This window comes from Streptomyces sp. CC53, from assembly GCF_001865245.1.
Taxonomy (GTDB): Bacteria; Actinomycetota; Actinomycetes; order Streptomycetales; family Streptomycetaceae; genus Streptomyces.
Genome location: NZ_MKXB01000036.1, coordinates 56,954 through 113,574, shown reverse-complemented (window position 1 = coordinate 113,574; position 56,621 = coordinate 56,954). Strand labels below are relative to the sequence as shown.

The 56,621-nt window shown below is 70.7% G+C and carries 49 protein-coding genes and 3 pseudogenes (2 of these 52 running past the window's edge); 23 read left to right on the top strand and 29 right to left on the bottom strand.

What is annotated here, in order from left to right; translation table 11 throughout:
- Positions 1–521, top strand: partial view of a DUF3179 domain-containing protein gene (locus BJP40_RS03605; protein ID WP_226962768.1) — the 3' portion only. Its footprint begins 370 nt before the window's first position; the window shows 521 of its 891 coding nt (coding positions 371–891); the start codon falls outside the window, past its left edge; the stop codon is at positions 519–521.
- Positions 518–1,180 (top strand): hypothetical protein, encoded by a 663-nt coding sequence (locus tag BJP40_RS03600; RefSeq protein ID WP_071278524.1) that lies wholly within the window; start codon positions 518–520, stop codon positions 1,178–1,180. Before BJP40_RS03605 ends, BJP40_RS03600 begins: the two co-directional genes overlap by 4 nt.
- 197 nt (positions 1,181–1,377) lie before the next feature.
- On the opposite strand, the gene BJP40_RS03595 is transcribed toward BJP40_RS03600, so the two are convergent.
- Complete coding sequence (locus BJP40_RS03595) at positions 1,378–2,106, bottom strand: sigma factor-like helix-turn-helix DNA-binding protein (protein ID WP_079170891.1); 729 nt, start codon at positions 2,104–2,106, stop codon at positions 1,378–1,380.
- Positions 2,107–2,143: 37 nt separating this feature from the next.
- Between BJP40_RS03595 and BJP40_RS35190 the strand changes: the two genes are divergently transcribed.
- Complete coding sequence (locus BJP40_RS35190; protein WP_256220622.1) at positions 2,144–2,419, top strand: hypothetical protein; 276 nt, start codon at positions 2,144–2,146, stop codon at positions 2,417–2,419.
- Between the two features lie 216 nt (positions 2,420–2,635).
- Here the strand turns inward: BJP40_RS35190 and BJP40_RS03590 are convergent, their stop codons facing one another.
- From BJP40_RS03590 to BJP40_RS03580, 3 genes are read right to left on the bottom strand one after another with little or no spacing between them, the layout of a single operon-like run.
- The gene (locus BJP40_RS03590; RefSeq protein WP_256220621.1) at positions 2,636–2,986 is read right to left on the bottom strand and encodes a DUF427 domain-containing protein; all 351 of its coding nucleotides are present in this window, start codon (positions 2,984–2,986) and stop codon (positions 2,636–2,638) included.
- A 45-nt stretch (positions 2,987–3,031) separates the two neighbouring features.
- Positions 3,032–3,298: a hypothetical protein gene (locus BJP40_RS03585; RefSeq protein WP_071278520.1), complete on the bottom strand. Its 267-nt coding sequence runs from the start codon at positions 3,296–3,298 to the stop codon at positions 3,032–3,034.
- 19 nt (positions 3,299–3,317) lie between these two features.
- A complete protein-coding gene (locus BJP40_RS03580; protein WP_071278518.1) occupies positions 3,318–3,683 on the bottom strand; it encodes a helix-turn-helix transcriptional regulator in 366 nt (121 codons plus the stop codon).
- A gap of 127 nt (positions 3,684–3,810) precedes the next feature.
- On the opposite strand from BJP40_RS03580, the gene merA reads away from it, so the two are divergent.
- Together merA and BJP40_RS03570 are read left to right on the top strand one after the other, a co-directional pair.
- Entirely contained in the window at positions 3,811–5,244 is a 1,434-nt protein-coding gene (gene merA, locus BJP40_RS03575; RefSeq protein WP_107416690.1) for a mercury(II) reductase, read from the top strand.
- Positions 5,245–5,306: 62 nt separating this feature from the next.
- The gene (locus tag BJP40_RS03570) at positions 5,307–5,726 is read left to right on the top strand and encodes a DoxX family protein (protein ID WP_071278516.1); all 420 of its coding nucleotides are present in this window, start codon (positions 5,307–5,309) and stop codon (positions 5,724–5,726) included.
- A gap of 18 nt (positions 5,727–5,744) precedes the next feature.
- Here the strand turns inward: BJP40_RS03570 and BJP40_RS03565 are convergent, their stop codons facing one another.
- Positions 5,745–6,053, bottom strand: a complete 309-nt coding sequence (locus BJP40_RS03565) for a zf-HC2 domain-containing protein (RefSeq protein ID WP_071278514.1) — start codon at positions 6,051–6,053, stop codon at positions 5,745–5,747.
- Positions 6,054–6,212: 159 nt separating this feature from the next.
- Between BJP40_RS03565 and BJP40_RS03560 the strand changes: the two genes are divergently transcribed.
- Entirely contained in the window at positions 6,213–6,770 is a 558-nt protein-coding gene (locus tag BJP40_RS03560; protein ID WP_071278513.1) for an RNA polymerase sigma factor, read from the top strand.
- A 50-nt stretch (positions 6,771–6,820) separates the two neighbouring features.
- Complete coding sequence (locus BJP40_RS03555) at positions 6,821–7,090, top strand: anti-sigma factor (RefSeq protein ID WP_256220620.1); 270 nt, start codon at positions 6,821–6,823, stop codon at positions 7,088–7,090.
- 187 nt (positions 7,091–7,277) lie between these two features.
- On the opposite strand, the gene BJP40_RS03550 is transcribed toward BJP40_RS03555, so the two are convergent.
- Entirely contained in the window at positions 7,278–7,928 is a 651-nt protein-coding gene (locus tag BJP40_RS03550; protein WP_071278509.1) for a cysteine hydrolase, read from the bottom strand.
- A gap of 123 nt (positions 7,929–8,051) precedes the next feature.
- Here BJP40_RS03550 and BJP40_RS03545 point away from each other — a divergent pair, with 123 nt between their 5' ends.
- The gene (locus BJP40_RS03545) at positions 8,052–8,972 is read left to right on the top strand and encodes an AraC family transcriptional regulator (RefSeq protein ID WP_071278507.1); all 921 of its coding nucleotides are present in this window, start codon (positions 8,052–8,054) and stop codon (positions 8,970–8,972) included.
- Between the two features lie 324 nt (positions 8,973–9,296).
- Here BJP40_RS03545 and BJP40_RS03540 read toward each other — a convergent pair.
- From BJP40_RS03540 to BJP40_RS03530, 3 genes and pseudogenes are all read right to left on the bottom strand, one after another.
- Positions 9,297–9,725: pseudogene (locus BJP40_RS03540) on the bottom strand (STAS domain-containing protein); the annotation flags it as partial.
- Between the two features lie 72 nt (positions 9,726–9,797).
- Complete coding sequence (locus tag BJP40_RS03535) at positions 9,798–11,663, bottom strand: glycoside hydrolase family 15 protein (RefSeq protein ID WP_079170890.1); 1,866 nt, start codon at positions 11,661–11,663, stop codon at positions 9,798–9,800.
- Complete coding sequence (locus BJP40_RS03530) at positions 11,660–11,962, bottom strand: DUF427 domain-containing protein (protein ID WP_071278505.1); 303 nt, start codon at positions 11,960–11,962, stop codon at positions 11,660–11,662. Before BJP40_RS03530 ends, BJP40_RS03535 begins: the two co-directional genes overlap by 4 nt.
- A gap of 206 nt (positions 11,963–12,168) precedes the next feature.
- Between BJP40_RS03530 and BJP40_RS03525 the strand changes: the two genes are divergently transcribed.
- Positions 12,169–13,533: an NAD(P)/FAD-dependent oxidoreductase gene (locus BJP40_RS03525; protein WP_071278503.1), complete on the top strand. Its 1,365-nt coding sequence runs from the start codon at positions 12,169–12,171 to the stop codon at positions 13,531–13,533.
- A 49-nt stretch (positions 13,534–13,582) separates the two neighbouring features.
- On the opposite strand, the gene BJP40_RS03520 is transcribed toward BJP40_RS03525, so the two are convergent.
- The 5 genes from BJP40_RS03520 to BJP40_RS03500 all read right to left on the bottom strand — a co-directional run bounded on the left by BJP40_RS03520 (position 13,583) and on the right by BJP40_RS03500 (position 15,649).
- Positions 13,583–13,924 (bottom strand): mycoredoxin, encoded by a 342-nt coding sequence (locus BJP40_RS03520; protein ID WP_071278501.1) that lies wholly within the window; start codon positions 13,922–13,924, stop codon positions 13,583–13,585.
- A 222-nt stretch (positions 13,925–14,146) separates the two neighbouring features.
- Positions 14,147–14,356 (bottom strand): hypothetical protein, encoded by a 210-nt coding sequence (locus BJP40_RS03515; RefSeq protein ID WP_071278499.1) that lies wholly within the window; start codon positions 14,354–14,356, stop codon positions 14,147–14,149.
- A gap of 2 nt (positions 14,357–14,358) precedes the next feature.
- Entirely contained in the window at positions 14,359–14,751 is a 393-nt protein-coding gene (locus tag BJP40_RS03510) for a carboxymuconolactone decarboxylase family protein (protein ID WP_071278497.1), read from the bottom strand.
- A gap of 99 nt (positions 14,752–14,850) precedes the next feature.
- Positions 14,851–15,180 (bottom strand): TfoX/Sxy family protein, encoded by a 330-nt coding sequence (locus BJP40_RS03505; protein WP_071278495.1) that lies wholly within the window; start codon positions 15,178–15,180, stop codon positions 14,851–14,853.
- A 13-nt stretch (positions 15,181–15,193) separates the two neighbouring features.
- On the bottom strand, positions 15,194–15,649 hold the full coding sequence (locus BJP40_RS03500) for an SRPBCC family protein (protein WP_071278493.1): 456 nt from the start codon (positions 15,647–15,649) through the stop codon (positions 15,194–15,196).
- Between the two features lie 190 nt (positions 15,650–15,839).
- Here BJP40_RS03500 and BJP40_RS03495 point away from each other — a divergent pair, with 190 nt between their 5' ends.
- Positions 15,840–16,325, top strand: coding sequence for a hypothetical protein (locus BJP40_RS03495; RefSeq protein WP_071278579.1), 486 nt, complete (start codon positions 15,840–15,842; stop codon positions 16,323–16,325).
- Between the two features lie 143 nt (positions 16,326–16,468).
- Positions 16,469–17,179, top strand: a complete 711-nt coding sequence (locus BJP40_RS03490) for a Crp/Fnr family transcriptional regulator (RefSeq protein ID WP_256220618.1) — start codon at positions 16,469–16,471, stop codon at positions 17,177–17,179.
- A gap of 153 nt (positions 17,180–17,332) precedes the next feature.
- Here BJP40_RS03490 and BJP40_RS03485 read toward each other — a convergent pair whose 3' ends face one another.
- Positions 17,333–17,920 carry a TetR/AcrR family transcriptional regulator gene (locus BJP40_RS03485; RefSeq protein WP_071278491.1) on the bottom strand — a complete coding sequence of 196 codons (588 nt, stop codon included), beginning with the start codon at positions 17,918–17,920 and terminating at the stop codon, positions 17,333–17,335.
- Between the two features lie 121 nt (positions 17,921–18,041).
- Between BJP40_RS03485 and BJP40_RS03480 the strand changes: the two genes are divergently transcribed.
- Positions 18,042–18,689, top strand: coding sequence for a peroxiredoxin-like family protein (locus BJP40_RS03480; protein WP_071278490.1), 648 nt, complete (start codon positions 18,042–18,044; stop codon positions 18,687–18,689).
- A gap of 169 nt (positions 18,690–18,858) precedes the next feature.
- On the opposite strand, the gene BJP40_RS03475 is transcribed toward BJP40_RS03480, so the two are convergent.
- Positions 18,859–19,467 (bottom strand): DNA-3-methyladenine glycosylase I, encoded by a 609-nt coding sequence (locus BJP40_RS03475; RefSeq protein WP_071278488.1) that lies wholly within the window; start codon positions 19,465–19,467, stop codon positions 18,859–18,861.
- A gap of 180 nt (positions 19,468–19,647) precedes the next feature.
- On the opposite strand from BJP40_RS03475, the gene BJP40_RS03470 reads away from it, so the two are divergent.
- The 7 genes and pseudogenes from BJP40_RS03470 to BJP40_RS03445 all read left to right on the top strand — a co-directional run.
- The gene (locus BJP40_RS03470; protein ID WP_107416689.1) at positions 19,648–20,526 is read left to right on the top strand and encodes a TnsA-like heteromeric transposase endonuclease subunit; all 879 of its coding nucleotides are present in this window, start codon (positions 19,648–19,650) and stop codon (positions 20,524–20,526) included.
- Positions 20,523–22,874, top strand: coding sequence for a DDE-type integrase/transposase/recombinase (locus BJP40_RS03465; RefSeq protein ID WP_071278486.1), 2,352 nt, complete (start codon positions 20,523–20,525; stop codon positions 22,872–22,874). The genes BJP40_RS03470 and BJP40_RS03465 overlap by 4 nt, the downstream gene beginning before the upstream one ends.
- Positions 22,871–23,527, top strand: coding sequence for a hypothetical protein (locus tag BJP40_RS35185; RefSeq protein WP_256220617.1), 657 nt, complete (start codon positions 22,871–22,873; stop codon positions 23,525–23,527). The genes BJP40_RS03465 and BJP40_RS35185 overlap by 4 nt, the downstream gene beginning before the upstream one ends.
- Before the next feature lie 17 nt (positions 23,528–23,544).
- On the top strand, positions 23,545–24,123 hold the full coding sequence (locus BJP40_RS35180) for a hypothetical protein (protein ID WP_256220616.1): 579 nt from the start codon (positions 23,545–23,547) through the stop codon (positions 24,121–24,123).
- 5 nt (positions 24,124–24,128) lie between these two features.
- Positions 24,129–26,048 (top strand): TniQ family protein, encoded by a 1,920-nt coding sequence (locus tag BJP40_RS31315; protein ID WP_177204292.1) that lies wholly within the window; start codon positions 24,129–24,131, stop codon positions 26,046–26,048.
- 177 nt (positions 26,049–26,225) lie between these two features.
- Positions 26,226–28,178, top strand: coding sequence for a TniQ family protein (locus BJP40_RS03450; RefSeq protein ID WP_071278482.1), 1,953 nt, complete (start codon positions 26,226–26,228; stop codon positions 28,176–28,178).
- Positions 28,179–28,348: 170 nt separating this feature from the next.
- Positions 28,349–28,791 (top strand): annotated as a pseudogene (locus tag BJP40_RS03445) (acyl-CoA dehydrogenase family protein); the annotation flags it as partial.
- Here BJP40_RS03445 and fxlM read toward each other — a convergent pair.
- The 5 genes from fxlM to BJP40_RS03420 all read right to left on the bottom strand — a co-directional run bounded on the left by fxlM (position 28,754) and on the right by BJP40_RS03420 (position 35,109).
- The gene (gene fxlM / locus BJP40_RS03440; RefSeq protein WP_079170888.1) at positions 28,754–31,153 is read right to left on the bottom strand and encodes a methyltransferase, FxLD system; all 2,400 of its coding nucleotides are present in this window, start codon (positions 31,151–31,153) and stop codon (positions 28,754–28,756) included. The pseudogene BJP40_RS03445 and the gene fxlM sit on opposite strands and share 38 nt — an antisense overlap.
- Positions 31,154–31,185: 32 nt before the next feature.
- On the bottom strand, positions 31,186–32,565 hold the full coding sequence (locus BJP40_RS03435; RefSeq protein WP_071278481.1) for a phosphotransferase: 1,380 nt from the start codon (positions 32,563–32,565) through the stop codon (positions 31,186–31,188).
- The gene (locus tag BJP40_RS03430; RefSeq protein ID WP_071278479.1) at positions 32,562–33,413 is read right to left on the bottom strand and encodes a class I SAM-dependent methyltransferase; all 852 of its coding nucleotides are present in this window, start codon (positions 33,411–33,413) and stop codon (positions 32,562–32,564) included. The genes BJP40_RS03435 and BJP40_RS03430 overlap by 4 nt, the downstream gene beginning before the upstream one ends.
- Positions 33,410–34,660: a protein-L-isoaspartate O-methyltransferase gene (locus tag BJP40_RS03425; RefSeq protein WP_256220614.1), complete on the bottom strand. Its 1,251-nt coding sequence runs from the start codon at positions 34,658–34,660 to the stop codon at positions 33,410–33,412. Before BJP40_RS03425 ends, BJP40_RS03430 begins: the two co-directional genes overlap by 4 nt.
- A gap of 68 nt (positions 34,661–34,728) precedes the next feature.
- Positions 34,729–35,109, bottom strand: coding sequence for a hypothetical protein (locus BJP40_RS03420; RefSeq protein ID WP_071278477.1), 381 nt, complete (start codon positions 35,107–35,109; stop codon positions 34,729–34,731).
- A gap of 392 nt (positions 35,110–35,501) precedes the next feature.
- Between BJP40_RS03420 and BJP40_RS35175 the strand changes: the two are divergent.
- A pseudogene (locus BJP40_RS35175) lies at positions 35,502–35,567 on the top strand (alkylmercury lyase); the annotation flags it as partial.
- A gap of 72 nt (positions 35,568–35,639) precedes the next feature.
- On the opposite strand, the gene BJP40_RS03415 reads toward BJP40_RS35175, so the two are convergent.
- The 3 genes from BJP40_RS03415 to BJP40_RS03405 form a co-directional block, all read right to left on the bottom strand.
- Positions 35,640–36,518, bottom strand: a complete 879-nt coding sequence (locus BJP40_RS03415; protein ID WP_071278475.1) for a cytochrome c biogenesis CcdA family protein — start codon at positions 36,516–36,518, stop codon at positions 35,640–35,642.
- Positions 36,519–36,524: 6 nt separating this feature from the next.
- Positions 36,525–37,097 carry a redoxin domain-containing protein gene (locus BJP40_RS03410; RefSeq protein ID WP_071278473.1) on the bottom strand — a complete coding sequence of 191 codons (573 nt, stop codon included), beginning with the start codon at positions 37,095–37,097 and terminating at the stop codon, positions 36,525–36,527.
- 90 nt (positions 37,098–37,187) lie between these two features.
- Positions 37,188–37,754 (bottom strand): Crp/Fnr family transcriptional regulator, encoded by a 567-nt coding sequence (locus BJP40_RS03405; RefSeq protein WP_349239642.1) that lies wholly within the window; start codon positions 37,752–37,754, stop codon positions 37,188–37,190.
- Between the two features lie 408 nt (positions 37,755–38,162).
- Here BJP40_RS03405 and BJP40_RS03400 point away from each other — a divergent pair, with 408 nt between their 5' ends.
- Positions 38,163–39,539 (top strand): hypothetical protein, encoded by a 1,377-nt coding sequence (locus BJP40_RS03400; RefSeq protein ID WP_143065879.1) that lies wholly within the window; start codon positions 38,163–38,165, stop codon positions 39,537–39,539.
- A gap of 390 nt (positions 39,540–39,929) precedes the next feature.
- Here the strand turns inward: BJP40_RS03400 and BJP40_RS03395 are convergent, their stop codons facing one another.
- Together BJP40_RS03395 and BJP40_RS03390 are read right to left on the bottom strand one after the other, a co-directional pair.
- The gene (locus tag BJP40_RS03395) at positions 39,930–47,420 is read right to left on the bottom strand and encodes a LamG-like jellyroll fold domain-containing protein (RefSeq protein WP_071278469.1); all 7,491 of its coding nucleotides are present in this window, start codon (positions 47,418–47,420) and stop codon (positions 39,930–39,932) included.
- Positions 47,421–48,049: 629 nt separating this feature from the next.
- Complete coding sequence (locus tag BJP40_RS03390) at positions 48,050–48,514, bottom strand: CAP domain-containing protein (protein ID WP_071278467.1); 465 nt, start codon at positions 48,512–48,514, stop codon at positions 48,050–48,052.
- A 474-nt stretch (positions 48,515–48,988) separates the two neighbouring features.
- On the opposite strand from BJP40_RS03390, the gene BJP40_RS03385 reads away from it, so the two are divergent.
- A complete protein-coding gene (locus BJP40_RS03385) occupies positions 48,989–50,383 on the top strand; it encodes a hypothetical protein (RefSeq protein WP_071278465.1) in 1,395 nt (464 codons plus the stop codon).
- An 859-nt stretch (positions 50,384–51,242) separates the two neighbouring features.
- A complete protein-coding gene (locus BJP40_RS33925) occupies positions 51,243–51,860 on the top strand; it encodes a class E sortase (protein ID WP_177204291.1) in 618 nt (205 codons plus the stop codon).
- A 575-nt stretch (positions 51,861–52,435) separates the two neighbouring features.
- Here the strand turns inward: BJP40_RS33925 and BJP40_RS03375 are convergent.
- The 3 genes from BJP40_RS03375 to BJP40_RS03365 all read right to left on the bottom strand — a co-directional run.
- Complete coding sequence (locus BJP40_RS03375) at positions 52,436–53,050, bottom strand: peptidoglycan-binding protein (RefSeq protein ID WP_143065878.1); 615 nt, start codon at positions 53,048–53,050, stop codon at positions 52,436–52,438.
- A gap of 1,573 nt (positions 53,051–54,623) precedes the next feature.
- Positions 54,624–56,240 carry a sigma-70 family RNA polymerase sigma factor gene (locus BJP40_RS03370; RefSeq protein ID WP_177204290.1) on the bottom strand — a complete coding sequence of 539 codons (1,617 nt, stop codon included), beginning with the start codon at positions 56,238–56,240 and terminating at the stop codon, positions 54,624–54,626.
- Positions 56,241–56,572: 332 nt separating this feature from the next.
- Positions 56,573–56,621 carry the 3' portion of a hypothetical protein gene (locus BJP40_RS03365; RefSeq protein ID WP_071278457.1) on the bottom strand. Its footprint extends 890 nt past the window's final position, so only the last 49 of its 939 coding nucleotides appear in the window; the start codon falls outside the window, past its right edge — the gene reads right to left on this strand; it ends in the stop codon at positions 56,573–56,575.

The following is a 56,621-nucleotide window of genomic DNA, read 5'->3' as shown; positions in this document are numbered from 1 at the left end:
AGACCGGCTCCGAGTGGCCTCAACTGCTCGGCACGGCGGTGAGCGGCCCGCTCAAGGGCACCAAGCTCGGCACCGTCCCGCTGGTATGGACCACGTGGAAGCAATGGCGGACTACGCATCCCGAAACCCAGGTGCTGTCCACCGACACCGGCGCGCTGCGCAGCTACGGCAGCGACCCGTACGGCTCCTACGACGGGTACCCGGACCGCAGCGGCTACTACGCCAAGGAGGGCACCCTCTTCCCCGTCCTGACGACCAGCGACCGCTTCCCCGACAAGGATGTCGTCATCGGCGTACGCGTCGGAGACGAGCGCCTGGCGATCCACAAGGACCTCATCCGCACCGCCGGGACCATGCGCGCCGACGTCGCGGGCACGCAGGTCGAAGCCCGCTGGGACGACAAGCTCGGCACCGCCCGTGTTCTCCAGCGCGACGGCGAGCAGTGGGAGCCGGCGGACTCCCTCGACTCCATGTGGTTCGCGTGGCACGCGTTCTACCCGAACAGCCAGGTGCGGCAATGAGCAGGCTGGTCACCGCACTTGCCAGAGTCGGAGGAGCCTGGGATGCCACGCTGGCCGCCGTCGTCGCTACGCCCCGACGCGTACGCGCCGCGCTCGCCGTTCGCCGCCATCGCCGGGCCGGACTGATCGCTGCCGCCGTGGTGCTGGTGGTGTACCTGTTCTCCACCAGCGATCTGGGAGTGTCGCCCTCCGGCCGCTACACCGGAGCGCCCGTGTTCCGGACCGCACCCGAGCAGCTGTTCCAGGTCAGGGCCCCGTACCTGTTCGAGCCCGTACTCGCCTGGCATCCCACGGAGCATGTGGCGGTGCTCCTCAGCCCGGTCAACCTGCTGCTCGGTGCGATCGTCGCCGCCCTGGTCGGCTGCAACATCGCGGTCGCCGGGTACGCGGCCCGACAGTCGGCGGCCTGTCGCAGGCCCGGAGGCAGGATCGGATACGCACGGCTGCTCGGAGTCCTGCCCGCGTTCCTGCTCGGATTCGCCCGCTGCGTACCGACGTTCCTGCTCGTCCTGGGCACCAGCACGGCAGCGGCGTTCCTGCCCGTCCTGATCCCCCTGCGCCCGGTGTTCTACCCGCTGACGCTGCTGATGCTGATCAGCACGCTGGTATGGGGTGCGTCCCGGCTCGCCCCGCGCCCGGAGGGCGCCCGGACCGGATGAACCATCGCTGCTACCCACGCGCTTCGTCGATCAGCTCGGTCCAGCGTGTCGCGTCGCGGCCGGGGATCACGACCCATTCACGGAACGTCCGCCCTGGGCCACGCAAGACGCTCGACCGGAAAAGCCCAGCCGAGCGCCTGCATCAGCTCCTCGCGGCGTGGCAAGCGGCTCTGATCCCCAGCTCGTCATGTTCCGGCCTACAGGCCATGGCCGTGGGCCCGGTAGGGGACGCCCAGCCGGTCGCCGACCTCGGCGAGGACATCCGGGCAGAAGTAGCACCAGCGAAGGCAAGTGATCCCGCCGTCGGACGTCTCCGCCCGGAGGACGTCCTCGACCGCCTCGGGACCGTCGCCGCTGGTCGGGGCGGCCCACATCAGCACCAACGGATCGCCGTCGAGCTCCCGAACCTCGGCGCGCCACCGTACGGAGGTCTCCAGATGCAGGGTGTGGTGCAGCGAGCCGGCGGCGATCTGGTCCCGCCCGACTTCGTGGGCCATCCCGATGACGTCGCTGACCGCGTCCTCGACGAACAGCTTGGCCAGCCCGTCCAGGTCGTAGGCGGTGAACGCCGCCGCAAGGGCGTCGAGGGTGTCCCGGTCGGGAGCCGTGCGCCGGGCGAGCGCATTGGGCCGGTCGGGGTCGGCGAGCCGTCCGCGACCACGGTGCAGTGCCGCCTTGACCGCGCCCTCGGTGGTGCTCAGCATGGCGGCGATCTCCTTCAACGGCATGTCGAACACGTCCTTGAGCACGACGGCGACACGCTCCTGCGGCGCCAGCAGGGTGGCCACCTCCGCGAGCGCGTCCCTCACCTCGGCGGGATCGGTGCCGGCGGGCGCCGCGCGCTCGGTGGGCTCGACGAGAAGCGGGGCGGAGCGGCGGACCTCGTCGAGGTAGGCGTTCGTCGCGATCCGCACCAGCCACGCCATCGGGCGCTCGACCTGCTGGTGGGACTGCGCCGCGCGCGTGAGGGCCCGGGCGAGCGAGCGTTTCCTGGGCCAGGTCCTCGGCGTCCCACACGCTGCCGGTCAGACGACGGCAGTACCGGAACAGCTCACCCCGCAGCGGTTCCAGAGCGACCAGGAACTCACGGCGCGCGGCCTGGGCCGCCGCAAGCAGAGGCTGCGGCAGTACGTCGAGCGCGGGAGACAGATCGGGTTGAGGCGTCACTTCACGGCTCCTTGGACGGTGAACGGCTGGACACACCAGTACGACGGGGCAGCCCTCCAGTCCGATACGTAGCCGTGCACGTGAGCCCGATCACTCCTCGCATGAAAGCAAGGTGGCTCCTGCTCACCAGCGGCGGGCGCCCTCCACACAGCCAGGTACCGTTTCGGCCCACCACGTGCTGCGACGACCGCTGGAAGTCACCAAGCGGGCCGCTCCTCCCACTGCGGCACGAGCCCAGCCGTGCGGCACCGCCATCGGCGATCGCCGCTGAGCCGCGGTGTACTCGTGCTAAGCCGTCTCCTCCAGGGCGGGCTCCGGGGTGCCTTCCACCACGACGCCCTGCCAGAACGCGACATGGTTCTTGATCTTTCGGGCGAGGGGGTTGGGCTTCGGGTAGTACCAGGCCGCGTTCGGGTTGGTCTGCCCGCCGACGCTCACGTCGTAGTAGCGGGCGATCCCCTTCCAGAAGCACAGCGACCTCGTGCGGCTCTCCGCGAAGTACTCGCGGCGCAGTGACTCGGGCGGGAAGTAGTGGTTGCCCTCCACCACGACCGTGCGCGGCGCCTCCGCGATCACCGTGCCGTTCCACACCGCACGCATCATGGCTGTCCCCTCTCCCCGGATACGGGAGTTGTTCACTCCCTTGACGCTATGCCGTTCGGCGGCACGGTTCGGTGTTCGCGCTCACACTTCACGGTCCTCGCCGGCGCCGCGCCCCGAGCGGAAACGTCGGACAAGCGCGGTGACGGCGGTAGCCAGGAAGAACACCGCGATGGCGATCACCCAGGGGTTACCCATGACGCCGCCGATCGCGGCGAGAGCACCGGCAGCGACAAGGACGGGTGCCAGACAGAAGACGACCACCACCAGGGACAGACCGATCCTGGCGCCCGTGCTTCTGCTGCCCGAGTGCCTCGCGTCGCGGCCCGGGGGCCGCTCGCCGACAGCCATGGCGGACACTCCTTGCGGTTCAGTCCCCGTCGGCGGGGATGCGGGTGCAGCAGGTGAGGGCCGCGGAGTTGTCCGCGGCCAGGGAACGGGCCAGGACGACCAGGTCGGCGACGCGGGGGTCGCCGACGGAGTAGCGCAGCTTCTTGCCGTCGCGGCGGGCGGTCACATAGCCGCAGTCCACGAGGCAGGACAGATGTACCGACACGCGGGGTTGCGAGATCCGGGCGTGGTCCACGCACTCGGCGGAGGTGCGCTCGCCGCTCAGGATGAACTCGAGCAGCTTCAGCCGGGTGGGATCCGACAGAGCGCGGAAGAACTTCGCGACCGTGTCCGGATGAGTGCACGGAACGTCTTCCACGGCCGTGGGGACGAGACTCTCCGGCATCCGCAGGCTCCTTCTCACAGGACCAAATCTATTCGCCTACTCGAATAGTAAGATGGAGGTGTCCTATTCGGCAATCCGCATAGCAGCAGTTCGGCAGTTCCTGGGGCTGGAGGTGGGCATCGTGGCCATGACGCGATCCGGCTTCGATCTGGCCGTCATCGGCACGGGCTCGGCGGCGTTCGCCGCCGCCCTCGCCACCACCCGACAGGGCAGGCGGGTGATCATGGCCGAACGCGGCACCCTAGGGGGCACCTGCGTGAACGTCGGCTGCGTGCCGTCCAAGGCGTTGCTCGCCGCCGCCGAAGCCCGACACGCGGCCTCGGCAGCCGGGCGCTTCCCCGGCCTGGCCCCGGCCGGAATCCCGGTCGACTTCGCCGGACTGATCACCGGTAAGGACGCCCTCGTCGGACAGCTGCGCACGGAGAAGTACACCGACCTCGCCGACGGCTACGGCTGGCACATCGTCCACGGCACCGCCACCTTCACCGGGAACACGGACGCTCCCGCGCTGGACGTGGCGCTGACCGACGGCGGCATCCGTCGGATCGTGGCAGACCAGTACGTCGTCGCGACCGGGTCCGCCCCCTGGGCGCCGCCTGTCGAGGGCCTGAAGCGGACCGGATACCTCACCTCCACGACGGCGATGGAACTCGACGTACTGCCGGAGTCGGTGATCGTGGTCGGCGGCAACGCGATCGGACTTGAGCAGGCCCAGCTCTTCGCCCGACTCGGCACCCGCGTCACCGTCGTCGAGGCTCAAGAACGCCTCGCTCCCTTCGAGGAGCCCGAGGTCTCCGCCATGATCGAGCGGGTGCTGGCTGATGAGGGCATCACGGTCCATACGGGTGCCACGCTGGCCGCCGTACGAACCGAAGACGGCGCGAAGAGCACGGTCGTACGCGCCGGGGACGGCACGGAGCTCGACCTGCGCGCCGAGCAGTTGCTCATCGCGACCGGCCGCCGCCCGAACACCGCCGGCCTGGGCCTGGACGCGGTCGGCGTCAAGACCGGGACGGACGGCGAAGTGGTCGTCGACGGCCACCAGCGCTCCACGAACCCGCGGATCTGGGCCGCCGGCGATGTAGTCGGCGGGCCCCAGTTCGTCTACGTCGCCGCCGCCCAGGGCACCCTCGCCGCCGACAACGCCCTCGCCGGGGCCGCCCGCACTCTGGACTACACCGCCCTGCCCCGCGTCACCTTCACCAGCCCGGCCATCGCCTCCGTCGGCATGACCGAAGCCGAGGCGGCCGAGGCCGGCATCCGCTGCGACTCCCGCACCCTCTCGCTGGCCCACATCCCCCGCGCGCTCGCCGACCGCGACACGCGCGGCCTGGTCAAACTCGTCGCCGACACCACCGACGGCCGCGTCATCGGCGTCCACGTCGTCGCCGAAGGCGCCGGCGACCTCATCACGGCCGCCACCTACGCCCTCACCTCCGGCATGACCACCGCCCAGCTCGCCCACACCTGGACCCCCTACCTGACCATGACCGAAGCCCTCAAACTCGCCGCCCAGACCTTCACCTCCGACGTGACCAAGCTGTCCTGCTGTGCGGACTGAGCACCGGCAAGCAGGAAGACAGAGGTGAATTCGGCAGCCGACACAACCCCCGGGAGGTCACCATGGACGTACTGGTACTGATCGGACGCGTTCTCTTCGTGCTGGTCTTTCTTGGAGGGGCCGTCGCACACCTCACCAAGACCCAGGCCATGGGCGCGTACGCCGCCTCCAGGGGCATACCGGCCCCCGTCCCGGCAACGATCGCCAGCGGTCTGGTGATGCTGGCCGCAGGGGTGAGTATCGCCTTTGGTATCTGGGCAGACCTCGGCGCCCTCCTCATCGCCGTCTTCGCCTTCCCGACTGCCGTTCTCATGCACGGATTCTGGCGAGAGACAAACGACGAGGCCCGGCAGACGGAGCAGACCCACTTCCTGAAGGACACTGCCCTGGGCGGCGCGGCACTCATGCTCATCGCCTTCTTCTCCTACGTCGGCGACGACCTCGGCTTGACGATCACAGGACCGCTCTTCGGCATCAGCTGAGCAGGTTCAAACCGTCGACTACTGGGGCCGGCCCGAGCCAGGCGGGGCGGCGAGCTGGTGGGCGAAGCGTCGTACCCGGGCAGACGCGAGGGAGACGGGCGTGCGCTGCGGGCTGCGCCGGAGAGACGCTTTGATCAGCTGGAGCAGTTCCAGACTGCCGCTGCACGCCCAGCAGGCGCCGACGTGCGCGGCAACCCGTGTCCGGTGCGCACCGGTCAGCTGCCCGTCGGCGTACGCCTCCACGTCACCGCGCAGGCGTACATGCCGCAGCTTCTCCCGGCACTCCGCCCACACCCGTACTGGCCTGGGGACGCGCTGCTTCCTCATGGACCGGAAACCCGGTTCGAGGCGCGGTGCATTCCACCCGCACGCGCTTCCTGCTGTTGGATCTCACGGCTGGCGCCGACGTGAGCGCCCTGAGGTGGAGATGAGGGTGGATGGAATGAGGAGAACGGGCCAACGGGTTTCCCCCGTGTGGAAGACCAAGTGACAGCGCCGCCGGACCCAGCGGACCCGCGGGGAGCGGCGTTCGCCGCTTACGTGCTGCCCGAGGTGGAGGTGCTGCTGCGGGTGGCGATGACACTGACCGCGCAACCCGCGGACGCCGAGGATCTGGTGCAGGACACCCTGCTGCGGGCCTACCGGGCCATCGACCGGTTCGACGGGAAGCACCCCCGGGCGTGGCTGCTGACGATCATGCGGCGGGCCGAGATCAACCGGCACCGCCGACGCCGTCCGCACCTGCTGGACGACCCGGACACCGATCTGGACCGGCTCAGCTCTGCGGGCCCCCAGGGGTCGGCGGAAGAAGTGGTGGTCGGCGAGGCGTTCGACGAGGTGGTGGACTCGGCACTGTCCGCGTTGCCGGACAAGCACCGGCGGGTGGTGCAGCTGGTGGACATCGACGGCCTCACCTACGCCGAGGCCGCACGCCTGCTGGATGTGCCCGAAGGAACCGTGATGAGCCGACTGCACCGCGCCCGCAAACGGATACGTGTGCGGCTGTCCGCGGCGGGACTGGCACCGAAGCGAGGTGTGATGTGAACAAGCGCCCATGGTGGGCTCGCCGCTCGGGCGAGCGCAGGATGAACTGCATGCAGGTGGCTCGGGTGCTCCAGAAGTACCTCGACGGGGAGACCGACGAGGTCACCGCACGCAGGGTCGCGGTCCACCTGGAGGACTGCCGGCGCTGCGGTCTGGAAGCATCGGTCTACCAGGAGATCCGCAGCGCGCTGGCCCGCCGCGCGGAGCCCGATGTGGACGCGGTGGCACGGCTCACCGCGTTCGGCCGGTCCCTCGTGCGCGAGGAGCCGGGCCAGGCCGGGGAGGAGCCGGACAGCGCCTCGCCACCGGCCGGTGCCTGAGCAGGACCGATCCGACGTAGAGGCTGCCTTGCTCTGGAGATCGCGCCAGCGGTTCCCGTTGCGCCCCGGCCGAGGCGGGCGAGCGTATCGCCCGCCAGACCATCGAGACCAGCACTTGAGCAGCGGAGGAGATCAGCGCCGTCGCCCAGCCGACGACGGTCCCATCCGCTGCATGGGGATAGCGAGCTCACTCGCCACGCTGGAAGTCCCGCACCGCCTCATCGGTGGTCACGACGGCGTTGGCGAGGAACCCGAAGTTCGTCAGTGCCGCAGCGTAGCCGTCACCCAGCTCGGGGTGCTGCGCCGCCGCAGTGGCGTCCTTTACCACGGTGACCTGGAATCCCTGTTCGAGGAGTTCGCGCAGGTGGGACTCGACGCAGAGGTTGGCAGACATACCGGCCAGGACGACCTTCGTGACCCCGCGCTTTCTGAGCTGAAGGGTGAGGTCGTTGTTCTCGGGGCCGTACACCTTGTGCGGGCTCGCGACGATCGTCTGCCCGTCCTCGAAGTAGGGCTTGAATCGCTCGAACCAGTCGGCGCCTGATCCTTCGAACCCTTCCAGGGTGAGCGGGCCCTTGCGGGCGAACATGCTGGTGTCGTGCATCATCTTCTCGACGGTGCCGCCGAACTGCCACTCACCGTCGGCCGGGTAGTAGTAGTGCGGCGACACGAATACGGGGTAGCCGTTGTCCTTGGCCGCCTTGAGTAGTTGCTCGATGTGTTCGACGGTTCGATTGGCTTCGACGCTGGCTCCTACGAGCTGCCATGTTGCGCCGGTCGGGCTGAGGAAATCGTTCTGCGGGTCGGTGATGACCACCGCTGTGTCGGTGAGCGACATGACGCTCCCCTTTGTTCCGGTTCGGGCATCCACGTTGTGTTCAGCGTCTCCCTGAAGCCGTATGGATAGGTCTCGCATACGTGCGGCGGCGTCCAAGGACCTCCGCGTTGCTACGGTCGGTGCATGCTGCTGGAGCGTTTGCTGGACAGCCTCGCCGTACACGTCGAGCCGTTCGCGTTGTGCCGGATTCCCGCCGGCTCTTCGATGCGGCTGGACGCCCGGGATGACGTCACCTTGCATTTCGTCCTTGAAGGTGATGGGGAGGTGGTGTGGGGGCCGACGCGGGCGCGAGCGGTGCGGCAGGGACATCTCGTGGTGATGCCGGCGCACCTCACACATGCCATTCGGCGTGCCTCTGGCGTGGCTGAGCGGCAGCTCAGGAGCGTCTCGGCCGTGGGCGAGGTGGATGCCATGCAGGTGTTCACCGGGGGTGACAACGGTCAGGACGAGGGCCACGCTCTCGTCGTCGCGTGCGGTCGATTGCAGGCGTCGTACGCACATGGCCCGGGTCTTTTTGACCTGCTCGCCGATCCCCTAGTGACGGACTTCGCCGGTCAGGACGAGATGGCGCACATCTTCGCGCGACTCCTCGCGGAGAGTCGGGCCCCGGCGCCGGGCAGCAGAATGCTGCTCGCCTCGCTCATGAACGAGTGCCTCGTGCTCCTGCTCCGGCGGCTCTCCACAGGTGACACCTGCGTGCTTCCCTGGCTGGCAGCGCTGGACGAGCCCCGGATGGCGCGCGCGCTGGAAATCATGCTTGAACGGCCCGAGAACGGCCACTCGCTCGAGTCGCTCGCGGCACAGGTTTCCATGAGCCGTTCCGCGTTCGCGTGTGAGTTCAAGACGTTCTTCGGGCGCACCCCCATGGAGTTGCTTCGGGATATCAGGCTGCGGCGAGCGGCAGATCTACTGCAGAGCACGACCCTGCCCGTCGACGCCATCGGCCGACGTGTCGGGTTCGCCAGCCGCAGCCATTTCTCGCATGCCTTCCGTGATCACTTCGGGACCACCCCGACCGATTTTCGGTCCAGCCGGACCGCGTAGGTCGCTGCCTCCTGCGGTGGAGCTGTGGGTGCCTCCCCGCCTTCGTCGCGGCGCGCTTCGAGGACGGCGCCCCTTCCCCGCGCGAGTCGGTCAAGCCGTGGCTGGCGTAGTCGCACAGGACCTTGGCGTGCGGATCAGGACGAAGAACACGATGCGCGTTTGCCACGTGCCCGATCTCGTGCGGAGCGGGGCGGGGAGGCGCGCCGGGTCCATGACCTCGGCCAGGGCGATCTCCGTCCTTCCATGATCAAGCGACGCCAACGGCGAGCACGCCAGACGCCGCGCGGGGAACGCCGCTGCCGCCCCTCGTCCTGGTGATCCGGCTCAGTGGCCGACGGTGAGCTGGCCCGCGAGCTTGTCGTGCATGTCGGCGCTGGGCTTGTTCAGGCCGACGATGGTGACCTTCTTGCCGCGCTGGGCGTACTTGTTCTCGATGGCGTCCAGGGCCGCGACCGAGGAGGCGTCCCAGATGTGCGCGTCGGTGAGGTCGATGACGACGTCGTCCGGGTCGTCCTTGCAGTCGAACTGGCCGACGAGGTCGTTGCTGGAGGCGAAGAACAGCTCGCCGGTGACCGCGTACACGACCTGGTTGCCATCGGGGTCGACGACTCCGGTGACCTGGGCGAAGTGGGCGACACGCTTGGCGAAGATCACCATGGCCGTGATGGAGCCGAGGACGACGCCGATGGCCAGGTTGTGGGTGGCGACGACGGCGGCGACGGTGACGACCATGACGGTATCAGGGAGAGCAGGCCCCAGCGCTGAGCCCTGCGTCGAGCGGTGCCGAACTCCGGGGTGCGGAGGGGCGGCGGGTTCCTCTGTGGGTCAGTTCTCTTTCTGCCGTTCGTTGGCCTGCTCTTCGGCCTGGGCGATGGCCCAGGCGGCGTTGACCAGGCCGATGTGGCTGAACGCTTGGGGGAAGTTGCCCAGCAGGGCCCCGGTCCGCGGGTCGGCCTGTTCGGCCAGCAGGCCGAGGTCGTTGGCGTGGGCGGCGGCCTGCTCGAAGGTGGTGCGGGCCTGGGAGATCCTGCCTGCCAGGGCTTGGGCGTGGGCGAGCCAGAAGGTGCACAGCAGGAAGCTGCCCTCCTGCCCGCTCAGCCCGTCGACGCCGGTTGCCGTGTGATAGCGCCGTACCAGGCCGTTGCGGTCGGTCAGGCGCTCGGTGATGGCGTCGATGGTGGCCTGGATGCGCGGGTCGTCGGCGGGCAGGAAGCCGGTGAGCGGCAGCATCAGAGCGGACGCATCCAAGGCGTCGCTCCCGAAGGACTGGGTGTAGGCGCTGGCGACTGGGCTCCAGCCGTGTTCGAGGATCGCTTCGCGGATCTCGTCGCGGGTCGCACACCACTCGGGAACGCGCTCGGTGGCCTGCAGACGGTCGGCGAGGCGTACGGCCCGGTCGAGGGCCACCCAGCACATGAGCTTGGAGTACAGGAAGTGCCGCGGCTCGCCTCGGATCTCCCAGATCCCGTGGTCGGGGCGCTGCCAGACCTCGGACGCAGTGTCGGCCAGGCCGGTCAGGAAGACGCACAGCGCCGGGCCTGAGGTGAGTTGGTCCTCGAAGCGGGCCGCGGTGTCGAGGAGTTCGCCGTACACGTCGAGCTGGGGCTGGCTCCAGGCTCCGTTTCCGACGCGCACGGGTCGGCTTCCGCGCCATCCGGCCAGATGGGGCAGCTCGCGTTCGGTGAGGTCGTGCTCGCCTCCGATGCCGTACATGATCTGTAGATGTGAGCCGGTCCAGCCGGTGGCCGCGGCGGCGGCCATGAACGTGAAGAACTCGTCGGCCTCGTCGGGGCAGGCGGCCACCCACAAGGCGTCCATGGTGAATGCGGCGTCGCGCACCCAGGAGTAGCGGTAGTCCCAGTTGCGTGCCCCGCCGGGTTCCTCGGGCAGGGATGTGGTCGCGGCGGCCACGATCGCTCCGGTGGGCTGGTAGGACAGCGCTTGCAGGAACCGTCCGGATTGGTGCACCTGCTCCCGCCAGGGCCCGGAGTAGGTCTGGTGCATCCGCGACCACGACTGCCAGGCCGTGACGGTCTGCTCAAGCCCTTCGGCGAGCTCGTCCTGCCGCCAGACCCGGGGCGCGGGACCGCCGAGCGGGGCCCAGTGCAGGGCGAAGTTCAGTGTCTGGCCGGCCTTCAGGGTGGCTGTGGCAGTGGCCGCCTTGGTGTCCACGTCGAGCGGCAGCGGGCTGCTGAGGGTCAGGACGGCGGGTCCTCCCCGGGCCTGGATTCCGCCCTCGCACGCCGACAGCAGGGGTACTACGAGTCCGTACTCGGGGCGGGGGCGGAAGTCCAGCGTGATCTCGACCGAGCCTTGAGTGCAGGTGACCGAGCGGATGAGCAGATGGGGGGCCTGTGCCCCGAGCCGGTGCGGGTCGGGGTCGGAGCCGGTGGCCAGGGCGTCGGTGAGGGTGATTGTTCCGGTGGGCGTGGTGAAGTTGGTACGCAGCACCATGCTGTCGTCGAGGTAGCCGCGGGAGACCTCGGCTTCGCTGGTCGGCCGGATCGTCCAGCTCCCGGCACGTTCGTCGAGCAGCGCGGCGAAGACGGCCGCGCTGTCGAAGCGGGGGAAGCAGAGCCAGTCGACCGCGCCGGTGCGGCTGACCAGGGCCGCACTGTGCCGGTCGGACAGCAGCCCGTAGTCGCCGATGGGCGTGCTCGCGCTTCCGCTGCCCGCCGTCGGCCCCGTCACGCCGGCTCCTCCGGTTCCTGTTCCACGACGACACCGTGCCAGAACGCGACACGTCCCGCGATCGCTGCGGCAGCCGGCATCGGCGCGGGGTAGTACCAGGCCGCGTCAGGATTCGTCCTCCCGTCCACCTGCAAGGTCAGGTAGCGGGCCTCGCCCTTCCACCCGCACACGGAAGTGGTGGCGCTGTCCGTGAAGTATTCCCACCTCAGGGCCTCGGGCGGAAAGTAGCGATTGCCCTCCACGACCTCGGAGTGCGCCGCCCTCGCCACGACCGCTCCGTTCCAGACCGCACGCCACATGCCGCTGCTCCCTTCGTCTCCCTGGACCGCCGGCCGGCCCACGCCGGAAGGGGAACCCGACCGCAGCGGCGCATCCTTCCCCGCATCAGGTCCGCCCGGCGGGGGCTGCGGCCCGAGGTGATGATGGGAGGGAAGGTTCGGGCGGTTTCGACGGGTTCCCCATATGCCAGCAAAACGGAGTGAAAGCGATGGAGGAGGACGGGCATATGAGCTGGGAGACCGATGTCGTGGTCATCGGGATGGGGCCGGGCGGGGAGCACGTCGCCGGGCGGCTGGCCGAGGCCGGACTGCACGTGACGGGCATCGAGGCGGAGTTGGTAGGCGGTGAGTGTCCGTACTGGGGCTGCGTGCCGTCCAAGATGATGATCCGCGCGGGAAATCTCCTGGCCGAGGCCCGCCGCGTTCCCGGCATCGCCGGGCGGGTGCAGGTGGCCCCTGACTGGGGTCAGGTAGCGGCCCGGATCCGCGACGAAGCCACGGACGACTGGAACGATCAGGTGGCCGTCGACCGGTTCGTCGCCAAGGGCGGGCACTTCGTCCGCGGACGGGGCGTGCTGACGGGCCCGGGCCGGGTCCAGGCGGCGGGCCAGAGGTACACGGCCCGGCGGGGCGTGGTCATCGCCACCGGTGGCCGCCCCTGGGCGCCGCCGGTGCCGGGCCTGGAGCAGGTCCCGTACTGGACCAACCGTGAGGCGGTCGCCGCCAAGGAGGTGCCGTCCTCGCTCCTGGTGCTCGGCGGCGGCGCCATCGGTCTTGAACTCGCCCAAGTCTTCGCGCGTTTCGGTACGTGGGTCACGGTCGTCGAGGCCCTGGACCGGCTGCTGCCCCTGGAGGAGCTGGAGAGCGGCGAACTGATCGCCGGGGTGCTCGGCGCCGAAGGAGTCACCCTGCGCACCGGCACGCGCGCCGCCTCCGTACGGTACGCCGACGAGACGTTCACCCTCGCCCTGGACGGCGGGGAGGAGCTCAGCGCCGAGCGTCTGCTGGTCGCCACCGGCCGCCGCCCGGACCTGAGCGGTCTGGGCCTGGAGACGATCGGGCTGGACCCGCAGGCCCGCGCCCTGGCCGTCGATCCGCATATGCTGGCGGCCCCCGGGCTGTGGGGGATCGGCGATGTGACCGGGCACGGTGCGTTCACTCATGTGGCGATGTACCAGGCGGAGATCGGCGTACGGTCGATCCTGGCCGAGCCTGGCCCTGAGGCCGACTACCGTGCCCTGCCCCGGGTCACCTTCACAGACCCGGAGATCGGCTCGGTCGGCCTGACCGAGGCGCAGGCACTCGAACAGGGCCTGCGGGTGCGCACGGGGGTGTCCCAGGTTCCGTCCTCCGCACGCGGCTGGATCCACAAGGCAGGCAACGAGGGCGTGGTCAAACTCGTGGAGGACGCCGAGCGCGGCGTACTGGTGGGTGCCACCGCGGCCGGGCCGGCGGGCGGTGAAGTGCTCTACGGGCTCGCGGTCGCCGTCCAGGCCAAGGTGCCGGTCGAATCGCTGCGCCACATGATCTACGCCTATCCGACGTTCCATCGTGCCGTGGAAAGTGCCCTCGCGGACCTTGCCGACGACTGAGACGCTGCCGAATCCGATCGGACCGCACGAGGGGCGAGCCGACCCCCGGCTATTCCGCGCGGCGCCAGGGCCAGGGCCAGCGGCGGTGCCGGCGGCGCGCATCAGGTGACTGGGCAGTGCTCGGCAAGAGCTGCGGGGCGTGCTGCCGGATCAGGTCCGTCACCTGCCTGACGCTGGGATTGGTCAGCGTGTGCCCGGCGACCGCGACGGTGGGCACGGTCTCGTTCCCGGAGTTGACCGATCTGACGTAGGCGGCTGCCTTCTCGTCCTGCCAGATGTCGACTGCCTCGTAGGCCAAGCCAGCGCAGCGGAGCCGTCGACGCAGGACGGCGCAGTACGGACAGCCGGGGCGCCAGTACACCCGCAGGGTCGCGGGGACGGAATCAGGCATGACGGACCTCCGGGGGTGACGTGTGGGAAACCCTGCCGGCAAGGCCCCGTATTCCAGCCGGCTGGTGTCACACCCGTGGTATCCAGCTCAGAGCATGAAAGCGCCTACCCGTCCGAGGGCGATCATGGTGCTACGGCGTGGCCCGCCCGCACGGAACGAGCCCGGGCAGCGCCGGCGAACGGCCGTCGCGCCGTCGGGCATGCGGCGCGCGTGCGGCGTCTTTCATGGCCCGTCCGGGGCGGGCGTGCCATGCAGTCGGCGTGCCTGGGTGTCGTAGTCGCTCAGCACGTGTTTGAGCTGCTCCAGCGATTCCTCGGGGATGTCGGGCGGAGCGAACTCGGCCACGTAACGGGCGGCGGCCACCAGCGCCGCGAACTCGAAGGCGTGCGCGGTCGCGCGCAGGACGCCGGGCCAGGCCCACTCCAGGTGCATGATCAGCCCTTCGACGACAGGTATTCCTTGATCTGGCCGAGTTCCTTCTCGAAGTCGTCGTAGTCCTCGCGGATGCCGTTGAGGTACCCGCTCCAGCCGAGGCTGTTCTTCGCGTAGTGGACCGCTTCCTGGATCTCCTCGTCCGTGGCCCCGAAGAGTTTCGCCGCCTCGGTGTGGAAGAGCGTGCAGTAACGGCACTTCGTCTCCGAGTGCAGCGCGATCCCGATCAGTTCCTTGTACTTGTTCGGGATCAGCGTCTCGCCGAGCTCGAGCTTCTTGAAGATCTCCCACTCGTAGTCCAGCAGGTCGTCGGGGATCCGGGAGAAGAAATGGGGCACGAGTCCCAAGGTCTCCTTGATCTCCGCCTCCACCTCGCTCCGGCTACGTCCCGCCATGGCGACCACTCCTCTCAGCAGAGCGGAACGGGCCCCTCCGTCCACGCTAGGCCTCGCCGACGGCCCCTGCGACTCCTGTCCGAACGCCGGCGCGTCACGTCACTTGGGGGGCAGACCGGCGGCGAACGCGTACCCCTGGTCCACCCATTCGGCCAGGGCCTCGTCCTCGGTCAATACTGAGGCGTCTACGACGACCCAGCCGCGCATCGGGCGGCCGGTGAAGTCGAAGACCCGCGCTCCCGGGCGTGCGAGGGCGGTGTCGGTGGCGTCGGGGCCGACCCGGACCATCAGGTCGTCGCCGATCACGCCCACGGCCATGTTGCCGGCGTGCAGGAAGGCCAGGCCGCCGAACATCCGCTTCTCCATGACCGCGGGGTCCGCGCCCAGGTGGGCACGGACCCGCTCCGCCAGTCCCTCGTCGAATGCCATGCCGCCCTCGTGATCAGTCCCGCGGCGCGCTCAGCCGCTGTTCCAGATCCCGCAGATCCTTGACCAGCGAGGATCGCACCTTGCGCCCCATGAGCGGCGCAGCGAGACCGTACAGGCCGGACGCGTCACCCCTTACGCGGATCCGGGCGATGGTGCCGCCGCCGGGGTCCGGGTCGAAGGTGTAGGTCACATGCATGGGCATCGGGCCCGCAACCGACACCATGTCCAGCAACCGCGGCGGATCGTGGACGGCGACGCGCAGCACGTAGTCGATCCGCTTGCCCAGGAAGTACGCGGTACGGGTCACCTCGGCGCCGACCCCGAAGCCGCCGCCATCGGCCTGGCGCGTCAGCTCCGCCGTACGGATGCCCTGTGTCCACTCCGCGTCGTGGCGCCAGTCCATCGCGTAGGCGGCCACCCGCTCACGGGGCAGCGGGATCACCCGCTCCACGGCCACGTCGATGCCCATGCGCCGCCTCGCTCCCTCTTCTCGGCCATGCGCCCATCTCCATGGACCCACCCGGGTCCGCTACCGGCAACCGGACCTGGGCGAGGGATCTACTGGCCCGTAGGTAAGCGCGGTCACATACCCGGGTGCCGTTCCGCCCTAGCGTCTGCCGTGAAAGCGGCAGAACACTCCCATCGGAGGGATGATCATCATGACCACGGCTGCACAGGTATCCCCCAAGATCGCGGCGATCCCCGTACACGCCCTGTGGGGCGCGGCGGCAGGGCTGGTCGGCGGTGTCGGGTTCGGCATCTGGATGTCGGTGTCCCGGCCGGTCATGGACACCGCGATGATCACGATGGTGGCCGGGCTGCTCGGCTCGACCAACGCCTTCGTGGGCTGGCTGGTCCACCTCGCGATCTCGCTGACGGCCGGCACCGTCTTCGGAGTCGTCTTCGGGCATTTCGCCCAGCGGTTCGCCCCCGCAGTCCTCCTCGGCCTCGTCTACGGCGCGGCATGGTGGACCCTCGGCGCCCTGTGGATCATGCCCGCCAACATGGGCATGCCCGTCTTCGACTGGAACGACGTCACCGCCTCCAGCTTCGGAGGCCACCTCGTCTTCGGCCTCCTGACCGGAATCACTTTCGCCGGCATCGCGCGGGCGGCGGGCGGACGCACCGGACGGACCGCCGCATGACACCCGTACCCGCAGCGTCGAACCCCGCTCCCGGCGCCCCGAGCGGTTACTGTCTGGCCGACAGCACAGACATGCTGGCCAGTCCGCCGTGGGGAGCCGCTCCCCCGCCCTGGGCACCGGGACGACGCGAGGGGCCCCACCACATGAACTCCACCGGTGACGACGCCGAGAAAACCTGGTGCATCTCCGAGATCGACATCTTCCGCGACCTGAGCGAAGCGGAGATGGACGCCATCGCCGCCGCGGCCCCCATGAAGACCTACAGCGCCGGCGAACTCCTCCACTCCCCCGCTCAGCCCTCCGAGGTGCTGTTCATCCTCAAGAAGGGCCGGGTCCGCGTCTTCCGCGTCTCGACCGAGGGCCGCGCCCTGACCTGCGCGATCATCACTCCCGGCACCATTTTCGGCGAGATGGTGCTGCTCGGGCAGCGCATGTACGACAACTACGCGGAAGCCCTCGACGACGTCACCGTCTGCGTCATGAGCCGCGCCGACGTCCACCGCTTCCTGCTGTCCGACGCCCGCGTCTCCGCCCGCATCACCGAGATCCTCGGCCGCCGCCTCGCCGACCTCGAACAACGCCTGTCCGACACCGTGTTCAAGAATGTCGCCCAGCGCATCGCCACCACCCTGCTCACCCTCACCACCGCCCAACGCCCGGCCGGCCCCCTGCGGCCCGGTACCCGCCACCCGCAGATCTCCCTGACCCACGAGCAGCTAGCGGCCCTGGCCGGCACCTCGCGCGAGACCGCCACCAAGGTCCTCCACGAATTCGCCGACCGCGGCCTGCTCCGGCAGGCCCGCGGCCACATCACCGTCCTCGCGCCCGACCAGTTGCGCGACGAGGCCGGATAGCGCTGCCCGCCCTGAACGGAGAACAGCACGGCCTGACCGGCGGGCACAGGACCAGGGACTCCCCCCATTGACGCACCCGCCATCGACCGTTGCCGGACGACGACACACGGGGACCACGCCCCAGCAGGCTAAAGGCGTGCCTCGGTATGGGGATCAAGCTCTGCAAGCCACAGCGGCGATGGCCGCGGCGACGGTCCTGTGCAGCTGCTGGGCGTCCGCTCCGGCGCGGGAGCGCAGGTTCACACCGTGCGCCAGAAGGGCCAGGATGTCAGCCGCGGAGTCCGGGTCGGCGTCCTCGCTGAGTTGTCGCTGTCGCTGTGCCGACAGGAGCGCGCTATGGAGGGCGGTGCGCAGGCGCTGGTGCTGGCGGTCGAGGATGGCGCGGACGACGGGGTCGCCGTTCTCGGTTCCCGCGTGAGCGTTGGAGATCATGCAGCCCCATTGAGCGAACTCGCCGGTACAGCGGGTCTCGATCAGCCCGGTGAAGAACTCGGTGATGGCCGGCAGTCCACGGGCGTCCTCCTCGAGCCGACCGAGCCGTGACCGGTCCTGGACGTACCGTTCGAGGGCCGCGCGGTACAACTCCTGTTTGCCGCCGAAGGTCGAGTACAAGCTGGAGCGGTTGATCCCTGTGGCGTTGACGATGTCCTGGATCCCCGTGGTGGCGACACCCTGCCGCCAGAACAGTCGGACCACCGACTCCAGGGTCGCGTCCGGATCGAAGTGCTTGACGTCCGCCATGCCTCACCACCTCATCTTGAACCGATGATTCCAAGATACCCGCTCGGATCGTTGACTTGGAGTGCACTCCAATCGTTATCTTGAAACGAACGTTCCAAGATGACTCCGGGAGGAGACCCGAATGAGCGTCAACGCCGAACTGCGCGCCTTCTTCGACAGCCGCCAGCAGCAGATCCCCGCCGACGTCCGCGCCGTGATGCGGCGGGCAGCGGAGGAACTGGCCGACTCCGGCCAGGCGGGCCAGGCCCTGACCGTCGGAGCGAAGGCGCCGTCCTTCACCCTGCCCTCGGCCACCGGCCGCACCGTCGACCTGGCCGAACTGCTCGCCGACGGCCCGGTGGTGCTGACCTTCTACCGCGGCGCGTGGTGCCCCTACTGCAACATAGCCCTGCGCTCCCTGCAGCAGCACCACGACGCGATCACCGCCCGCGGCGCCCGACTGGTCGCCGTCTCACCCCAGGTCCCCGACGAGTCCCTGTCGTACGCCGAAAAGAACGAGCTGACCTTCGACGTGCTCAGCGACCTCGGCTCCGACACCGCCAAGCAGTACGGCCTCGCCTTCGACCTGCCGGACGACCTCGCGGCCGTCTACGCCGGCTTCGGCATCGACCTGGACCGCTCGAACGCCGGCCACCCAGGCACCCTGCCCGTGCCGGCGACCTACGTCATCGGCCACGACGGCACGATCCGTTGGGCCTTCGTGAACACGGACTACACCACCCGCGCCGAACCGGCCGACATCCTGGCCGCACTCGACAAGCTGAACTGAGGGGCGGCGGCTGAGGACCGATGCGGTGGCCATCCGGAGGGGCGCCACCGCATCGGGCCGACAGACGCTCGGCCGACGCCCGGCCGGGCGAAGCGACCTTGACTGCGACGCAGCGACGCCTGTCACGTTGTTGTACGGTGGCCCCGCCGCGAGCCCTAGGGAGCGACGTTCAGCAGGGCCGCGTGAACGCCGACCGCTCTGCCTCCACCCGCGAGCGGATGACGCACTCGGCCACGTGGTCGTTGATGAGCCCCATGGCCTGCACGAACGCGAAGACGGTAATGGGTCCGACAAACTTCCAGTCCCGCTTCTTCAGGTCCTTGGACAGTGCGACCGAGGCCGGTGAGGTGGAGACCGTCTGCGGCGGGTCCACCTCGCCCAGGTCAGGTTCACCGCGCCAGAAGTAGGCGGCCAAGGAGCCCTCCTTGGCGGCCAGATCGACCGCTCGGCGGGCGTTGTTGACGACGGCTTCGACCTTGCCCCGATGGCGGACGATCCCCGGATCCTGGAGGAGCCGGTCCAGATCGGCCTCGGTGAACTCCGCAACCAGGTGGAAGTCAAAGCCGGCGAACGCCTTCCGGAAGTTCTCCCGCTTGGCCAGGATGATGCGCCAGCTGAGCCCCGACTGGAACCCCTCCAGGCTGATTTCCTCGAACAGCCTCCGGTCGTCGGCGACCGGGTAGACCTCCTCCGTGTCGTGACAGTCGAGGAACTCGGTGGCGCCGCCGGTCCACCCGCATCGCGAGTTGCCCTCGGGGCCCTCCACCTTGGCCGTCAACGGCCGCCTCCCCGTGGGGGTCCGTCAGCGGTCATGCAAGCCGCGTTGGTGTCATCGATGCGGAATCACTCGTGCGTGTGAAGGACGCTGATCTGGTCGAGCGACGGGCGCCCCTCACCATAGCGTCGTGGTTGATCTTGGCGGCCGTGTCCGATCTGCTGAGGAGCGCTCGACGTGCATATGAGGGATTCCGGGCCGAGTTCCATCCGCCGCGTGCCGGAAGAGCCACAGAGGGATACCTGGTCCGACTCCTGTCGCCTGGAGGATCTGGCATTCCTGCATCGGGGATTCACCGAGTACGCGTACCAGCTGGACCTGGACGAACGGTGGGCCAGGCGCTGGACGACGACGTGGAAGTTCGGGCGGGACGCTGCCGACATGTACTCGGTGCGCGACCTCAATGAGGTGGATGTTTCACGCACGGCGCCGGTGCGTCGGTTCACTTGGCGGACCGACCAGCATCATCGGCCCGGGCTCGAATACATGGTGTCCACGCGTAGGCATCACGGTTTCGAGAGCTTTGAGGAGGAATGTCTGCTCCTGGTAGCCGACTTCGCGGCGGGGCTGCGTGAGGCGCTCTCGCAGCCGTTCCGGCTTCGTTTCTACGCGGGCGGCAAGCGGGTGGATCACACGCCGGACTACCTGCTACTCACCGACTCCGGCCCGTTCGTGATCGATGTGCGGCCGGCTGGTCGGATTCGCCCCGAGGACGAGCTGAAGTTCGCCGCGACGTTCGAGGCCGCACTGGCCGCCGGATGGCGCTACGGCGTGGTGACCGGCTGGCGTCGGCACGTGTGGGAATCGGTGGACGCGTTCTCCGCCGAGCGCCGGCCGTTGGCCAATGTGCTCGACACGCAGGGCCAGCTGCGTGTGGCCGCCTCCCAAGGACCGCTTCCGTTGCGGGACTTGGTCGACCGGTGCTCCATTCCCGCAGTGGCCAGGGCCCATGCCCTGCACTTGCTGTGGCGCAGAGAGCTCGGTGCGGACCTTTCCGTACCGTACGGGGACGCGAGCCTGATCCGGCTCGCACCCGCAGGGCTTCGCGGGGTGCGGTCGTGAGTACCGGGACGGCATCGACATGGGTGCTGGAGCCCGGCACCGAGCTGATCATCGATGGTGAGGTGTGGCGGGTCGAGACGTGTCTGCCGCATCTGGGCCGCGTGACACTGATCGGTGACGAGGGCGCGCCGTGGAAGGTGCAGCTGAGCGAGCTGATCCACCACCCCGGCTGCCGGCCGTCCTCCCGGACCCGCAAGGATCTCCCGGCTGCCAGCCGGGGCCGCCAGCCGAAGTCGATGGCAGACCTCCTGCCGGTTCAGCAAGAGCACGTGATGCGGCGGTTGGAACACATCCGGGAGGTCGAGACCGGCTACCGCAGCGGTGATCCGGACGCCGCGCTGCCGCACGAGCCTCTCCCGCAGTACGACCCGGAGACCACGACGCTGACGCAGCGCCGCAAGGCGAAGGAGGCCGAGCTGCGCAGGGCGAGGGCGACGGATCCTGCGCTGGCGAAGTCGCTGGCCCTGCACAAGGTGAGCGTGAGGACGCTGGTGCGCTGGGACACGGCACGGCGCAGGCTCGGGCCGATCGGTCTCTCGGACGACCGGTGGCTGCGGGAGGCGACCGGGCACCGGATCACCACGGAGGTGCGCGAGGCACTGTTCGCCGTACGTGATGAGAGCCTGCGGCGGGCGAAGCTGACGGCGCGGGACCGCGAACGCCTCATCCACCAGTACGTACGGGAGACCTTCGGAGAGAAGACCAAGGTCCCCAGCTACGACGTGCTGCGCCGCGTGTGGCGGGACTGGTTCGGCTCCAGCGGCGGGCGGCAGCGCTACGCACGCTCGGCGGCCATGGCGCAGAAGTACGCGACGGGCCGGCACGTGGTCGTGCACCGGCCCGGGCAGGTGGTGGCCCTGGACACCACGGTGCTGCCGGTGAAGGTCCTGGAAGACGTGTTCGGCGATCCCGTCTCCGTGCACCTCACGCTGGCGCTCGACGTGTACACGCATTCGATCGTGGCGTTCCGGCTCAGCCTGGTCTCCGACTCCTCGATCGACGTGGCGATGGTGTTGCGGGACATGACGATGCCGCTCCCCATGCGCCCGGACTGGGGCGAGGACATGCAGTGGGCCTATCCCGGAATCCCGGGCATGGTGGTGGCCGACTTCGCCGGGTACGAGGTAGCCGGGCTGCCGTTCTTCGCCCCGGAGACCGTCACCACCGACCACGGCTCCGTCTACCGCAACCACCACCTGGTCGAGGTCCAGCGGGTCCTCGGCGCCAACATCAAACCGAGCCGGGTGCTGCGCCCCACCGACAAGAAGGCCGTGGAGCGCGCCTTCGGTGCCATCCGGTCTCTGCTTTTCGCTCTCCTGCTCGGCTACCAAGGTGTGGACACCGCCGACCGAGGCGTCGACCCGGAGGCCGACGCCTGCCTGACCGTGGCGGAGATGGAACACATCATCGCCACCTGGATCGTGAAGATCTGGCAGAACCGCCGCTTCGACTCCTACGCGCCGAGCTGGGACCCAGGCGGCGACCACAGCCCCAACAGCCTGTTCGCCGCCTCCATGTCGCAAGGCGGCTTCGCCCTGCGGATCCCCTCGCCCGAGCTGTACTACCAGCTCCTGCCCAGCCACCAGGTCATGATCCACGGCAAGCGCGGCGTGAAGATCAAGAACCTCTGGTACGACGGAGAGGCCCTGGACCCGTACCGCGGGGAACTCTCCCGGCGCGGCGGCAAAGCCAAGAACCGCTACGTCATCCGCCGGGACCCGCGCGATCCGTGTTTCGTGTTCTTCCAGGATCCGTTGACGCACGACTGGCACACCTTGCGTTGGGTGGGTCTGCCCGAGGAAGGACAGTTCCCCGCTTTCAGTGATGCCCGTGTCCGCGAGGCGATGCGCGAACTGCGCAAGCGCGGGCTGGCGCCCAAGTCGGACCGGGAGCTCCTGCCGGTCCTCCTCGAAGTGATCGGCGGGAAGATCCCCGTCGAACAGTGGCCGACTCAACTGACGAAGAAGCAGCGCACCGAGCATGCCCGCGAAGTGACGCAGGCCGCGGCAGCCGCGGCCGACCGCCCCGCCACCGCCACCACCACCGCGGCCCAGCCGGCGCCCGCCGCCGTACCCCCGGCACGTATGGGCTCGGACGACGGCAAGGTCGTCCCGCTGCGCTGGCGCGAGCGCGCCGAGCAAAGTCAGGACGCGGTCACCAACGAGCGTCGACGGCGCCGTGAAATCGCCGTCCCCGACCGCCCGACCCCGCCACCACAAGACCTGTCGGAGCGGCTGCGCGCCACCAGCCTGCTGGCCCTGCCCGACGACGACTTCGACGACGACGACACAGATAACCCTGGTGCGGCGGCGGCAGCCGCCGCAGCCGAGGAAGAGGTCAACCAGTGAATCCCCCGTACGACGGTCCGTCGTTCCTTCCCGGCCCGCCCATCGACCGCACCACCTGGGAGGGCTGGCGCCGCTGGTGCGCGACCCGCAATCTCTTCATCCCCGCGCCCGCGCTGACGGCAGCCGAGTACGCCCTCAAGTCAAAGCGCCAGAAACGCCTCTACGACCTGCACCGGCTCGCCACACACAGCAGCCTTCCCATCGACGTGACTCCGATGAGCGAGCACGTCGCCGACGCCGTCCTGGCCCGCGTCGAGGACGGCGCGTTCAGCCACAAAGCCTGCACACGCGGCGGCATCATGGTCAACGGCGACGGCGCTCAGGGCAAGACCGAGACGGTGTGCGAGGCACTGGCCGTCTTCGAAGAGACGTGGATGGCCCTGAACAACTACATGAACCCGGATGCCATGCCCGGCACCCGCGACCTGGTCGCCCCCGTCGCCTACGTACGCTGCCCGGTCAAGGCCACCCCCATCTCCACCTGCCAGCGCATCCTCGACTTCTACGGCGAGGACTACAAAGGCATGCGTCTGGAGGATCTGGTCCGCACGGTAAGACCGCCATCATCGAGCACGCCACCAGGGCACTCGTCATCGACGACATCACCCGCCTCAAACTGCACCGGGAAGCCGACCAGGACGTCCTCGACCTGATCCGCGAAATGATGAGCATGCCCGTCACCCTCATTCTCGTCGGCGTCGGAATCCCCACCTCCGGCCTGCTGCGCGAGGGCCGTCGCGACCCCAAGACCCTGGAATGGATCTACCAGCCGATCAAGGACCGCGGCCGCAGCCCGAACGATCACGCCGCCGGCCAGCACGAGCGGCGCTTCCAGATCGTCGACCTCGACCCGTTCCGCTACACCGACGGACCGGAGATGGCCGCCTGGCTGGATCACCTGGCCCGCCTGGAAGGGCACCTGCGGTTGCTGAACGACACCGAGGGGATGCTGACCCGAGGCGACATGCCCGAGTACCTGTTCAACCGCACCGGCGGCGTGGTCGGCGTACTGGAGAAGCTCATCCAGAACGGCTGCCGGCGGGCCATCGAGGACAAGAGCGAGCGGCTGACAAAGGAACTGTTCAACCAGTTCACTATCACCCCCGGCGACATGCCCGACCTGGACGCGGAGTCCGGCGAGCAGCCCAAGATCCCCCCGCACAAGCCCACCGACGGGAAGAAGAAGCCGAAGGGCCGCAACACCGTCTTCGACGATGACGGCCCCGCCGCAGCCGGCGAGGCGGGCTGACACAGGTGACCGCCCGGCCGCTGGCCCGCGCTCTGCGTCCGCTCCCCGAGGAATCACTGCCCGGCCTGCTCCTGCGGCTGGCGTACCGCACGGAACGCTCGCCCGCCAGGGTTGCACGCCTGTGCGGACTGATCCATCGCCAGAATCGGCTTCCCGGCGAGTACCTGTTCTCGCTGCCCGCCGATCGGATCGGGCCGTTTGCCACGGCCGCCCGCTTGAACGCGGAGGAGGCCAACGCCCTGACACTGTCGTCCTTTGCCGCCGTCTCCCCGCCCCTGGTATCGGTTCGGATGGACGGCAGCCGCAACACCACGGCCGTGCGGAAGTCGTGGGCTGCCAGCATGTCCAGCCGATACTGCGCCGCGTGCCTTTCCGGGGACGGAAGTCCCGTCCAGGCTCTCTACGGCGGTCCCTGGAAACTGCGCTGGCATCTTCCCGTCTCGTACGCCTGCAGCGTGCACCGCGCCCTACTCTCCCATACGTGCCCGAGTTGCGGCGGTACACCGAATCGGCCGACGAATACTGAGCGCCAAGGGCTGATCACTCATCGCACCACGAGCGGGCTGCACCCGGCCCAATGCCGACGTCTTATGCCTGATGCTCACGGCGCTCCGGCCGCTCCCTGCGCTGCCCGACTGGACCATGACCGCCGGGCCGAGCGCATGTCCGAGGCTGATCTATCCCTGCTGCTTGCCCTGCAGCACCGCATCGATCAGCGTCTGATAGGTGTTCGTTCCAGCGCCGACGCAGTCCAGCCCGTCTCGGATCCCCATTTCTTTCCCGATCTCATCGTTGCTGCACATCTCATCCGGCTCAGCTGGCCAGACGGTGCACGATATGCGTCCTCAACGTCGATGGCCGACCTGATCGACGGCCACGTCTCCTCAGCTGTCGCTCGCCGACGCACCCCTGAGCCCGACGAGCACACGCCCATCGTCTGGGATGTCCCCGAGGACCCGGCCGAGTGTGCGGCGGTGCTCGTTGCCGCCGACGGCCTCCTCGGTCGCGAGGAGCGTGATGACACTGGGATGACCGATCGCGTCCGGTCGCTCGCTGCGTCCGCGTTCCACCGTAATCCGGCCAACATCGGCGCCTCTTTGCGGCGCATGGACGTCTCCTCCGCGGTGGCGCGTGCTCTGCTGGGCCGCGCCCAGGGGTTCTACCGTGCCGGTGGCCACCGGCACGCGCGACAGAGCCTTCCCTCTCGCGAGAGCAGCTTCCGGGTCGGGCATGTGCCGGCTCTCCTGCCGCAGGAGTGGCTCTCCGCTCACTTCGGCGACCTGTTGTCCCACTGGACGCACCTCACCGACTGGAAGATGCGGCACCTGCGGCGTGTTTCAGCGCTCAAGCTCGCGGAGATGAGCGGCGGTGGCACCTGGCCTGATTGCGCGAAGACCCTCGGCATCCCGTGGAACACCGCACAGCAGTCCCTCAAAGTCATCAGGCGGGAGTTGCATTCACGGGCTCTGTGGCCGGACTTTGAACGGTCCGTCGAAAGTGTGGCCAGCCAATTGGACTGGGACGCCGATCGTGTTCACTACGGGCGACGCCGGGAGCTTCTTTCGTCCTGGCAGGTTCCGGCTGATGACTGGGCCGAACTGTGCCGCGGCCTCGAGCAGTTCCGCCAGGGGGCCACCTCTCCAACCCGTGGCACCGCGACCGTGCTGATCTGGGCTCAGGTCACCCAGGGCGATCACCTTCACAGCCCCGTGCTCGGCGCCCTGAGGGAATCGAACTGCAGCACCCAGCGCCTGGTCGGGTCGATCAACCAGCTCCGTACCCCAGCCAACCGCAAGGGTGGCAAACGCGAGCTCCTGCTCCGTCTCGAAACGTACTCCGACCTACTCGCTACCGCCTGCGACCGCCCCGTTGCCTCGCTCCAAGCTGGCAGCCTCGAGACCGGGGTACGCGCTGCGCGGGGCTGAGTGATCCAGAGACCAAGCCCCGACTGCATGACGTCCACCGTCGATACCCCCGGCCGTCGGACACCCTGCACCCCTGAACCACTCCAGAACGAGTGAATCCAGGGCATTGAGATCACGCCCTCCCCACCGCGCACTACGCTCTCGACGACCCTCACCCACAGCGCCGAGGTTGCCACCGTGACCGACGTACCCGACCGGCACCGCCGACTCGCCCGCAGCCTCGTCCCGTTACCGGAGGAGTCCCTGCCCGGCTTCCTCCTGCGGCTCGCACACCGCCTGGGTCGATCCCCCGGCAGAATCGCCGGCTTGTGCGGGCTGGCCGCGTACGAGCGTCGGCCCCCGGCCTATCACCTGATCGGCCTGCCTGATGACATCGCCGCCGCCTTCGCCGCCACCACGCGGCTGTCCTGGACAGAGGTCAATGACCTCACTCTTCGCCGTTATGCGGCCACTTACCCGGCGCTGGCGAAGGCTCAGGTGGATTCCAAGACCAACATGGTCGCCCAGCGGGAGTATTGGGCCTTCAATGCCAGCAGCCGGTACTGCCCTGAGTGCCTGAGCGGTGACCGCAGCGCCGTCCAGTCGGCCCACGGGGGGCCCTGGAAGCTGAGCTGGCACCTGCCAGTCGTCTTCGCCTGCCCCCTCCATCACCGCCTACTGGAAGTGGTCTGCCCCAAGTGCGGAAACGTGCTCGGCGGCACTACCCAGAATCGAGGCAGCCTGATCCGGCAGCCACAGCGCGACGACCTCCATCCCCTACAGTGCCGCAACCCGATGCCGGAGGGGTCCTCTGCCCCAGGACGCGTCGCCCACCAGGAAGCCTGCCGGGCCCGGCGGGACATGGCTCCGCAGACCAGCGGAAGCCACCTGTCCGCGGAGGAGCGAACTCGCATGATCACCTTGCAGGAACGCCTGGACCGATGGCTCGCACCAGGCTCCATCGAACCAGCCGAACCGGGTGCCGGAGAGCCGGGCGGTCCCTTCCCCGATCTCATCCTCGCAGCCCAGTTGATCAAGCTCAGCTGGCCTGCCGGCGCCGATCTCGCGCCCACACCCGCGACAGCCGCCCTCATCGACGCCCACGCCGCACCGATCACCGCGGCCCTGGACACCCCGAAGCCCATCACCAGCAAGTACCTGCGGATACCGGAACTGTGGCCGGCCCCGACGGACCCGGCAGCCTGCGGAGCCCTCCTTCTCGCTGCCGACACCCTCCTCAGCACTCACGAGTCCGCGTCGCTCCGAGAACGCGTCCAGCCACTCGTACAGGCGGCCTATGAACGTGCTCCGAAACGCGCCTATGCGATGCTCCGAGACGCGGAGATATCCGCGCCCCTGGCCCGCTCCCTCGTCAGGCGGCGCCGGATCTTCCACGCCGGCGGCAGCAGCCGCGGACCCGGCCGCCTGCGTGTCCCCTCGAGGGACTGCTGCTTCAGCCCCGAGGAAGTCCCTCAACTGCTGCCGCAAGCCTGGTTCGACGACCACCTCACTCACCTCATCGACCACATGCAGCAGGTCAACAGCTCGACCGTACGCCACCTGCGGCGAGCGGCGTCCCTGAAGTTGATGGAGATGACCGCCGGCGGCACCTGGGCTGAATGCGCCAAGACACTGGGCACGCTACGCGGCAGCGTCGTCAGTACCTTCGATGCACTCGGCCGGGCGATGCCCGGCAATCTGTGGGAGGAGTTCGAAGCCGGCGTCGAACGGATCGCTGCCGAACTCGACCGCAACCCCAACCGAGTCAACTACGCACGACGTCGTCAATCCATAGCCACCTGGCGGATGCCGGCGCCCGACTGGCCCGAACTATGCGACGGAATCCCCAAGCTCGGCCACCTGGCACGGCAAGAGCCTCACCTCGCCACGGTTCTCGTCTGGGCTGAGGTCACCCAGTCCGAGCACCTCAACTGCCCCCTCCTTGCCGCCCCGGCTCTTGGCGGACGGGACAGGAAGCAGCTGGTCGACCAGGTCGCCCAGTTCCTCACCCCGGCACACCAGAAGGCCGGACGCCTCGAGCTCCGCAGACGGCTCGACCTGTACGCAGTCCGCCTCGCCGTGCAATGCGACTCCGCGCCTGACAGCGCCTCCCGGCTCCTTCGGGCAGGGCACTTCGACAGCTTCAGCTGACCAGAGCGCAGTCGGCGAGGTATGAGACGCAGCGGATGCCCTCGTGAACTCTCATTGACGACCGAGCCCGGCCGAGGCGAGGTCGGGCTGAGCCGGGACGCGCTACCGGTACGGCGTCTTCGCAGCGAGTCGCCTCCGACTGGTCGCTCGGGTCGCCCGGCCCCGTGAAGGCCGCGATGAAGGCGTTTGGGGCCACGCGGCCGGCCGTCGGCGCGATGGCGCTCAGCATGGCCCGCGCCGCCTGCGAGCACGCCCTGGACTACGCACGCGAGCGGGAGCAGTTCAGCAGGAAGATCGGTGGCTTCCAGGTCATCGTCTTCAAGCTCGCCGATATGAAGACCCGGATCGACGCGTCTCGGCTGCTGGCATGGCGAGCGGGCTGGATGGCGCGCCAGGACAAGCCCTTCGCTCAGGCTGAAGGCTCCACGCCAACCAGACGGCCGTGCGTGTGACCGACGAGGCCATCCAGATCCTTGGAGGCCATGGCTACACGCGCGACTACCCCGTCAGGCGCATCAACCGCGACGCCAAAGTCTTCACCATCTTCGAAGGCGCCGGCGAGATCCGGCGTCCGGTCATCGGCCGCGCCTTGACCGGTCTACCGGTCCACTGACGGAAGCTTCGTCGCCTGGCCGGCAGACAGTGCCAACTATCCCGCTTTTGTGCCAACTAAAAAGCCTCGTCACAACCAGGCGGCAGTGCTCCTTGTCGAGGACGTGCCCGGCGGGCAGCAGATCGTCGGGTGTGTCGGCCGGGTGGACGGTCAGGAGCGGATCGGCGTGCTGGTCGTTGTCGTTGGCGCGGACGTGGCGGTCCCAGGCCCGGACTGTGGCCGCGAGCTGCTCGGCGAGCTGGGGTCCCTGCTCGCCGAAGGCGTGGACGACCCACTCCCATTCCTTGTCCTCGGGGAGCTCGCCGTGCCGGGTCTGGAGGTGCGTCAGATAGGCGAGCGAGGCGTCGCCGACGACGGCCGGTGCGTCCCGGTCCTCCGCGATGGCGGTGACACCCGAGTTCTGGTGGGCTGCCAGCCGGCAGAAGGCAGGCAGGGTGGTGGCCGCGTACAGCTGCAGGGAGCCGAAGTAGGAGTTCGCCGCCCCCATGGTGACGCCGGTGGCGATCTCGTGCCGCGGCCCGCGCAGCGCCTCCTCCAAGCCCGCCGTCTCGGCGGCGGTGCCGTGCTCGAAGCGGAGCGTCAGATCACCGTCGAGGAGACCGGCTACGGGAATGGTGCGGGCTTGCTGTCCTTGGTCCCGCACAAAGCCGCAGTACGTGAAGTGCCGGGCCTCCAGCACCTGCCCGCGCCGCTCGAAGGTGACTGCCCGGGTGTAGCCGCCGATCTCCAGCGGCAGGGCCAGGCGTCCACCCTCGGCCAGCTGCTCCCGCCAGGCCGGGGCGATGTCCCAGCAGTTGTAGGTGATCACGCTCGCGTCGAAGCCGCCGCGGGGCACAAGGTGGGCGGGTGCGCCGAAGGCTGCATCGGCCTCGACGACGGTGACGCGTCCGCTGCCGGCCTCCGCGGTGAACCGGCGGGTGCGGCGCACGACCCACGGGTCGATGTCGACGGTCACCACGCGGCCCTCGGGCCCGGCGACGTGGGCGATGAGTTCGGCGTTGTAGCCCCCGGATCCCGCCTCGAACACGATCGCGCCCGGCGTCAGGCACAGGTTCTCGATCATGTCGCCCTGGAGCCAGGCCGCGGACACCGAGCTGATCGCCGTCCCGGTCTCGTCGCGCCGGGTGATGACGGCCCGGTCGCTACCGTCGTACGCGGTCGCCAGGTTCACTTCCGGCGCGAAGCGGTGGCGAGGCACGGTCCGCAGCGCGTCCTGGACCGGCTCGGACCGGGCCCAGCCGCCGTCGATGACCGTCCCGGCCATCGCTTGGCGCAGCCGGACGGCTTCGGCCGGCTCACCTGGCACGGGCGGCTGGTCGACGGCGACGGGATAGGAGGCCGCCGGCGGCAGGTCGGGAATGACCCCGGGCCAGACGGCGTCCAGCGCCTGCGCGGCAGAAGTGAAGATGTCGCCGACGCAGGCGAGGGCGTGCAGATCATGCCACTCCCACCGGTCGAACAGCTTCGGCTCACGGTTGGCCAGGACTCCCGTCCAGGCGGCGATGCGGACGACCGCCGTGAGCCGGGGCACGCCGTGACTGTCGTCGACGAGCATCGTCACCACGTACGCGTCACCCGGCTCGGCGACCAGACCTGTCTCCTCGGCGAGTTCGCGCACCGCCGCGGCGGCGAAGTCCTCCGGGCCGCTGGTCTTGCCACCGGGCAGTTCGAACATGCCGCGCCTGGAACGGCCGAGCAGCACCCGGCCGGCATCGTCGGTGACGACGGCGAGAGCGCCGGTCAGGGCATGGCCCGTGGTCGGCCTCCTCTCGACCGCCCGGGCGTCGGTGTGGCAGGGGCCGCGCAGGACCAGGAAGGCCAGGCCGTCCGCGTCCAGCCGCTCAACCGTCTTCCAGCCGGCGGTCAGCGGGTCGATCTCGTCATCGTCCAGAGCGATTTCGCGCCGCTCCTCAGGCGTGTTCTCCACCACCGGTGTGATGACGACGAGAGCGCCGCCGTCCCGCAGCCGCTCACCCAACCCATGCAGGACACGACCACGGTCCATCAGGAACGGATACATCAGCCGCATGACGACCAGGTCATACCCCTCCGCGTCCAGCGGGGCCGGGTCGTCGCGCTCGATGTCCAGATGCAGCCAGCGCACGCCCTCGACGTCGGCATGCTCCTCGCGGGCCCGGGCGATCGCGCTGTCGGCGAAGTCGAGGGCGTCCACGGTGTAGCCGAGGGAGGCGAGGAAGACGCTCATTTCCCCAGTCCCGCATCCCACGTCGAGCGCCCGGCCCCCGCCGCCGGGGGCGGGGGCGTGCTCGGCGAGCAGCTCCCGCTCGCGCTCACCGACCTGCCGGAAGTTCTTGCCGTCGCTGTAGTGCTGTTCCCACTGATCGCGGGCGGTGTAAGCCAACGTGCTGCTCCTCGTACGTAGGTGCGGTGGGGTCAGGGGCGTTGGGCGGCACGGAGCCGCGCTAGGGTGCGGCGACCGCGCTCCACCAGCTCGGGGTCGCCGTGGGCGGCGCCGTAGGAGATGCCGGAGACGGAATCCAGGACGGACAGGACCGTGAACTGGGCCTCTTCGTCCGGGGTGAAAGGGCGGCCGTAGCCATCCGTTACGGCGGCCAGGAGGTCGGGGCGGCCGCGCCAGGCGTCGGACAGCCGCACGAAGTCCCTGATCGCCGGGCCTTCCTCCGCGCGCTCGAAATCGATCACGTACAGGACATCGGCGTCTTCGTCCCAGCGCAGATTGCGCAGCTGGAAGTCGCCGTGTGTGGGGACCGCCTCCAGGGCGGGCAGGCCGGCGGCCTTCTCGGTGGTGGTGCGGATGAACTCTTCATCCCCGGGCCCGAGGTGGGGCCGGGCTCCGTTCAGGTGCCGCTCCAGCTTCCCCAGAGGCAGGGCGTCGGAGGCCGGGCGCGGTGGGGCGCTGGTGTGGATGGCGGCTGCGAGCTGCCCGATGCGGTGGAAGATGTGGCGCTGCTGCTCGGGCGGATATGTGGCGCCGTGCAGGGAGCGGCCGCCCACCGCGGTGAGTACGACCGCCCGCAGCTGCGCGTCGGCGGCCACCAGGCGGGGCGTGGCCGGGCCGAGACCGGGCACCCAGCCGCGGAGCGCGGCGACTTCGCGTTGGTGGAAGCGGTCGCTCTGGTGGATCTTGACGTACCAGGTGCCGCCCTCGGAGCCGCTCGCCCGAAATACACGGCTCTCCTCTCGCGCCCAGGACATGTCCGTCCAGCTGGTGATCCGGCCCACCGCCCGCTCGGCGAAGGCGCGCACCTCCTGCGGGACCGTGCCGGGTCTGCCGGGTTCGGGGACCAGGACCAGCCGGTCGGCGTCCGGGGTGTAGGCGATCGGGTCGCCGGGCTCCTGGAAGTGCACGGCCATCCGCGCACCGGCCCGATAGCTATCCAGCCCAGCCCGGCAGTAGGCGACCATCGGCTCCGGGAGTGCGTCGAAGGAGAACCACTCCATGGCGTCGCACACCTGTCGCTCCATGACCTCCGGGGTGCCCTCCCAGCGCCTCACCTCGAAGAACACGCCGATGCGCGCGCCGCCGGCGGGGGAGCGGTGGTGCACAGTGACGGCCGCGCGGACGTCGGCCGGATCGACCACGACACCGGCCTCCTCGCGGGTTTCGCGCACCAGGGCCGTGACCATGTCCTCCCACGGACCGTCCAGATGCCCGGAGACGAGATGCCAGTAGCCGGCCGCGTATACGTCGCCGGCCCGCCGAGACAGCAGTACTTCGGGCCCGGCCGGGCTGTCGCGCAGGGCGATGAGGTGGACGTCGAGCGGCTCGGTGTGCCGCTGGGTGCCGGTCACGCGGCACCGCCGGGGCGGCGGGCGAGAAGCACGGTGAACTCTGCGTCCTCCTTCAGGACGCCGCCCCGGGCATGGGCCTTCAGGAGACCGAGCGCCTCGGCCTCGAACTCGTGGTGTCGTTCGGCGAAGAGGGCGGGGCGGGCGAAGCTCGTGGTGCGCAGGTAGCCGAGGACGTCCTCGGGTGTCCAGGCACGGGCGACGGGGAATCGGTGCTCGGCCACGTCGCTGAACGCCGAGTCGGCGACGTCCTCTTCGTAGGAGCGGCCCGGTCCGGCGTACGTTCCGCGGGTGCCCGCGCGCCGGTCGTCTCCGAGGTAGGTCTGGATCAGTCCCCGAAGGGCGACGGTCCATTCCGATTCGTGGGTCCACAGGCTGCCGTCTCCCATGATCGCCAAGGCGGCGTGCGGCGCGGCCTCCTGGTCCGCCATGGCCAGGACTTCCGGGCGGGACATCCAGTGGAAGGACCGGCAGCAGGTGATCAAGCTGGGTGCTCGGCCGGGCGCGGTAGGGGTGAAGGTGTGCGCTTCGCCGGTGAAGGTGTTCACGGTGCAGGTCCCGCGGACCGGGTCGAGCGCGGTGAGGGCCGTCTCGAGCATGTGCTGGTTCACGTCGACCAGATCGATATGAACCAGCCGGTGCAGAACGGGCAGCAGCGCGCGGGGCACCTGTCCGGTGCCGGTGCCGAGGTCCAGCAGGACGGGTTCGGGTACGCCGTGCTGCGTGGCGGCCAGGAGGTGGACTGCCGCGTCGGGTAGGCCGGGACGGTAGCGGGCGTAGTCGGCGGCCTCGGACCCGAACAGGGCATCGTCTGAGACCGCCCCAGCGGCCGGATGGTCGGGGCGGGTCATCGTGAATCTCCAGGAGTGCGCAGAAGTTGCCAGGTCAGGGCGCCGTTCGGGCTGGTGACCCGCTGGACGTCGTCGGTATCGAGGTGGATCCGGTAGGCGGCCGGTTCGCCGGCCTCCCGCCACCGGGCGGCGGCGTCCTGGATCTCCGCCCAGATGTCCCGGGGGCCGCAGGTCGTCACGTCCCACCGGCGGTGGCCGGCGGCTCGCACGCGCATCCACGACCTGCAGTGGGGCGCGCCGATTGTCAGGTCCTCGGCGCCGAAGTGGCGCACCAGCCCCGGGTACAGGGCGTCCAGGGCCAGCCACATGCCGCGCGCCGTGTCCGTCGGCGGCGCGAGCCGGGTGCGCTGCGTCCACCCGTCGGCGGTAGCGATCGTGTCGCGGAAGGAGGCGGACAGGAACAGCCGGTCGAAGCCGGCGCCGGCGCGGTGCCCGAACTCGACCGCGCGCAGTTCCGCCTCCACGGTCCCGTCCGGTCGTTTGTCGATCACGGCCAGGCCCGGCCACGACGGCGACGACGTCCCGAGCGTCATCAGCGCGCGCCCGCACGGCGCCAGCTGTTCCACCAGGGCTGTCGGTACGCGGTGGACGGCGAAGGAGACGAAGACCCGGTCGTACGGGCTCGCGTCGGGACAGCCTGCGGTGCCATCCCCGGTCACCGCAGTCGGCCGGTAACCGAGGGCGGACAGGCGCTCGCGGGCGGCAGCGGTGACGTGCGGGTCGATGTCGAGGGTGACGACCCGGTCGTGGCCGCACACGAAGCACGCCACCGCCGCGGTCACCCCGGCGCCGGTCCCGACGTCCAGCGCGCGCTGCCCGGGCCGCAGGTCCAGGAGCTGGAGCAGGTCTGCGGTCATGCCCATCGTGCTCGACATCGCGGTCATCACGCCCCCGCGGCGCGAGCCGACAGTACGGCCGAGGATCGGCTCGCCGTTGTGCTGGATCGCGACGCTGTCACCGCTGTGCAGCCGCTCCAGCAGCTCGCCCCGGTCGGCCAGGCGGGTCCAGTCCAGCAGATCCCAGCGCGGCGGGGTCTCGTCCGGGGCGCTGCGCCGTACATACGCCTGGGGCATCAGGACCTGGCGCGGCAGCGCGAGCAGGGCCTCGCGCACCGGCCCGGGGCGCAGCTCTCCGCTCTCCTCGAGCCGGGCGACCATCGCCGCCCGGGCGGCCGCGGCCCCGGAGGTGTCGCCGGCGGGCTGCGGCGGAAGGAAAGGCGCAGCGGACAGGGCGGGGTCACTGCGCACGGTGCCCTCTAGGGGCTCGGAGGGGGCAGGCACGGCAGAAGTCACCGGTGCGGCGCTCGGCACGTTGTTCACGTGGCATCTCCTCCGGGCGAGCGGTCGTGACGGTCGTCTTCTGTGCGGGCGGGCCTGGGCACGGCCGGAGGGGCCGTCCGCAGTACGAGCGGCGACGGCACGGGATCGCCGCCTGTCCCGGGCGCAGCGGGAGGCATCTCAGGCATCTGCCGCAGCGCGCGCAGCGGGGAGCGGGAGAGGACCCCGAGAGGGACGAGCAGCAGGAAGGTCCCGGCGGTCAGGGTGGGTCGCACCCCGATCCACGTGCCCAGGCCGCCAGCGAGCAGCGCGGCCACGGGGCGGGCGCCGGCCGTCAGCCACGTGCTCACGGCCTGCATCCGCGCCTGCATCCCGGCCGAGGTGATGATCTGACGAAAGGTGTTCTCCGCGATCTGCATGTCTCATGAGACGTTGGCGTTCCCTGGAAACTCGGAGCGGCCGGGCTCCTCAAGGATCGCGATGGGCTCGGGTGTGCGCAGAGGAATGAGACAGGTTGCACCCAGAAGTGCGGGCTGAGCGGTTCACCCCGAAGGGGGAAGGTCGATCGTCGCATCGCCGGCACGAGTGAGGCACAGTCTTCGAGCTCGGCCACAGGCAAGGGTGTCTACCCTGGTCGCTGCGGTGTGCCGAATGACGGCCGAAGTCGGCGGCTCGGCTTGGTTGCGGACATGAGACCGCCCCGGGCACGCGGGAGTCCACCGGGGCGGGATGTGCAGCTGGCCTTCCCCGCGATCCTCGGTCAGAGGGCCCAGGTGACCTCGCCTGCCGCGCCACCGGGGAGCCGGTTCGCCTGACCGCCACGCCGGACGGCCCGACCGGTGCGGAGCCCGCCACTGCGGTGGTCTCCCTGGTCACCCCCGAGGCGTCGGCCTCGGTCCGCTCGTCCTTCTGCAACCAGAGCGAGAGGTTCCCTGCGCCGTCGGCACCGTCAGGCAGGGTGGCGCTGCCTGTCCGGTGCCTGGGGCCGGTCATGGCGCTGCCGGCGGCGGCGCAGCACCACGGCAAGCAGCAGCGTGACGAAGGCCGCCGAGATCACGGGGATCCCGATGGTGTCCAGCAGGCCGGCGACGGCCTGCTGGACGGTGCCCGCGGCCTCAATGACGGGGTCGGTGGTCTGGGGGCCGCGCAGGACGCGGATCTCGTACCAGCCGTAGTACGCGACGTACGCGCCGACCAGGAAGAGCAGACCGCCGCCGAGCCGGGAGGCGACGGAGCCGAGGCGGCGCAGCCGGCCCATGCGGGCGGTGCGGGTGAGGGCGACGGACAGGGCGGCGGCACCGACGATCAGGCCCATTCCGGCCGCGTACGTCGTGAACAGGGCCGCGCCTTCGAGGGCGGAGCCGCTGTGGAAGGCGGAGACGACGATGGCGAGGAAGGGGGCGATGGTGCAGCCGAGGGAGGCGATGGCATACGCGGCGCCGAACAGGGCCATCGACGGTACGGAGCGGGTGACGGAGGGCGCGCGGCGGAGTTTGGGCAGCAGCGCGGGCAGGTCCCGGCCGGCCAGGAGCCAGCCGCCGATGAGAGCCAGCAGAAGCCCGAAGGCAATGGTGAACCAGGGCAGGTGCTGCTGGACCTGGCCGGCGACGGGCGCGATGGCGAGACCGAACAAGGCGAACACGGCGGCGAATCCGGCGGTCATCGCGGCGGTCGCGCACAGTGCGCGGGTGACGGCGGCCGCGCGGGTGGGCGTGTCGTCGCCGAGGACGAGGAGGGAGAGGTAGGCGGGCAGGAGGGCGAAGCCACAGGGGTTGACGGCCGCGAGCATGCCCGCGGTCAGGGCCAGGGCGAGAGGAAGGTCGGACACGGCGGGTCAGCCCACGAGCGGGGTGAGCTTGTCGGCGAGTCCCCTGCCGGCCGGGAGACTTCCGGTGAAGACCGTCTTGCCGTCCTTGTCGAGGATCACGTAGAAACTCTGCTGGGTGATCTCGAACTTCTTCCAGATCTCCCCGGCCTCGTCGGACAGGTTCGGGAAGGCGCCGACCCTGGTGTCGGAGACGAAGTCCTTCATGGCCTGCGGCTTGTCCAGTCCAGCCACCCCGATGACGTTCGCCTTGCCCTGGAACTGGGCGGCGACCCTGGCGGTTTCGGGGCCCTGGGCCTTGCAGGTGGGACACCACGGCGCCCAGAACCACAGCACGGCGGGCTTGCCCGCCAGCGTCGCCGCATCGAACGGCTGGCCGTCCACGGTCGTGCCCGTGAACCGCAGCGCCTGGGGTACCGCTGAAATCCCGGACTGCCCACCGGCCGGCGCGGAGGAGCCGGAGGCCGCGGGAGGGGCCGTGTCTGCCGTGCCCTGGGAGGAGGCGTTGTCCTGGGTGCCGCAGCCGGCCACGGTCAGCGCGGTGGCGGCCAGTAGACCGGTGAGGATGAGGCGGGCACGCATGAAAGGGTCACTCCTGGAGGTCGGGGTTGGCTGAACTGTAGGCTGCAGGGGTGAGTTCGGTGCGGGCCCGGTGCTTACGGTTCGGTGACATCAGCCCGCGTGGTCCGCGAGCCGCTCAGTGTCCAGGACGGTGATGCGGCCCCGGGCGAGCCGGATCAGGTGCTGCTCGGCGAAGTCGCGCAGGACCTTGGTGGTGGTCTCGCGGGAGGTGCCGGCCAGGGCGGCGATCTGCTGGTGGGTGAGGGCGATCTGCGGGCTGCGGGCGCCGAGTACCAGGGGGCGGCTTTGGGCGGCCAGGGTGAGCAGGGTGGTGGCGATGCGCTGGGGTACGGACTTGAACACGCTGTCGGACAGCCGCTGTTCGAGGTCGGTCAGCCGTCGGCCGAGGATCTCGGTGATGCGCGCGGAGATCCGGGCGTCGGCCAACAGGAAGCGGTGGACGTCGGCGCGGCTCATGACGCAGACGGTGACGTCGTCGAGGGCCTCGGCGAAGTTGTCGTACATCCGCTGCCCAAGGAGCACCATCTCGCCGAAGATGGTGCCAGGGCTGATGATCGCGGTGGTGAGTGCGCGACCGTCGGCGGAGACCCGGAAGATCCGGACCCGGCCCTTCTGAAGGATGAACAGCACCTCGGAGGGCTGGGACGGAGAGTACAGCAGTCCGCCGGCGCTGTCCCGGACGCGGCGCGCGGCGGGCGGACGTGAGATCAGGGATGCCGGGCGTTGGCGATGCCGAGGTGCGTGGCGGCCGGGACTTGGCCGTCACCGGCCCCCGGGACGGGCGCGACCGTGGTGGCCGTGACTCGCCATGCCTTCGGGGTCGCGCCACCGTGGCTCCCAAGGGGAGTGCGCGGTAGCGGCGGGGCCTTCCGCTGCGCAGGTCGTCAGAGGCAGGATCAGCATGTACCGAGCGCCCTGCCGATCAAGATCGGTAAGTGCGGGACCCGCGGTTCAACTCGTTCTGAAGCGATCGTTTGGTAAAGGGGACGCAAAATGCCGGGAGGGGGGTGAGGCGGACTGGTCTTCCCTGGTGAAGCGCAACGAACCAAGGGAGTGCAGAGCGTCATGAGACTCGGGCTGAAGCAGATTGGTGGAGTCGTGGCGGCGTCGGCGACGCTGTTCACGGGTTCGGGGGTGGTGGCTTCGACGGCCGCGGCGGACGACAGGCGCGAGAACCGCGTGCTGGTCGTGATGGTGGACTTCCAGGACCGGGCCCACGTCGGCCCGGCCGCGGTCAAGGCGGACTTCGCCGCCAAGTACTTCGGAGCCGAGAACTCCCTGAAGTCGTACTACGACCGGGTCTCGAGCGGGAAGACCGCCTATGTGCCGGCGGTCCCGGAGAAGGTGATCGGCCCCTTCAAGCTGCCGATGAAGGGTGCTGGGTGCAATGCCGGCGAGATCAAGATGAAGACTCTGGAACTGCTGGAGGCCAAGGGGCTGAAGCGTGGTGAGGACTACGACAGTCTGTCCATGGCCAGCCCGCGCATCGGCTGCAGCTGGTCCGGGCTGGGCAGTATCGGCGGGCCCTACACCTGGATCCAGGCCCCCAATGCCTTCGCCAACCTCGGGGTCGTGGTGCACGAGTTCGGCCACAACCTCGGTTACCCGCATCAGCCGGGCATCGTCTGTCAGGACGGGCGCCTCACCGACTGCGTGAACGGCAGAGGCGGCAAGTCCCCCATGGGCGGTGGCGGCGGCACGAGGGTCGGTCTCACGGCCACCCAGCTCATCCACAGCGGCTGGCTGACCGCGGCCGAACACCAGCGGGTCACGAGCTCTGGCACGTTCACCCTGCGCTCCCTCTACGGGAAGCAGGGCGGCCTGCGGGCCTTGGAGGTCCCCTTCGGTGAGGACAAGCTGGTGCTGGAGTACCGCCGCCCCGAGGGCGGGCTGGACGAGGGCCTCGACGGCGTCTACGCCTACCGCGTGACCAAGCAGAAGTACGCCGGGGCCCTCCAGCTCCGGGTGGGCACCAACGACGGCGACGGCGCCATCACCCGCTTCACCGACACCGCCCACAAGCTGAAGGTCTCCGTCACCGCGAAGGACGCCGCGGGCGCCAGGGTCGAGATCAGCATGAACGGCGAGGCCCCGCCGACCGACACCGCCGCTGCACCCCCCGTGGAACCGGTCACAGCAGCCCCCCCGGCCCACCCGTCCGAACTCAAGGACGACGCACCCGTCACCCACGAGGACCACGAGCCCCCGGCCGACGACACCACCGACGATGCCGGAACCACCACCGCTGATTCCGGCATGCCCGGTTCCACACCCGACGACGCTTCGCACGCCGCGGACACCGGTACCGAGGGCGCCGAGCGTCTGGCCGTAACCGGCGGCGACGCCACCACTCTGGTCCTGAGCACGGCGGGCGCCGCCCTCCTGCTGCTCCTCGGCACCTTCCTGGGGTTGGCCGGCCGACGCAGGCGCGCACGCCGCTGATGTCGGCAGCGACCCGCCTCCGGCCTCGCCCCGCGGCGCGGCGGGAGGCGGAGCCGCGCCGTTTGAGCGGGACGTACCGGACCTGTCCCCGGGCAGCAGGGGCTTCCGCACGGTGATGAAGGTTCTGCCCGCCCGCGTTCCATGCGGACGCTGTCGCGCTGCGTGTGCCGGACCCGAGCCACCCCTTCGAGGGCTTACGAGGTTGCCGGTGTGGTGCGCTGGGAAGGGAAGCAGCCGGAGCCCGTTCGCACCGTGGATGCCAGCTCGCTGTCCTCCGCCCCGGGGCAGCGGTCCGCCCGTGCGATTCGGGGATGCCGGGCGACACCGGCGCTCCGCACCGGTGTGGTTCCCGGTGCTCCTGGACTGCCGCAGGAGCACCGGGACCGGAGATCAGTCCTCGACTCCGTAGTACTGGGCGAGGAAGCGGCGGATGTCGTCCTGGTGCGGCAGGAGTTCGGGCAGGTGCGCCGTGAGCGCGGTGCGTGTGGCGTCGGACAGTTCACCGAGGGAGCTGGTGGCGTGCCGGACGTAGGGGTCGAGCCGGCGTACGAGTTCGTAGTTGGAGGCGATGTCCACCCGGGCCAGGTCCCGTTCCAGCGGTGGTGCGTCGGCGCCCGGCACCGGTGGCAGGACGCGGGAGATGAAGGTGACCCGGTGCAGGACCCGCCAGCACGGCGGCTTGCGGTCGGACTGCCGGGTCTGGCGCAGTGCGGCGGCGCTGGGCGCGTTGGAGTCGGCGAGCCATACCGGGTCGACGACCTTGTGGAAGAAGTCGTCGAAGTTCCGGCCGGACTCGTGCAGGTAGAAGCTCATGAACCGGTAGGCGTCCACCTTGCCGGGTACAAGTACCGGCCTGCCCTGCGGGTCGAAGACCGCCTTGCCGTCCGCGTGGTACGCCTGGAGGTCACCGGAGGGCTCGCAGGTGACATCCAGGCCGTAGGAGCGCGACGCGTCCTCGCTCTTGGTGCGGGTGACGCTGTGGCTGCCGCCGATGCTCGCGTTGAGCTGCCCGGCGATCCCGACGCCGAAGACCGAGAAGCCGAACTCGACGCCCGCGGTGAGCATGTCCGTCACCGAGTACGAGCCGCCGGCGGTCTCGGTCATCGCGTCGGCGGTTGTGGTGGTCTCGGCGAAGAACCCGCCGTCGGCGGTCCACAGGTAGGTGTTGGCCAGGTCGCGGACCGCGAAGGCCGAGGCGGCTGAGCTGCTGGAGCCCTCGCCGGCGGTGGTGTCGCGCGCGTCGCCGATCGGGCCGACGAAGCTCTCGGCGATCTTCTTCGCGCGTCCTGCCACCGGGTCGGACGTTCCGGTGCGGGTGGTGACGTTGTCGTAGTAGTCCTGGGTCTGCTGCTGCTGGCGCTGGATGGCCCGCTTCAGGGCGTACGCCTCGCGGGGTTTGAAGTAGCTGTACTCGCCGTACTGCAGGGCGTTGGGGTAGGCCGGGTCGAGCACCTTGCCGTGTTCGTCGAAGCCGACGCCGCCGTCCAGGGTGCCCTGTTTGGTGTACTGCGGGTTGATGGGGAAGGTGAGGATGTTCCAGTCGCGGGGGATGTCGGGGTTGGCCCGCATCCGGTAGGCGACCAGTGCGCCACTGTGGGCCAGCCGCAGCGCGAAGACATCGGCGGTCTGCGACTGGACCAGCGCCATGCCGACGTTGGCCGGCTGGTAGCGCCGGCCGAGAGCGGGGTTGAGGAGGCGCGCGGGGTCCTCCCAGTACCCGGCGAGGGAGACGGAGGTGGCGCGTTCGGTGTCGGTGGACTGGGCCAGGGAGGTCTCGTCGCTCCAGGTGTTGCTGAACTCCAGGGTGTTGTCGACGCTGACGACCGCGCCGCCCTCGACGGCCGGCTGGGCCGTGCCGATGCCCAGCGGGGCGGTGATGAGGAGGGTTTCGGCGTCGTACTCGTTCTGGAACGCCATCTGGAAGGCCGTGTCGACGCTGCGGTTCCGGGAGGAGGACAGGGACTCGGTCACGGAGTCCGCGGTGGTGAACGTGACGGCGGAGGCGCCCGCGTAGTCGCCGTTCTCACCCGTCAGGTTCTCCGAGGGCACCGGCGGCGCGCCCTCCAGGTAGCCGACGAGCTGCGGGTCGTACTGCACCTGGCTGACCCACTCCGACACCAGGTCGCCGACCTTGTAGCCGGTCACCAGAGCCCAGCGGCCGCTGTCGTTGAGATAGCTGTAGGCGCGCTTCATCACCCCCGCCGCCGAGCCGTCCGGCCGGTACTGCATGTCGGCGTACTCTGCGGTGGCCGGGGTCCCGGCGATCGTCTGGTGGAAGGCGGTGCGCACCCCGGAGATCGCGGAGCGGACGGCGGCGGTGTCGGTGGAGACCGGAGCGGTGGACAGGACGACGGTGGGCGGCGTGCCCGCGCCGACCTCCAGGTCGTTGCCGCGCAGTCCCAGGTCCCGCACCCGGGTGGCGCCGACGGCGGTGGAGTCCCGGTCGAACGGCCAGTAGCCGACCAGGTCCTCCTTGTCGCCCTTGAGGCGGGTGAAGAGGTTGTCGCTGATCTGTTCCGCGGTACGGGCGGTGCGCCAGACCCGCACTTCCTCCAGGGTGCCGTCCAGCGCCTCGGTGACCGCGGTGCCCGCGCGCCGGGCGCCCAGGGTGAACTGGCTCTGGGTGAAGGCGCCGTTCGCGGCCGGATGGTCGGGGGCGCCGGGGTCGAGGGGCTCGGTCGGCATCGGTGAGCCGTCCCGGTAGAGCCGGAAGCGGCTGCCCTGCGGGTCGGGGTTGCGCGTCCAGGTGGCACCACGCAGCCGCACGGCATGGGAGCCGGTGGTGTCGGTGCTGGTGTTGCCCTCGTTCTCCTCGAAGGTGAAGCGGGCCGCCAGGCCGCTGTCGCGAGGAGAGACGGCGGCGCCGATCGTGGCGGCCTCGCGGGCGGTGTTCCAGATCCGCACCTCGCCCAGGACGCCCTGGGCCGCGTACGGGCGGGGCCCGTCCCAGACCCGGCCCAGTTCCAGCGCGCCCTCGCCGCCGCCCGGTCCGCCACCGGTGTAGCGGGAGGTTCCGCAGGCTGCGCCGTCGATGTAGAAGGTGATGTCGTCCCAGGAGCGGACCTCCATGTCCTGGATCACGTCGACGGTCTCGACGGTGGTGGAGCCGTCCGGGTTGGTCAGGGTGATCTCCCGGGTCCCCTTCTGTTCGGCGGTCTCGCGGCCCGCCCGCCTGACCGCGGCGAGCCGGGTGAAGCGACCCACCGGCACGGTGGCGGAGGAGACGAACCGCCGGGCGGTGCCCCCGGCTTCCTCGAAGGCGAACTCCAGCCTGCCGTCGGGGCGTACCGACAGCTGGTAGGGGACGGCCGTGTCGTCGGAGCCGAGCCTGCCGCGGGTCACCAGGCCGTGGGTGATGCCGAGCCGGTCGAGTCGGCAGAACACCTCCAGGGTGAGGTCACCGGTCAGGTCCAGGGTGTCGTCGTTGTCCCCGTCCAGCCAGGCCGCGCCGTCGAGCCGCACCGCCCACGACTGCTCGAATGCGGCCGCCAGATGGGCCCACTCCCCGGCCGGGTGGACCTCGCGGCTGCGCACCGCGCGCTCGCCGACGCCGAAGACGACCCGGTATCCGGTCGCGTGGGCGTTCGCCTCGGTGGCGTCGCCGTGCCGGATGCCGTGCCGCCCGTGGCCGGAGGTGTCCAGGAGCTGGCCCGAGGTGGAGGTCCAGGACGCGAGCAGACCGGGCACGCTGCCGGTGACGTTCTGCCGCATCAGGTCGCGGAGTTCGGCGGCGGTGCGGGCCCGTCCCCACAGGCGCGGCTGGTCGATGGTGCCGCGCAGGCCGCGGGTGCCGTTGACGGCGCGGCCGAGGACCAGGGTGCCGGCGCCGGTGTACGGGGCCGTGGCGGTGCGGCGGGCCGTCTCCACACCGTCGCGGTACAGCACCTGGGCGCCGGTGGCGGGGTCGTAGGTGGCGGCCCAGTGGTGCCAGTCGGTGTCCGCGTAGGTGCCGGCGGTCTGCAGGTCCTCCCCGCCGCCGAGGCTGAAGAAGAAGGCGCCGGAGGCTCGGTAGCCCAGGGCGAGGCTCCTCCCGGCGGTGCCGGAGGAACCCTGCGCGGCCACCGTCTCCTCGGCGCTGTACCCCGCCGTGGTGCGCCGCAGCCAGGTCTCGACGGTGAAGGGGCCGCCCGTCAGGTCGACTCGGTCCACCGTCACGTGGGCCGAGTCGGAGGAGAAGGCCACCGCGGACCGGAGGACGGCGTCCGTGAGCAGCAGGCTGTACGGCGCGTCCTCGCCGTTCGCGGCATGCACCAGGCGCGAGGTGCCCTCCATCGCGTACGGGTTGACCCACGCCTCGACGGTCACGTCCGAGGGGATGGCGGTCTGCTCCACCAGTTCGGGGGCGAGGCCGAGGTGCTGGGTGGCGCCGTCGAAGGCGAGCGCCCGGCCGGGGGAGGCGCCGCGCCAGCGGCAGCCGTGCCCGGCCACGGCCTGCGTGGCGGTGCCGTCGGCGATCCGGGCGTCCTCGTAGCCGGCCGCGGCGGTCACCAGCCGGGAGCCCCGGCGCAGGTCGGCACCCGGCCGTTCCGCCTCGGCCAGCCTCGTGTCGTAGCGCACCACCCGCACCGGGGAGCCCGGGGAGGGCAGGCAGGGGGCGTCGAGGTGGAGTTCGACCGCGCCGGCACCGGCGGAGGCGGTGAGGAGGCGGACGCCGTCGTCGGTGGCGAGGTAGGCGGGGGCGGCCAGCGGCTGCGCGAGCGGCGCGGCCAGGGGCAGGACGGTACTCGGCTCCGGTGGCGCGGCCGGGCCGGTCCGGGGGCCGGGGTCGGCGAGCACGCCGATCGTGGGAGGGTCGCCCTCCGGTGCGCCGGTGAGGACGTCGACGAGGGTGCGGGCGTGGCGCGGAAGCCCCCGCCACACCTCGCGCTCGCCGGGGCGGTCCAGGGTGAGGTCGCAGAGGGCGGGCTGCCCGGGGACCTCGCTGACCGTGACGGTGACGCCGCTCAGGTCGACGGAGGCGTCCCAGGCGGTGAGAAGCAGCCCGGAGGCACCGGAGCCGAGGACCTTGCTGCCGCGTACCACGCGGGTGTCGTAGTAGGCCGCGAAGAACTGCCCGTTGAGCCCCCGGAAGTAGAGCGCGACCTGACCGGTCGAGCTGTCCATCAGGAAGGGCGCATCGGCGGTGCGGGCGAAGGCGAGGAGGCCGCCGCAGACCGTCAGGCCGGTGGGGTCGGTGCCGAGGTGGACGGCGGGCACCACCACGTCGTCGGCCCCGGCCATACCGGCGGTGAGCAGGGCCAGTTCGTCCTCGGCGGCACTCAGCGCGTCCCGCCGGGTGGTCAGCTGGAGGTTGACGGCGTCCAGCTGCTCCTGGGCCGCGAGCTTAACGTCCAGCGCGGCCTGAAGCCGGGTGAGGTCGTCGCGCGCCGTTGCCACGGCGGTGTCCGCGCCCGAGCGGGACCCGAGCGACTCGATCTCGCACCTGCCCTCGCTGCCGGAGAGGACCGAGTCGGTGTACTGGCGGATCCGGTTGTACTCGCTGCCGTAGCGCAGCGCGAGAGTCTTGCCGCTGTGGCGGGCGACGAGACGCCAGACGTTTCCCGCCAGCCGGGTCAGGGTGAGCTGCTCGCTGGTGTAGTCGGTGGTGGTGGTCGGGTAGAGCTCGATGTGCGCCTGGTCGTTCGTCGCCGCGTTGTAGACGTTCAGGCGGTAGGCGCGGTCGTAGGTGTACACGTAGTACTGCGGCCGGCCGCTGTGGGTGAGGCCGCTGTGCTCGATCTTCCAGACGGAGCTGGTCTGCGTGCTGCTGCCGCCGACCACGGACTCGCCGAGGGTGAGCCGGTTGTTCAGGGCCTGTACGGCGTAGCGCCCGACCGAGTTGTTGAAGAACATGCGCACCGACGTCCAGTCGGTCGGGTCGTAGCGCAGGGTGTCCCAGCGTGCCTGGGCCGTGTCGAGCGTCTGCTGTGCGGACGTCACCTGGTTCCGGGTGGCGGCGAGGTCGGCGCAGCGGGCGGCCAGCGGGGGGACCTGCGGTTCCAGGGCGGCGATCTCGTTGCGCAGCATCTGGATCCGCTGCTCCAGCAGGCTCTGCCGCTCCAGCCCGGTGTCGGCGGCGTCCGTCCCGATCTCGGGCAGGATCACCACGTCGGCGGTCTGCGCCAGCCTGCCGTCCACGCCGACTCCGAAGTCGAGGGTGGCGAGGCAGGGTTCGGAGTGCGGGTCGGCGGTATCGCGGGTGGCGCAGGCCAGCAGGACGCGGGCCTGGCTCTTGACCGGCTTCGCCGCCGCGTCGTAGCCGCAGGCCCGCGTCTCCTGCTGGTGGTAGAGGACCGCGGAGGGCGCGGAGACCGGTTCCCGGTTGGCGAAGGTGAAGCTGTCGCGCCGGATGCCCGCGTGGTCCCCGATCGGAGCGGTGGAGGTCTCCCAGCTCACCTCACCGGTCAGAGCGGCGTGGCGGGCGGCGTCGGTCTGGTCGTACGCGATACTTCCGGCGCCCCCGTCGAACCGGTAGTACGCCACCAGGCCCGGCTCGTCGCCGACCAGCCGGTGGCCGAGGTCCTCGCGTATCTCGGTGGGGCCGAGGGCGCGGTCCCAGACCCGCAGCTCGTCGAGGGCGAAGCCGCCCTCGGGTACGGTGCCGCCGATGACCGCCTCGCCCGCAGCCTCCCCGGGGAAGGCGAACGCGCCGCTGCCGCAGGGCGTTCCGTCGAGGTAGAGGGTCGCGGTGCCGTCGGCGTATGTGGCCGTCAGATGGGTGTACCGCCCGGCCGGCAGCGGCTGTGTTCCGGTGAGTTCGCTGTCGCCGGCGCGCAGCCGCGGGCAGCCCTGGTCGGTGAGCTCCAGCGTGTAGCCGTTCGTGAGGAGCGTGGTGGCGGCTTGCCGGGCCGGGTTCACCCACGCCTGAACGGTGAACTCCGGTCCGCGCGGCATCGTGTCCACGGTGCCCTGGGCCCCGGCGGTGGCCAGCCTCAGCGCCGTCTCCCCGAATCCCGACTCGGATCGCACCGGTACCAGCGGCGCCCCGGTGAACGGGCACGGGCCGGCACCGCGTTCGTACACGGCGCCTTGGTAGCGGGGGTCGGGACTGGTCCAGGCACGGTTGCCCTGGGTGGTGAAGAGCCCGTCGGCCGAACGGTCCACGCTGAACGCGTCCATACGGCCCGTGACGGTGTTCCAGGCGAAGAACTGCCAGCGCTGGGCCCCCGCCACGCTGGTCGGCACCAGGACCGCCGCGAACCGTCCCTCGCTCAGGTTGCGGACGAAGCCGATCGCCTGGGTCGGCTCGTAGAACGGCTTGCCCTCCATGTCGGAGGCGCCGAGGCTGTCCTTGGCGGAGCCGGGACGGTGCTTCATCCGACTGCGCCGGTAGCGGGTCTCGCGCACCGGTTTCAGGATGCCGCCCACCATCAGGAAGCGGTCGCAGAGCAGCAGGCCGTCCACGAGCGGGGGCTCGGTCCCGGCGGCCGACGCCGCCCCCGGCGTGACCTCGCGCACCGCGTCGGGGTGCCCGGCGGCGATGGACTGCCGCAGAACGATCACGTGGGTGCCGTCCGAGAGCACCTGGAAGGGAACATCGGCGGTCAGCCGGGCCGTCGAGGAGAGGAACGCGTTGGTCTCCTCCGGGTCCAGCACCTGACCCGGATCCGCCTCCGCCCGGCCGCCCTTCTTCACCCGGGGCATCGTCACGGTGCCGAGCGCCGCGTAGCCGACCCGGTTCAGCTCCTGCGGGAAGGAGAGTTCCCTTGGGTTCTCGCTCCAGTAGGCCGCGTCCGTGTCACCCCGCGCGGGGTCGTATCCGTCGAGTGCGAGCACGCTGTAGACGATCCGGCGCTGATCGTCCATCGCGAAGGCCAGTGTGGTGCCCTGGTGCCGCACCGCCGTCGTCCGTGTGTACCTGCGATCGCTGTAGACCTTCACGCGGCTGTCGCTGATGTCCAAAGGGGTTCTCCCGGCATGACGAAGGCCCGCACCCTGTGCGCGGGCCGTCCATGACGGTAGGGAGTCGGCCATTCCCTCTCCAGGGCGTGAACCGGCCACGGCGACCGGCTCCAGGTGTCCGTCCTCCACGACGAACCCTCCCGCCGACTGCACGGAGGGTCTTCTCAGGTGTGTCGCGGGCCGTTCAGGAGCCGACCGGGAGCGGCGTGAATCAGTCCTCTTCTGCGCCCGGCCTCGGTCCCTTCGCTCACTCCGGGCCCTTGCCCCCCTCGCCTATCGCGCAGATGAGCGGGATTCGGGCGTTTGATTCGCCGGCTTTCGAGCCCTGGTCGGGCATCGTCAGGCCGCGGCGGCGGGTAGCTCCGGATCCCCGCACCGCGGGCGCGGGCTCGTCCGCGGCGCGACTCCGGTGGGGCCGCCGCACGGCACCGGCCTTGTCTCCGATACAGCTCGACTGCGGACTTCGGCGTCATGCGGGTTCGCCCCCGACCGCCCGGTGGGGCCGCCGCACCGGCACGCTCGCGGGCCGGGCGCCTCGACGCCGTCCGCGGCGGTCTTCCTCCCGCCCTCGGGCCGCCGCACTCGCCGGTGCGGCGGCCCGAGGGCGGGACTTGCTGGCTGCGGTGCTGTCAGGTGGCGGGAGTGGGCAGTGGGACGGTGGGGTCGGGCCGGTTGACGTTCGCCTTGAACGCGCCGGGGACGTTCCCGGTCGGGCCGAAGGCGACCGTCAGCTCGTACGGGAAGCCGCTGGGGCTACTCGACTCGCAGGTGTCGGCGAACCCGACGCCGATCGTCGTGACCTCGTTCCACACCATGAGGGTGAAGTTGCCGGCGCTGAAGTCCGACATGGTGCCCGAGTCGTAGTCGTATCCGGTCCTGGTCTCGTACCAGGCGTCGACGTAGAGTTCAGGGTTGCTGTAGACGCCCGCTGCCACGTTCGTCAGGTAGGGCGGGCTGCTGGAGGCCACGGGCCTGCCGGTGCACTGCCGGGCGCGGTCCGCCGCGATGCCGTTCAGGTTCTGGTCCAGGGTGACCGGCGGGGCGTGGTGGCGGGCACGGTAGGCGTTGATGCGCTCCAGTACGGCCTGCTCCATCGAGACTGCCTGGGCCGCGCGAACCGCGGGACGCTCAGGTGCGGTCTGCGCGGCCGACGGGCCGGCCAGCAGGGCGGGTAGGACAACCGCCGCGGCGACGACTGCGGCGCAGAGCGGTACGACTTTGCGAGCCGCACGAGAGGTGGAAGAGGGAGCGGGCGAGGCCGCAGCCTTGATCACGTTCATGGGCTCATGGTGGGCCACGGCGAGGGCGGACCGGGCTGGACAGGGGCGAGGTTCAGCCGTTCGGGCGCATCGACGGCCTGCCTCGACCGTGCCCGGCCCGGGGGCTCGGGGTGGGGTACGGACGCTGGGCGCTGAGGGCCGCCCGGAGCACGAGGAGGGGGCTGGACTCCCTCGGTGGCGGATCCCCCCGCCCCGGAAGATAACGAGATGGCAACGGCGTGCGAGGGTGCGGCCGGCTCCTGCTCTTACGGGGTGAAGCACACTCCGAGCAAGGGGAGCACAGAGCACATGCGCACCAGAATCGCCAGGGTCCTCGCCGCCACGGCATCCCTCACCGCGCTTGCGGTCGGGGCCTGGGCCACGCCGGCCGCGGCGGACGACGCCAAGGAAGGCCGCGTCCTCGTCGTCATGGCCGACTTCTCCGACCGGGCACACCCCGACCCCGCCGTGATGCGGGCGAACGCCGTCGACAAGTACTTCGGCGCGGGCGAGTCGCTGAACACGTACTTCAGTCAGGTCTCGCGCGGCCGGTTCACCTTCGTACCCGCCGTCAAGGAGAAGGTCCTCGGTCCGCTGACCCTGCGGCAGAAGGCTGGCTGCACTGACCTCAGGGGAATCCGGGAGGACATCGAGGCACAGGTCACCGCCAAGGGCCTTGAGCGGAAGAGGGACTGGGACAATCTGTCCATCATCCTGCCCCGCCTCGGCTGCTACTGGTCCGGCATGGGCTCCATCGGCGGCCGCTACACCTGGCTGAACACCGGCAACAACGACGTCTCCGAGACCACGATCCGCCACGAGTTCGGCCACAACATCGGCTTCGGCCACCAGGTCCGCTTCACGTGCAAGAACGGCAACCTCGTCGACTGCGGGGAGCGCGCCGCCGTCGCGGGCAGGTCCCCCATGGGTGGCAACGGAGAAGCCGGCCTGTCCGCCAACCAGCTGATCCGCATGGGCTGGCTGGAGACCGCGGAGCACCGGCGCGTCACCGGCTCCGGGACCTTCAGCCTCAAGCCTCTCTACGGCTCCCAGAAAGGCACCCGCGCGCTGGAGATCCCGATGGGGAACAAGGAGAGCCTGCTCCTTGAATACCGCCGCCCGTCCGGCTCCCTGGACAAGGACTTCGACAGCGTCTTCGCCTACCGCGTGACCGACGGCAACTACCACACCGCCGTCCCCATCGTCCTGTCCACGACCGGCCGCCACGCCGGCATCATCACCCTCCAGGACAACGCCAGCAAGGTCACCATGAAGGTCACCGGCCGCACCGCCGACGCCGCGACCGTCACCGTCTCCCTCGACGGGAAGGCCCCGGCCGCCGGCGCCGCCCCGAGCGTCGCTGTCGCACCGGAGGAGACGGCCGAGGGCGTCGCTGCCCTGGAGGTGACGGACCCGGCCGTCCCGACCAGCCCCACCGACCTCGACGAGAGCGGCACCGACTCCGCACACGAGCACGGCACACAGGGCGAAGCGGGGCAGGGAGCCACACCGTCCTCGACAGAGATCCCGTCCGCGAAGGCCGGCTCCGCCATGGGCCTCCCGGGCCGGAACCTCGCCTCGACGGGCAGCGACGGCACGGTGCTCACGCTGACCGCCGTCGGCGGCACCGTGCTCCTCCTCGGCGGGGCGTTCGCCGGGACCCGCTACACCCGCTCCCGGCGCAGGGCCTCCCAGGGCCACTGACCGGACACCGCTCCCCGCACGCCCGGGCACCGCGGCGCCGCAGACCCGGGCCGGCCCCGACCGGGCCGTCACCCCCATCCCGCCGGGACCGACCCGGCCGAGTCTCCGGAGGACCCTCCTCATGACCATGCCGCATCCGGAGGAGGCCGCGTACGGGTTCGGCGCACCGGCGACTCGGCAGCCGTACCCTCCCGTACCGTCACCGGACGCCTGGTGGGTCCGGGAACCACCGCTGTTGCCGGACGGCTGGGACACCTCCGCACCGCCCCAGCCGTCCGGGGCCTGGCACAGCGGCGAGCCGCTCCCGTCACCGGACGGCTGGTACGTTCAGGAACCGCACTGGTCGCGGGACGACTGGTACGTTCACCAGCCTCCGGCGTACCCGTCGGCTCCGCACCCCTCCCCGTGGCCCGGCCGGCCGGCCTCCTCCGACCTTGAGACGTACCCACCGCACCAACCGGCCGACGCGTACGCCCATCAGCCGCCGCCGGACACCTGGGACACTCCGGTACCACCCCAGCCTTCCGGCATCTGGTACAGCCACGAGCCGCTCCCGTCACCGGACGGCTGGTACGTTCAGGAACCGCAGGCGTATGCCCCGGCCCCGTCGGCCCACGAGTGGACGGCCGGCTCTGGCGAGGAGGACTTCGGGACACCGCTCCCGCCGCAGTCGGCTCCGGAAGCGGAGCCGGCGCCCTCTGAGAGGGGGGAGACGTCCCCTTCGCGACGGGCCGGGGCCCGGCGGGCGGCGGCCCCTGGCGCCGGTTCGGGGAGACGCCGGGCCGCGCGACGTCCGACGGGCGCCGGGCGCCGCCGCAAGCGGTCGCCCGCCGCGCATGCCGCCCGGGCCGCGAGCACGGTGCTCGTCACGTCCGGGCTGGCGATGGTGCTCTTCGTCGTCCACCAGGTGTGGTGGACCAACGTCCAGGCTCGCGCGGAGGCCGACGAGGCGCTCTCGAAGCTGGAACGGACGTGGAGCGATGAGGCACCGGACTCACAGACGGAGGACGGGGCGGGGGAGTTCGCGCCGGGCGAGGGCTTCGCGATCATCCGCATCCCGAAGCTGGACCTGGCCTTCCCGATCGCCGAGGGCGTCGGCCTGGAGCAGGTGCTCGACAAGGGCCTGGTGGGCCACTACCCGGGCACGGGGATGCCTGCCGACTCCGTCGGGAACTTCGTGCTGGCCGCGCACCGGAACACGCACGGCGAGCCGTTCCGGGAGATCGGCAGACTGGCGCCCGGGGACCGGATCGTGGTGGAGACCGCGACCGTCTCGTACGGCTACGAGGTGGCCGGCCGCATCCCGGAGACGCCCCCCACCGACGTGAGCGTCCTCCGGCCGATCCCCGGCGGGTCGCCCTTCTCCGAGTCCGGCCGTTACATCACCCTGACGACATGCACGCCCGAGTTCAGCACCCGGGGGCGTCTGATCGTCTTCGGCAAGCTCGTCGAGGAGCGGCCGAGAGCCCGGATGTGACCGTCCCGGACAGGGGCCCTGGGTCCGGCGTGGGACCCGGCCGTCGCCGTTCGCGGGACCCGTCGGCACGGCGGCTCGTCACTACGACGGCCTCAGTACGGCGGCACGGCGGTCCTCTATGGGGAGCGGCGGGTGCCTCGGCCTCCCGCCCTGTCATCGGCACCTGGACGGTGCGCGCCGCCTCCGAACGACCACAGGGCCGAACGCGACCCAGGCGCCCGGCGGACCGGGTGATCGAGGGGGCGGGGCGTCCGGAGGGAGGCGGGGGATCGCGTGGCCCGTCGTCATTCTCTGCCGGGGCTCGGCTGGAGGATCCTGCCACCTGTGAAGAGATAGGGCGCGTCGCGCGAACGCGGCACGGCCGATCGCGCGGGAGCCGCTCCGCGTCCTGGCCGCGAACTCGATCGGACGAGGAGGACGCGCAGCCGGAACACGGCCACGCCTGCCCGTCGGGGAGAACCCGGCCGCCGCGCGGGGACTTCGCCCGGCGGCCGGGCCTGACCGTCTGGCTGGAGCTGCGCACGGGGAGGGGAGGATCCCGGCCCTCACGGCCGGCGTGCTCCCACGCCGGGGAGTCAGTAGTCGCTGACGTCGGGTACCTCGGTGCGCAGGGCGGCCCGGGTGGAGGGCCCGTACCGGCCGGACGGGTCGGCCGTGATGCGACGGGTCCGCTGGTAGGTGGCGACCGATTCGGTCACGCGCTGGTGATAGACGCCGTTGATCCGACCTTCGTACAGGCCGAGTGCCCGTAGCCGGTACTGCAGGTCGGCGACCTCGGGGCCTGTGGCCCCGCAGCACAGGCCGGTGGGAGCGGGCGGGGACGATTCCGGGTCCGCCCCGCCACCGGACGGACACGGCGCCCCGGGAAGGTGCGGCACGGTACACCGTGCGGCACCCCCGCCGGTGACGGTGGGTGTAGCGGTGACGGTGGGTGTAGCGGTGACGGTGGGTGTAGCGGTGACGGTGGGCACGGGTGTCCGGGGGAGCACGGAGGACGAGTCCGAGGCCGGGGAGGTGGGGGCAGCGCTGGGGAGGGACCCGTCCTCGTCGACCGGGTCCAGCCAGCTGCCGGAGGGCGATGCGATGGGTGCGGCGGTCGGCCCGGCGACCGGGATCGAGGGCACCACCGACGGCACCGCCTGCCGCTCGGTGCCGTCCGTCCCGACCATGGCACCGGCAAACGCAGTCACGCCCGCCACCGCCGCCAGCACGATCACGGCGCCCGCGATCCTGGCCGACCGGCTCAGGCCCACGCCCCGGCGCGCCGTCGGCGCACTCCGGTCCGAGCGTTGCGTCCCGGGCGGAGCGACGGCAGCACGCGTGCCGTGGCCGACCGCGCGCAGAACAAGAGTGTCTTCCCCGGGCGGGCCGGAAGGCCGTGCGGCCGCGGGGGTTTCCCAGGGACCCGCCGACCCCTCCAGGGCGTGCGCCGGGGACGCTGGAGCCTCGGGAGGCGCCGCGCACGGATCGGGTGCCGGCCGCTGCGGCACTGTCCCCTGCATGATCCCCCACACCGGACCGGAGGCGGGTCTCCGGGGGCCGCCCTGCCCCGGGTGGGGGGCGGTCGTCGTGTCCGCGGCCGACGCGTCGTGCGGAGGCAGGTCGACGTACCGGCGCACCCGTGTCCATGCGAACGGCTCGGTGTCGTCGTACCCGTCCGCGTGGGCGTGGGCGTGTGCCGTGGCGCAGGAGCAGTTCGCGTCCCGAGGCGTTGGGGCGGCGCCGCAGTGTGGGCAGATCGGTTCGGACACTTTCGGGCGTCCTCTTCTCGCAGGTTTTCCGTGGGAGCGTTCCGGCCGGGGCTGTGGCCCGGCCGTCTCTGTCCCGGGGACGTCGTTCTCGTGTTTCCGTAGGGCGGGGCCAGCGGGCCGGCTGCGGGCTGGTGTCCGCGTGGCTTCCGGTTTCGCACCGCGCCGGATACCGGACGGCGGGCCGGACGGGGGCGAGGGAGGTCACGGCGGCCGGTGACGCCGCGATGTCCGTGGCCATCTCGACCATGGCGACCCACCAGTCCCGCGAGTGACCGAGGCGGTGCCGGACCGGGAGGTCCGGCGCCACGACCACCGAGCGGTTCTCAAGCACCCCTTCCGCCACGCCGGGCGAAGCCGCTCCCGCCGCATCCGCCCACTGCGCCGCGGACGCCGCCGCCACTCCGGCAACCCGCCTCGGACCGAGCCTCATGACGCTCCGCACTCCCTTGTCTTGCCGCCCTTCACCGGGAAGAGCAACGAGACACCCGGACCCTCCCGGCATTTTGCCTTTCCTTTACTGAAGGAGAGTGCGCTGGCCTGGTGCCCGGCCGGATCGACCGAGACCGCACTTGGTGAAGAGTCAGCAAAGATGGAGGAATGGTGGCATTCGAACGCATCTCCCCTGGTATGACCCGTAGCCGCCGTCGGAGACGGCCTCGCCGCCCCGAGGGCGGACGGCTGGCGGCACTCGACGACCGGAGGAGCTTCCGATGAACGACGCAGGAATCAACCCCCTGCACGCCTTACCCCGGCCCCGTGGCGCGGGGCGCGGCCGTGGGGAGCCTCTCGCAGACCGGCGAGGCGACCGAAGCGGCGCGGAAGGCCGCCCCGCCGCCTTCCGCCCCGGCGGCCGCGCGCGGAGGCCGCAGGCGGGGCACCCGCCGGGCGCACTCTCGAAGGCTCGGAGCGCGCCCGGCCGGCTTCCATCTGACCGTGCCCCGGCAGCCGGGGATTCCGTTGTGCCCGCGGCCCGTACGGGATCCTTCACGGCCGGGTGCCGCGGCCCGTCGGGTCACCAGTCGGTGCGGAAGTGCAGGGACGGGGAGAGGTAGTAGTGGGGGGACGTGGCGATCAGCGAGTCGTGCGCCTCGCCCCGCCCGGCCGGGGCCCACTCCTTGAGGCCGAGGTACATGTTGTCACTGGTGAAGATCCCCGCGGTGCCCTTGTCGTCGTGCCGGTTGATGGTCCACACCTGGAGGGGGTCGGCGGGGTCGCAGACCACCTGCCGCACGGGGGCGCCGGCGGCGGTGGTGCCGGTGTGGGAGAGGCACAGGCCCGTACCCGCGTTCCTGAGCATCACCCGGCGGCGCTTCTCCTGCGGAGTGACGTCCCACTCCTGGTAGGTCACGCCGGTGCACGCCGCCTCCCGCGGCTGCGTCCCGGCGGCCGTGGAGCCGCCCGGGATCTCCATGCACAGCCCCGTGGCGTCGATCCGCAGCCGGGTGCGGTCGCCAGAGCGTGCCGAGGTAGCCACCGCGGAGGAGCCGGCGGTCTTCCCCAGGGAGCGGGACGAAGGAGAAGGCGGGGGGGTGGAGGCTGAGGTGGGAATGGGGCTGGTGCTACCGCTCGGGGCAGGGGCGGCCGTCGATATGGACGCCCCGGGGCCGAGGCTCCCCGGCAGCCCGGTGACTTCCCGGACGGCGGGCGGGGTGGCTCTGTCCGGGCCGTCCCACTGGGGGGCGGCCAGATAGACCAGGGCGCCGATCGCCGTCACGGCCGCCAGTGACACCCCGGCGAGGTGGGCGGTCGGCAGACCAGCCGCCGCCCCCGAGCCGCCGGCCGCCGCACCTCCGCTCCCCGCGGCGGCTGTGGCAGCGGCTGCGGCGCTGGAGGAGAGGTACTTCTCGGCGCCCCACAGCAGCACGGCGCCGGGCAGCACCAGCCGCAGCCGGGAGTTGAGCTCCGTCAGGTCGCGGAACGCCCTGCGGCAGGAGCGGCACTCGCCCAGGTGCCGTTCCAGGCGCCGACCGGCTGTACGGCGCCCCCGGCGCACCGCGGCGGCAAGCAGCGGACCGTGCCGACGGCATTCGTGCGAGGCCCGTGGGCCGTGGGCGTGCTCCGACAGGTACGCCTCACGCAGCCCTTCCCTGGCCCGTTCCGCCAGCGACCAGACCCCACTCGCGCTCAGCCCCAGCATGGTCCCCACCTGCTGGGCGCTCTCCTGTTCCACGACGGTGTGCCAGAGCACGGCCTGCCAGCGCTCGGGCAGCGCGCGGAAGCCGCGCAGGACCAGGTCGCCCTCTTCATCGCGCAGGGCGAACTCCGCCCCGTCCTGGGCGTACGGGGCGGTCTCCTCCCAGCGCTCGACATCCTCCGTCAGCTCGGACCGCCGGGCCGTGGCGGTCCAGGCCATCGCCGTACGCCGGACCACCGTCAGCAGGTAGGGCCGCCACGGCCCCGTCGGCCCGCCGCCCGACCGCACCGCCTCCAGCGTCCGGGCGAACGCCTCGGCCGCGAGGTCCTCGGCGGTGTGCGTGTCCCGGCAGCACGAACGCGCGTAGGCCAGCACCGCGGACTGGTGGCGCACGTACAGCTCCGCCATCGCCGCCTGCTCCGAACCGCCGCGAATTGCTTCCGCCAGCTCCTCGTCCGAACGGTCTTCCATCGAGGGCCCCGCGTACTCAGTCATGATGCTCCTGAAACTCGGCCGGACGGCGTGAAATCGCGGGGTCCGGAAGGTCCCGGCGGCAGCCCCGGTCGAGGGGTCGGCAACCGGTCGTCCCCGGCACGACCAGCCGGAGTTCATGAATCCGGAAGGCGTCGTCTGGCAAGAATAGACATGCGTTCTACAGATCAGGCGCCTGCGATTTCCCGCAGACGCGGACAGATGCGCGGCGACGGGTCACTCGCCGCCAGATCCGGCAACCGTCGGCCGAGCCCCGAGCCCCGAGCCGCTCGGGGCGCCCTCTGCCGGGACCATGGCCACGTCGGACCGACGCGGAGGATAACGGGACCGGCCGTTCAGGTCCTATCGGTCGGCCCGGTGCCCCCACAGCGGCGCCGCAGCATG

Coding starts and splice junctions, on each gene's coding strand:
- BJP40_RS03600 (WP_071278524.1), top strand. CDS start 518: ATGAGCAGGCTGGTCACCGCACTTGCCAGAGTCGGAGGAGCCTGGGAT.
- BJP40_RS03595 (WP_079170891.1), bottom strand. CDS start 2,106: ATGGCGTGGCTGGTGCGGATCGCGACGAACGCCTACCTCGACGAGGTC.
- BJP40_RS03585 (WP_071278520.1), bottom strand. CDS start 3,298: ATGGCTGTCGGCGAGCGGCCCCCGGGCCGCGACGCGAGGCACTCGGGC.
- BJP40_RS03580 (WP_071278518.1), bottom strand. CDS start 3,683: ATGCCGGAGAGTCTCGTCCCCACGGCCGTGGAAGACGTTCCGTGCACT.
- merA (WP_107416690.1), top strand. CDS start 3,811: ATGACGCGATCCGGCTTCGATCTGGCCGTCATCGGCACGGGCTCGGCG.
- BJP40_RS03570 (WP_071278516.1), top strand. CDS start 5,307: ATGGACGTACTGGTACTGATCGGACGCGTTCTCTTCGTGCTGGTCTTT.
- BJP40_RS03565 (WP_071278514.1), bottom strand. CDS start 6,053: ATGAGGAAGCAGCGCGTCCCCAGGCCAGTACGGGTGTGGGCGGAGTGC.
- BJP40_RS03555 (WP_256220620.1), top strand. CDS start 6,821: ATGCAGGTGGCTCGGGTGCTCCAGAAGTACCTCGACGGGGAGACCGAC.
- BJP40_RS03550 (WP_071278509.1), bottom strand. CDS start 7,928: ATGTCGCTCACCGACACAGCGGTGGTCATCACCGACCCGCAGAACGAT.
- BJP40_RS03545 (WP_071278507.1), top strand. CDS start 8,052: ATGCTGCTGGAGCGTTTGCTGGACAGCCTCGCCGTACACGTCGAGCCG.
- BJP40_RS03530 (WP_071278505.1), bottom strand. CDS start 11,962: ATGTGGCGTGCGGTCTGGAACGGAGCGGTCGTGGCGAGGGCGGCGCAC.
- BJP40_RS03525 (WP_071278503.1), top strand. CDS start 12,169: ATGAGCTGGGAGACCGATGTCGTGGTCATCGGGATGGGGCCGGGCGGG.
- BJP40_RS03520 (WP_071278501.1), bottom strand. CDS start 13,924: ATGCCTGATTCCGTCCCCGCGACCCTGCGGGTGTACTGGCGCCCCGGC.
- BJP40_RS03515 (WP_071278499.1), bottom strand. CDS start 14,356: ATGCACCTGGAGTGGGCCTGGCCCGGCGTCCTGCGCGCGACCGCGCAC.
- BJP40_RS03510 (WP_071278497.1), bottom strand. CDS start 14,751: ATGGCGGGACGTAGCCGGAGCGAGGTGGAGGCGGAGATCAAGGAGACC.
- BJP40_RS03505 (WP_071278495.1), bottom strand. CDS start 15,180: ATGGCATTCGACGAGGGACTGGCGGAGCGGGTCCGTGCCCACCTGGGC.
- BJP40_RS03500 (WP_071278493.1), bottom strand. CDS start 15,649: ATGGGCATCGACGTGGCCGTGGAGCGGGTGATCCCGCTGCCCCGTGAG.
- BJP40_RS03495 (WP_071278579.1), top strand. CDS start 15,840: ATGACCACGGCTGCACAGGTATCCCCCAAGATCGCGGCGATCCCCGTA.
- BJP40_RS03490 (WP_256220618.1), top strand. CDS start 16,469: ATGAACTCCACCGGTGACGACGCCGAGAAAACCTGGTGCATCTCCGAG.
- BJP40_RS03485 (WP_071278491.1), bottom strand. CDS start 17,920: ATGGCGGACGTCAAGCACTTCGATCCGGACGCGACCCTGGAGTCGGTG.
- BJP40_RS03480 (WP_071278490.1), top strand. CDS start 18,042: ATGAGCGTCAACGCCGAACTGCGCGCCTTCTTCGACAGCCGCCAGCAG.
- BJP40_RS03470 (WP_107416689.1), top strand. CDS start 19,648: ATGAGGGATTCCGGGCCGAGTTCCATCCGCCGCGTGCCGGAAGAGCCA.
- BJP40_RS35180 (WP_256220616.1), top strand. CDS start 23,545: ATGCCCGTCACCCTCATTCTCGTCGGCGTCGGAATCCCCACCTCCGGC.
- BJP40_RS03430 (WP_071278479.1), bottom strand. CDS start 33,413: ATGACCCGCCCCGACCATCCGGCCGCTGGGGCGGTCTCAGACGATGCC.
- BJP40_RS03420 (WP_071278477.1), bottom strand. CDS start 35,109: ATGCAGATCGCGGAGAACACCTTTCGTCAGATCATCACCTCGGCCGGG.
- BJP40_RS03410 (WP_071278473.1), bottom strand. CDS start 37,097: ATGCGTGCCCGCCTCATCCTCACCGGTCTACTGGCCGCCACCGCGCTG.
- BJP40_RS03400 (WP_143065879.1), top strand. CDS start 38,163: ATGAGACTCGGGCTGAAGCAGATTGGTGGAGTCGTGGCGGCGTCGGCG.
- BJP40_RS03390 (WP_071278467.1), bottom strand. CDS start 48,514: ATGGAGCAGGCCGTACTGGAGCGCATCAACGCCTACCGTGCCCGCCAC.
- BJP40_RS03385 (WP_071278465.1), top strand. CDS start 48,989: ATGCGCACCAGAATCGCCAGGGTCCTCGCCGCCACGGCATCCCTCACC.
- BJP40_RS03370 (WP_177204290.1), bottom strand. CDS start 56,240: ATGACTGAGTACGCGGGGCCCTCGATGGAAGACCGTTCGGACGAGGAG.